42 protein-coding genes are annotated in these 42,623 nt (G+C 27.6%); 12 read left to right on the top strand and 30 right to left on the bottom strand.

The features are described 5' to 3' along the window. Nucleotides 1-180 precede the first annotated feature (180 nt). Nucleotides 181-1,320: a DNA polymerase III subunit delta' gene (locus L3J60_RS07445; protein WP_291974865.1), complete on the top strand. Its 1,140-nt coding sequence runs from the start codon at nt 181-183 to the stop codon at nt 1,318-1,320. A gap of 160 nt (nt 1,321-1,480) precedes the next feature. Here the strand turns inward: L3J60_RS07445 and L3J60_RS07440 are convergent, their stop codons facing one another. The 6 genes from L3J60_RS07440 to L3J60_RS07415 all read right to left on the bottom strand — a co-directional run bounded on the left by L3J60_RS07440 (nt 1,481) and on the right by L3J60_RS07415 (nt 9,298). Then, a complete protein-coding gene (locus L3J60_RS07440; protein ID WP_291974864.1) occupies nt 1,481-2,002 on the bottom strand; it encodes an OmpH family outer membrane protein in 522 nt (173 codons plus the stop codon). A gap of 229 nt (nt 2,003-2,231) precedes the next feature. Further along, nucleotides 2,232-3,080, bottom strand: a complete 849-nt coding sequence (locus L3J60_RS07435) for a class I SAM-dependent methyltransferase (RefSeq protein ID WP_291974863.1) — start codon at nt 3,078-3,080, stop codon at nt 2,232-2,234. Next, nucleotides 3,077-3,640 (bottom strand): hypothetical protein, encoded by a 564-nt coding sequence (locus L3J60_RS07430; RefSeq protein WP_291974862.1) that lies wholly within the window; start codon nt 3,638-3,640, stop codon nt 3,077-3,079. Before L3J60_RS07430 ends, L3J60_RS07435 begins: the two co-directional genes overlap by 4 nt. A 72-nt stretch (nt 3,641-3,712) precedes the next feature. Next, nucleotides 3,713-5,584: a tRNA uridine-5-carboxymethylaminomethyl(34) synthesis enzyme MnmG gene (gene mnmG / locus L3J60_RS07425; RefSeq protein ID WP_291974861.1), complete on the bottom strand. Its 1,872-nt coding sequence runs from the start codon at nt 5,582-5,584 to the stop codon at nt 3,713-3,715. Nucleotides 5,585-5,615: 31 nt separating this feature from the next. After that, nucleotides 5,616-6,026 carry an rRNA maturation RNase YbeY gene (gene ybeY / locus L3J60_RS07420; protein WP_291974860.1) on the bottom strand — a complete coding sequence of 137 codons (411 nt, stop codon included), beginning with the start codon at nt 6,024-6,026 and terminating at the stop codon, nt 5,616-5,618. Between the two features lie 5 nt (nt 6,027-6,031). Next, entirely contained in the window at nt 6,032-9,298 is a 3,267-nt protein-coding gene (locus L3J60_RS07415) for a DUF4175 family protein (protein ID WP_291974859.1), read from the bottom strand. Nucleotides 9,299-9,465: 167 nt separating this feature from the next. Between L3J60_RS07415 and gltX the strand changes: the two genes are divergently transcribed. Beyond that, nucleotides 9,466-11,064: a glutamate--tRNA ligase gene (gene gltX, locus L3J60_RS07410; protein ID WP_291974858.1), complete on the top strand. Its 1,599-nt coding sequence runs from the start codon at nt 9,466-9,468 to the stop codon at nt 11,062-11,064. A 212-nt stretch (nt 11,065-11,276) separates the two neighbouring features. Here the strand turns inward: gltX and L3J60_RS07405 are convergent, their stop codons facing one another. Further along, a complete protein-coding gene (locus L3J60_RS07405) occupies nt 11,277-11,624 on the bottom strand; it encodes a 6-phosphogluconate dehydrogenase (protein WP_291974857.1) in 348 nt (115 codons plus the stop codon). 154 nt (nt 11,625-11,778) lie between these two features. Here L3J60_RS07405 and L3J60_RS07400 point away from each other — a divergent pair, with 154 nt between their 5' ends. Next, nucleotides 11,779-12,696: an SPFH domain-containing protein gene (locus tag L3J60_RS07400; protein ID WP_291974866.1), complete on the top strand. Its 918-nt coding sequence runs from the start codon at nt 11,779-11,781 to the stop codon at nt 12,694-12,696. 69 nt (nt 12,697-12,765) lie between these two features. Here L3J60_RS07400 and tatA read toward each other — a convergent pair whose 3' ends face one another. The 3 genes from tatA to rnr form a co-directional block, all read right to left on the bottom strand. Beyond that, entirely contained in the window at nt 12,766-12,966 is a 201-nt protein-coding gene (gene tatA / locus L3J60_RS07395) for a twin-arginine translocase TatA/TatE family subunit (protein WP_291974856.1), read from the bottom strand. Nucleotides 12,967-13,017: 51 nt separating this feature from the next. Further along, nucleotides 13,018-13,692, bottom strand: a complete 675-nt coding sequence (locus L3J60_RS07390) for a head GIN domain-containing protein (RefSeq protein WP_291974855.1) — start codon at nt 13,690-13,692, stop codon at nt 13,018-13,020. A 70-nt stretch (nt 13,693-13,762) separates the two neighbouring features. Next, nucleotides 13,763-15,976: a ribonuclease R gene (gene rnr, locus L3J60_RS07385; RefSeq protein ID WP_291974854.1), complete on the bottom strand. Its 2,214-nt coding sequence runs from the start codon at nt 15,974-15,976 to the stop codon at nt 13,763-13,765. 109 nt (nt 15,977-16,085) lie between these two features. Between rnr and L3J60_RS07380 the strand changes: the two genes are divergently transcribed. The 4 genes from L3J60_RS07380 to L3J60_RS07365 all read left to right on the top strand — a co-directional run bounded on the left by L3J60_RS07380 (nt 16,086) and on the right by L3J60_RS07365 (nt 19,210). Beyond that, nucleotides 16,086-17,003, top strand: a complete 918-nt coding sequence (locus L3J60_RS07380; protein WP_291974853.1) for a diacylglycerol kinase family protein — start codon at nt 16,086-16,088, stop codon at nt 17,001-17,003. Nucleotides 17,004-17,696: 693 nt separating this feature from the next. Continuing rightward, complete coding sequence (gene rpiB / locus L3J60_RS07375) at nt 17,697-18,134, top strand: ribose 5-phosphate isomerase B (RefSeq protein ID WP_291974852.1); 438 nt, start codon at nt 17,697-17,699, stop codon at nt 18,132-18,134. A gap of 32 nt (nt 18,135-18,166) precedes the next feature. Beyond that, nucleotides 18,167-18,610 (top strand): GNAT family N-acetyltransferase, encoded by a 444-nt coding sequence (locus L3J60_RS07370; protein ID WP_291974851.1) that lies wholly within the window; start codon nt 18,167-18,169, stop codon nt 18,608-18,610. A 15-nt stretch (nt 18,611-18,625) separates the two neighbouring features. Further along, on the top strand, nt 18,626-19,210 hold the full coding sequence (locus L3J60_RS07365; RefSeq protein WP_291974850.1) for an NUDIX domain-containing protein: 585 nt from the start codon (nt 18,626-18,628) through the stop codon (nt 19,208-19,210). Between the two features lie 219 nt (nt 19,211-19,429). Here the strand turns inward: L3J60_RS07365 and L3J60_RS07360 are convergent, their stop codons facing one another. Then, nucleotides 19,430-20,407, bottom strand: a complete 978-nt coding sequence (locus L3J60_RS07360; protein WP_291974849.1) for an acyl transferase — start codon at nt 20,405-20,407, stop codon at nt 19,430-19,432. 86 nt (nt 20,408-20,493) lie between these two features. Here L3J60_RS07360 and L3J60_RS07355 point away from each other — a divergent pair, with 86 nt between their 5' ends. The 3 genes from L3J60_RS07355 to L3J60_RS07345 all read left to right on the top strand — a co-directional run bounded on the left by L3J60_RS07355 (nt 20,494) and on the right by L3J60_RS07345 (nt 23,910). Beyond that, nucleotides 20,494-21,030, top strand: coding sequence for a sigma-70 family RNA polymerase sigma factor (locus L3J60_RS07355; protein ID WP_291974848.1), 537 nt, complete (start codon nt 20,494-20,496; stop codon nt 21,028-21,030). Between the two features lie 9 nt (nt 21,031-21,039). Then, on the top strand, nt 21,040-22,224 hold the full coding sequence (locus L3J60_RS07350; RefSeq protein WP_291974847.1) for a hypothetical protein: 1,185 nt from the start codon (nt 21,040-21,042) through the stop codon (nt 22,222-22,224). 135 nt (nt 22,225-22,359) lie between these two features. Further along, nucleotides 22,360-23,910, top strand: a complete 1,551-nt coding sequence (locus L3J60_RS07345; RefSeq protein ID WP_291974846.1) for an aldehyde dehydrogenase family protein — start codon at nt 22,360-22,362, stop codon at nt 23,908-23,910. Nucleotides 23,911-24,084: 174 nt separating this feature from the next. Here L3J60_RS07345 and L3J60_RS07340 read toward each other — a convergent pair whose 3' ends face one another. From L3J60_RS07340 to L3J60_RS07250, 19 genes are all read right to left on the bottom strand, one after another. Continuing rightward, nucleotides 24,085-24,714, bottom strand: coding sequence for a class I SAM-dependent methyltransferase (locus L3J60_RS07340; protein WP_291974845.1), 630 nt, complete (start codon nt 24,712-24,714; stop codon nt 24,085-24,087). Next, complete coding sequence (locus L3J60_RS07335) at nt 24,692-25,861, bottom strand: ATP-binding protein (RefSeq protein ID WP_291974844.1); 1,170 nt, start codon at nt 25,859-25,861, stop codon at nt 24,692-24,694. The genes L3J60_RS07340 and L3J60_RS07335 overlap by 23 nt, the downstream gene beginning before the upstream one ends. Nucleotides 25,862-25,863: 2 nt before the next feature. Continuing rightward, complete coding sequence (locus L3J60_RS07330) at nt 25,864-26,619, bottom strand: SDR family NAD(P)-dependent oxidoreductase (protein WP_291974843.1); 756 nt, start codon at nt 26,617-26,619, stop codon at nt 25,864-25,866. Between the two features lie 114 nt (nt 26,620-26,733). Beyond that, nucleotides 26,734-27,663 carry a hypothetical protein gene (locus tag L3J60_RS07325; RefSeq protein ID WP_291974842.1) on the bottom strand — a complete coding sequence of 310 codons (930 nt, stop codon included), beginning with the start codon at nt 27,661-27,663 and terminating at the stop codon, nt 26,734-26,736. A 105-nt stretch (nt 27,664-27,768) separates the two neighbouring features. Further along, entirely contained in the window at nt 27,769-28,239 is a 471-nt protein-coding gene (locus tag L3J60_RS07320) for a hypothetical protein (protein ID WP_291974841.1), read from the bottom strand. Between the two features lie 401 nt (nt 28,240-28,640). Then, complete coding sequence (gene atpG, locus L3J60_RS07315; protein WP_291974840.1) at nt 28,641-29,504, bottom strand: ATP synthase F1 subunit gamma; 864 nt, start codon at nt 29,502-29,504, stop codon at nt 28,641-28,643. Nucleotides 29,505-29,578: 74 nt separating this feature from the next. Beyond that, on the bottom strand, nt 29,579-31,156 hold the full coding sequence (gene atpA / locus L3J60_RS07310; RefSeq protein WP_291974839.1) for a F0F1 ATP synthase subunit alpha: 1,578 nt from the start codon (nt 31,154-31,156) through the stop codon (nt 29,579-29,581). Nucleotides 31,157-31,203: 47 nt separating this feature from the next. Next, nucleotides 31,204-31,740 carry an ATP synthase F1 subunit delta gene (gene atpH, locus L3J60_RS07305; RefSeq protein ID WP_291974838.1) on the bottom strand — a complete coding sequence of 179 codons (537 nt, stop codon included), beginning with the start codon at nt 31,738-31,740 and terminating at the stop codon, nt 31,204-31,206. Between the two features lie 10 nt (nt 31,741-31,750). Beyond that, nucleotides 31,751-32,251, bottom strand: a complete 501-nt coding sequence (locus L3J60_RS07300; protein ID WP_291974837.1) for a F0F1 ATP synthase subunit B — start codon at nt 32,249-32,251, stop codon at nt 31,751-31,753. A 71-nt stretch (nt 32,252-32,322) separates the two neighbouring features. Continuing rightward, nucleotides 32,323-32,517, bottom strand: a complete 195-nt coding sequence (atpE, locus tag L3J60_RS07295) for an ATP synthase F0 subunit C (protein WP_291974836.1) — start codon at nt 32,515-32,517, stop codon at nt 32,323-32,325. A gap of 38 nt (nt 32,518-32,555) precedes the next feature. Continuing rightward, the gene (gene atpB / locus L3J60_RS07290; protein WP_291974835.1) at nt 32,556-33,656 is read right to left on the bottom strand and encodes a F0F1 ATP synthase subunit A; all 1,101 of its coding nucleotides are present in this window, start codon (nt 33,654-33,656) and stop codon (nt 32,556-32,558) included. Nucleotides 33,657-33,774: 118 nt separating this feature from the next. Further along, entirely contained in the window at nt 33,775-34,170 is a 396-nt protein-coding gene (locus L3J60_RS07285) for a DUF6168 family protein (protein WP_291974834.1), read from the bottom strand. Then, complete coding sequence (locus tag L3J60_RS07280) at nt 34,154-34,384, bottom strand: AtpZ/AtpI family protein (RefSeq protein ID WP_291974833.1); 231 nt, start codon at nt 34,382-34,384, stop codon at nt 34,154-34,156. The genes L3J60_RS07285 and L3J60_RS07280 overlap by 17 nt, the downstream gene beginning before the upstream one ends. Then, nucleotides 34,353-34,751 (bottom strand): polymer-forming cytoskeletal protein, encoded by a 399-nt coding sequence (locus tag L3J60_RS07275; protein ID WP_291974832.1) that lies wholly within the window; start codon nt 34,749-34,751, stop codon nt 34,353-34,355. Before L3J60_RS07275 ends, L3J60_RS07280 begins: the two co-directional genes overlap by 32 nt. 23 nt (nt 34,752-34,774) lie before the next feature. Continuing rightward, entirely contained in the window at nt 34,775-36,958 is a 2,184-nt protein-coding gene (locus tag L3J60_RS07270) for a hypothetical protein (RefSeq protein WP_291974831.1), read from the bottom strand. A 242-nt stretch (nt 36,959-37,200) separates the two neighbouring features. Beyond that, complete coding sequence (locus L3J60_RS07265) at nt 37,201-37,896, bottom strand: ABC transporter ATP-binding protein (protein WP_291974830.1); 696 nt, start codon at nt 37,894-37,896, stop codon at nt 37,201-37,203. Nucleotides 37,897-37,921: 25 nt separating this feature from the next. Further along, nucleotides 37,922-39,394 carry a DUF5687 family protein gene (locus tag L3J60_RS07260; protein ID WP_291974829.1) on the bottom strand — a complete coding sequence of 491 codons (1,473 nt, stop codon included), beginning with the start codon at nt 39,392-39,394 and terminating at the stop codon, nt 37,922-37,924. 58 nt (nt 39,395-39,452) lie between these two features. Beyond that, nucleotides 39,453-40,151, bottom strand: coding sequence for a hypothetical protein (locus tag L3J60_RS07255; RefSeq protein ID WP_291974828.1), 699 nt, complete (start codon nt 40,149-40,151; stop codon nt 39,453-39,455). A 22-nt stretch (nt 40,152-40,173) separates the two neighbouring features. Then, nucleotides 40,174-40,506 carry a PadR family transcriptional regulator gene (locus tag L3J60_RS07250; RefSeq protein WP_291974827.1) on the bottom strand — a complete coding sequence of 111 codons (333 nt, stop codon included), beginning with the start codon at nt 40,504-40,506 and terminating at the stop codon, nt 40,174-40,176. 122 nt (nt 40,507-40,628) lie between these two features. Here L3J60_RS07250 and L3J60_RS07245 point away from each other — a divergent pair, with 122 nt between their 5' ends. Further along, complete coding sequence (locus L3J60_RS07245) at nt 40,629-41,684, top strand: ferredoxin--NADP reductase (protein ID WP_291974826.1); 1,056 nt, start codon at nt 40,629-40,631, stop codon at nt 41,682-41,684. A gap of 35 nt (nt 41,685-41,719) precedes the next feature. Then, entirely contained in the window at nt 41,720-42,394 is a 675-nt protein-coding gene (locus tag L3J60_RS07240) for a LysE family transporter (protein ID WP_291974825.1), read from the top strand. Nucleotides 42,395-42,623: the final 229 nt, after the last annotated feature.

Genomic DNA, 42,623 nt, shown 5'->3' with positions numbered 1-42,623 from the left:
TAGCCTTGAACCTCCTGAAAAATGAACAAACTAAAAAACTGTCGGTTAAAAGCAAAAGACTCAAAGCGGCTTGGGATGAAGACTATTTATTAAGGATATTGAAAATAAAAGTGTGAGTTTGCCCTGAGAAAAAACTGTAAATAAAATGTTATGTGTCAATTTTTTTTTACATTCGCTATCATGGAATTTTCTGAAGTATTAGGACAAGAATATTTAAAAAATCATTTGATAAAATCTATTACAAATGATAGAATTTCACACGCACAATTATTTATTGGTAATGAAGGCAGTGGCGTTTTACCAATGGCAATTGCTTATGCTCAATATATTTTGTGCAATACAGGTAATGATAAAAAATCTTGTGCATTAAAATGTTCGAAACTAACGCATCCTGATTTGCATTTTGCGTTTCCTGTAACTACAACGAGTACGGTTAAAAAGCATCCCGTTAGTAATTTCTTTTTAAAAGAATGGAGAGATTTTATTACTACTAATCCTTATGGAAATTTATTTGAATGGTTACAATTATTAGGTGTAGAAAATAAACAAGGTCAAATTGGTGTTGATGAAGCTGATGAAATTGTAAAAGCTTTAAAACTAAAATCGTATGAGGGTGGTTTTAAAGTAATGATTATTTGGATGGCTGAAAAAATGAATATCTCTGCTGCAAATAAATTATTAAAATTACTAGAAGAACCTCCTGAAAAAACTGTCTTTTTGTTAGTTGCTGAAAAAGAAGAGCAACTAATTGCCACTATAAAATCGAGATGTCAGATTTTATATTTTCCTGCCTTATCAGAAATTGATATTGAAAATGGATTAGTAAAAAATGAAGGAACCGATATTTCTATAGCAAAACAAATTGCCATTCAAGTAAATGGCAATTACAATAAAGCACTTCACCTATTACATAATGATACCGCTGACGAACAATTTGAAACTTGGTTTATAACTTGGATTAGAGCTGCTTTTAAAGCAAAAGGAGATAGCTCAGTTATTAAATTATTAATTGATTGGAGTGATTTAATTGCAAAAACAGGTCGTGAAACTCAAAAACGATTTTTACAGTATTGCATTCAGTTTTTTAGACAGGCAATGTTATTGAATTATAGTGCTACAGATTTAGTTTTTTTGAATCCAAAAACTCCTGGATTTCAATTGGAAAAATTTGCTCCATTTGTACACAGTGCAAATATTTTAGAAATTTCTAAGGAACTTAATGATGCAATTTACCATATTGAGCGTAATGGAAATGCTAAAATTATTTTGTTAGATTTATCGATTAAACTAACACGGCTTTTACACAAAAAAGAAAGTTAAATTTAGGCTAAAAAATGAGGCTGTCTAAAAAGTAAAGTTTTCGTCATTCTGAACTTGTTTCAGAATCTCATCTTTCTGATTACCAATCATTATGAGAACCTAAAACAAGTTCAGGATGACGGTTTTCAATACTTTTTATACAGCTTTATCTTATTGATTATCAGTGTTTTATACTATTTTTATCAAAATCTGCATTTAAAATATCTAATACTTGATGGGTTACATCTAATTTAGTATCACCATACATAACCGTTCCGTTTCCTGAAGTTCCTAAAATCAGTTGATATCCTTTAGCTTTAGCAAAATTGGCAACCAAACTATCCACACGTTTTGTTATTTTTTCACTTTCTGTTTTATTTTCATCTTGCAATTGCCTAGCTGCCTGTTGTTGATTTAATTGCAACATTTGTTGTTGTTGTTGTAATTCTTTTTCAACTTTAGCTCTTGCACTAGCCGACATTTTTTGTGCTCGTTGATAATAATTTTGAACTTTAACTTTAAAAGGTGCTTGTAAACTATCTAATTGTTTAGAAATTTTTTCTTGTTTAGTTTTTAATTGTGTTTCTAAAACTTTAGTAGCTTTATAATCTTTCATTAAATTTTCAACATTTACATAACCAATTTTTGTTTGGTTACAAGATGCTAACATAATTGCAAAAGCAAGTAATACTAATTTTTTCATTTTTATATTTCTTTTTGGTAAAATTAAATCGGTGCGAATATAAAAACAAAAACTTAGTAATAACCCAGAAATTTATAGTATTGTTTTTATTTATTCAAATTAAATTTATTATAAAGATATTTTATTAAAAGCGACTTGATTAAAACTGTTTTCGCGGATTTAAAAAAATTATAAATATATTCTATTGATTTAATCCATAAAACTCTTTTAAAAGGCTTTAAAATGGTTTTTATTCGTTTTTTAACACATATATTAATGAAGAATACTCTTTAGAACGAATAGCTTTAAAATTTGACCAGCAACCCACAAAAAAAGCTTTTATAAAATTTGATTTTTTAGATTTATTTTTTTCGCTTAATAAAGCAACATAATAAGCATCAAATTTCATAGGAAGAATTTTAACTAGGTTTATTTGATGTTTTAAGAAAATAGATTGTACTGATTTTTTAGAAAAATGCCAAAGATGTCTGGGAACATCAAAAGCTGCCCAATATTGTTTATAGTAATTTGCATCAAAACTTTTAAAATTGGGAACTGCAATAATTAGAATTGCATTCGGCTTTAATAAACTTTTAATTTTAAGGATATAATCATCTAGATTTGGAACGTGTTCTAAAACATGCCATAAGGTAATTACATCAAATTTAGATTCATTAATATCATCTAAGTTTTTATAAACAGACTCTCCTATTTTTTTAGTTGCAATTTTATTTGCTTTTTCATTTGGCTCTACTCCAAAAATCTTATAGTTATTTTTTTTACAAGCTACTAAAAAATCACCTGTACCACACCCAATATCTAGAAGTTTTTTTTCTTCTTTTGGAAGCAAATTAATTACATTTAACTTGTGCTTTATGTTTATTTTTTTTACAAGTTGATAAACCTTATCAAATATGGTTTTGGAAGCATCGGTATGAGAAATATATTCTTCGCTTTTGTAATAAGAAGATAATTTATCTAAACTAGGAACAGGAGTTGTTTCTAACATATCTAGTTCTTTATTATAAACTAAATCGAATTTTTCATTAGATACTAAATAATCTTTACACGATAAATAGCTATTATTTTTTGTTTTCAATTAAATGGATTTTGACTTAAATATATATTATACTGAATTCTTAAATTATCTAAAAAAGAATATAGTTCATTTTTAAACTTTGAACCTTCTTTTAAATAATCCTCATTTCCATCATCGGTAACTGTTATTTCAATAAAATTATAAACATGACCTGTTTGAACCAGTTCATCTAAATCTTTATTATAACCTGGATCAAAAGAATCTTTTCTGTCTTTTGAAAACAGATTAACTAAAGAAATATATTTACTTTCATTAACTGTAAAATAAACAGTTAAATTAAAGTTTTTATTAGTTGATCTTAATACATTATCTGTAAAATATATTCTTCCTTTATATCTAAAAACTTTATAATTCTTCTCTAAAAACTGAACAAAGTTTGAAGCATGTTTTTTATTTAAGAAAACAAATTTAGTATATTTTTTATCTTTCTTTTTTGAGTGTGATTTGGCTTTAACAATTTTATATGTAGGGATGCTTTTAACTGTTTTAACAGGAATACAACTTTGTAAATTACAAACCAAAAACCATGTTAATATTGAAAATAGAATTCTTTTAATCATATCAATTTTTATAAATAATGTTATCAAAATTAAGCTACTATACTAATATGTTTCACGTGGAACACATTAATTTTATCTTCCCATATATACTAATAAAACAGAAACATCACTTGGTGAAACACCACTAATTCTACTTGCTTGTGAAATAGTTGCCGGTTTTATTTTAGTTAATTTTTGCCTTGCTTCTATGGATAAAGATTTTACTTTTTCGTAATTAAAATTAGTAGGAATTGGAACATTTTCTAATCGGTTTAACTTATCAGCTTGGTTTTTTTCTTTTTCAATATAACCGGCATATTTTACATGAATTTCCGTTTGTTCAATTACTTCATTATCTAAATTATATTCAGTAACAAATAAGGTTACACTTTTAATTTTTTGAATGTCTTCAAAGTTTAATTGAGGACGAGCAGCAATTTTAAATAGCTTCATAGATTGACTAATACTAGCCGAATTGTTAGCTTCTAAAATTGGATTTATTTCATCTGGTTTAACACTTGTTTCTTTCAAAAACTTAACAAATAAATCTGTTTTTTCTTGTTTTTCAATAACCCGATCCATTCGTTCTTTAGACGCTAAACCTAATTTAAAAGCTAACGGAGTTAATCTTAAATCGGCATTATCTTGTCGTAATAAAGTTCGATATTCAGCACGAGACGTAAACATTCTATAAGGCTCTTCAGTACCTTTAATAATTAAGTCATCGATTAAAACTCCTATATAAGCTTCATTTCGTTTTAAGATAAAAGGAGCTTTATTTTGAACTTTTAATGCTGCATTTATTCCTGCCATTAAACCTTGAGCCGCCGCTTCTTCATAACCCGTAGTTCCATTAATTTGACCTGCAAAATATAAATTCTCAATCAGCTTTGTTTCTAAAGTATTAGTGAGTTGTGTTGGTGGAAAATAATCATATTCAATAGCATAACCATATCTTAAAAACTTTACCTTTTCAAAACCTGCTACTTTACGTAATGCTTTATCTTGAACATCTTCAGGTAAAGAAGTTGAAAAACCATTTACATAAATTTCTATAGTATTCCATCCTTCAGGTTCCACAAAAATTTGATGTCTATCTTTAGTAGCAAAACGATCAATTTTATCTTCAATAGAAGGACAATATCTTGGGCCTACACTTTTAATTCTACCATTAAACATTGGCGATCTATCAAAACCTTCACGCAATAAATTATGAACTTCTAACGAAGTATAACTCATATAACAAGAACGTTGTTCTTTTAAAGCAGTTGTTGTTTTTAAATAAGAAAATTTTTCAGGATGTTCATCTCCAGGTTGCTCAATCATTTTAGAAAAATCCAAAGAACGTGCATCAACTCGTGGTGGTGTTCCTGTTTTCATTCTACCAGATTCAAATCCTTTTTTGACCAAATCTTCTGTAATTCCTATTGCAGCACTTTCACCTGCTCTACCGCCTCCAAAAGATTTATTTCCTATATGAATTAAACCATTTAAAAAAGTACCAGCAGTTATAATAACTGTTTTCGATTTTATTTCAATTCCTAAAGCAGTTTTAACTCCGATAATTTTATCATTCTCAAATAATAATCCTGTAACCATTTCCTGATAAAAATCTAAGTTATCAGTTTGCTCTAACATATTTCTCCAAGTTTCTGAAAATCGCATTCGATCACTTTGAGCTCTTGGACTCCACATAGCCGGACCTTTAGATTTATTCAACATTTTAAATTGAATAGCTGTTTTATCGGTAACAATTGCACTATAGCCACCTAATGCATCTATCTCTCTAACAATTTGACCTTTTGCAATTCCACCCATAGCAGGATTACAACTCATTTGAGCAATATTTTGAAGGTTCATAGTTATTAATAGTGTTTTGACTCCTAAATTAGCACTTGCCGCAGCTGCTTCTGCACCCGCATGACCACCACCAACAACTATTACATCATAAACTGTACTAAACATATTCCTAAAAATAAAGTTCCACGTGGAACAATTAATTTAATTTTTTTAAACACCTCTCTTCTTGAGCTCTCATATTTTCAGCATCTTCAGTATTTTTATCTTTAAAACCAATATAATGCAAAACTCCATGAATTATTACTCTATTTAACTCGTTATCAATACTTTGTGAGTATTTACTTGCGTTTTCCTTAACACGTTCAACAGAAATAAATATATCGCCAGAAATTTCTTTACCTAAGGTATAATCAAAACTTATAATATCGGTTAAAGTATTGTGTTTTAAAAACTCTGTATTCAATTTAAGCAGATACGTATCATCACAAAAAATATAATTGATTTCACCTTCTTTAAAACCATAATCTATAATACATGATGAAATCCAAATCCTAATTTTTTCTTCATTTTTTAGTTTAAAATCTGTTTCGTAATTGAAAATAATCATACTGTTTAATTATTAGTTTTAAAGTATGCGTTTACCTTTTTCTTATAAATTGTGCGCAAAGGTAAGGATTGTCTGTTTAAAATTTCATTATTATTAAAATACTCCTTTTTAAAATTTAGGTTTTGAATAGGTTTTGACTTTAAATATTGATTTCCTGATTTTGAAGCTCTTTTAGAATCTTTTCCCTGTTCTTTTAACGCATCTTCTAATTTTAACAATTCTTGTTTAATCTCCTTCATTTTTTGAATTGCATTTTTTGTAATTCCATTGCGAAGCATTTCTTGTTCTAATTCTTCCATTTTTTTAGAAGGATTGCTTCCTTTTCCTAATTTAGAATTATTGTTTTTTAATAGTTGCGAAAGCATTTCTTTAAGAAAAGCTTGTTGTTTATAAATTTCATATAGTTCAGCATTTCTTTGTTCATTTTGATTTCCATTTTCTCCTTGCTCCACCTTATTTCCTTGCTGCCCTTTTTTCTTTCCACCTTTATTATCCCCTAATTTTTTAATTAAATCGCCTTGTTTTTTTATAATATCCGGCAAACTAAATTCTTGACTTCCAGATTTTCCTTTTCCAAAACTAGGTGAAGCATTCATTAAACTTTCTAATAATTGACTTAACATATTTGCTAAATTATTAACGGAAGTAATTACAAAACGTTGGTCGGAAATTCCGTTGTCAAAATTATTATCTGAAAAATCACTTAACGCTTGATCTAAATAAAAATGAGTATTTGAAACTTCAGTTTGAATGGTGCTTTTCATTTTTACCATCCGTAAAGAAAGCACGTACAAACTATCATCAATATGGTTAAAATATTCTTTTAAGGTTTGTTGTTTTCTTATGTTTTTAGGATAATTAGGATGCTTATTATCGATAACCGAAGAGGCTTTATATAGGTTTTCTTGCATAAAAGAAAATTCTAATAAATTATCTACTATTTTTCTTAAATCATCAATATTCTCATCAATTTGTTCACCTTGCATGGCTTCCATGCTGCTTTGCATTTTATCGGATAATTCTTTCATTTTACGTGCGGCAGACTTTTGACTTTTAGCAGCATTACTATCTTTATTTTGCAATTGTTGTGCTGCTTTTTTAGTGTTTTTATTTATTTCAGAAGCTACTTCTTTGTATTCAGCTAATTTCATAGGGCGATTTAATTGCTGATTTTGTTGATGTAGTTCTTTTAATTCTCTTTCAATTTTATCAAATTTATTATTAATGTTTTTTTGTTTGGTTACGCTACTATCCTTTAATTTCTCTTTTGCTAGTTTAGTTTGATTCTCAGAAAGCTGTTTAAGTTTTTCACTAATTTGATTAGATTTTTGCTCTACATAAAATCGTTTTGTTAATTCTAATAATCGTTCTAAACTTTGCTTGTTTCGTTTGCTTTTTTGGGTTAATTCTTTTAGCTTTTTTAATAAATCTTCTTTTTTAAATTTATCTGTTAATTTATTCAACTCATTGAGTATTTTTTGCTGCTCAAGTAATTTTTTAGTTTCCTCAATTCGTTTCTTTAAAGCTTCTTTTTTATCCTTATTAACAGGTTTGACATCTTCATTTTTAAGATTGTTATCAATTTGATTGGTTTGTTTTAAAAATTGATTTAAGTAGTTATTTTGTCTTTTTAAAAATTGCTTTAATAAATTAGAATCTTCCCAATTAATGTTGGGTTTATTTTCAATTTCTTTTTTAAATTTTTCCAGTTCTTGATTGTTATTTTTATTTTTTAATAACGTATTTGAAAAACTATTTAAATTATTTTGCTGCTCTTCAATAATTTCTTGTTGAACTTCTTCTTTGGTTTTTATATAGTAAGTAAAAAGTTTACTCTTTGTTTTTTTACTACCGTTTACGGCATCATTATCAAACACTTCAAAATAGATATTGTAATTTTTACCTTTTATTAAATTTTCAAGAGTTGGAAAAATATAATAAAAGTCAGAAATGCTATTTTTTGAAATTTGAATTGGAGTTTTATAATGTAAATTAGGCTTGTCTGTAGCATAATAAACTAGCTGTAATTTACTTACTTTATAATCATCACTAACTTGCCCAGCAAATTGAATAGGACCTCTACTCACTGAATCTAAATCCGAAGCAACCGTGATTTTTGGGAATTCATCTTTAATTACCTTAATAGTATAATTTAAAAATTCATAATTGTATAATTGCTCATTTGAAACTGATATTTTATAACCAAAATCGCTATTAATTTTTTTACTAAAACTAAAATAATCTCTAGTGTTCTGTGTAAAATTATATTTTTTATCCTTTTCGAAAAAACTAACTGTGTCTGTTTTTTGAGTATTTATTTGCCAAAATATTTGTGTTCCTTCTGGTACAATTACATTTCCTGTATTAGCAATAACTTCATTTTTTTTGCTAGTATAACTTGGATACTTTATAACCATTTTCATATCTATTATACTTGGCTTTGCAAGGCTTTTCACATTAAATAGTTGAGAATTAAAATTATTTGCTTTAAAATGAAAATTAAAAGAGGTATTGATTTTAGAAAAAGTATATTCAAATTTTCCAAACCCTTTATTAACTAAATAATAATTTTCATTTGCAAAGGAAATAACGGCTTCATTAGGAATAGCATTTCCAACAATTTTCATTTCAATTTTTAAAGGATTTCCCTCTACAACTGTTAATGATTTGTTTAAAATTTTAAATTGAAAAGGTGCAGGTTTTTTATAGATTGTGTTGTAATGTACTACTCGTTTAAAACTTTGATTAAAAGAAGAGCTATTTCCTGTTAAATAAATTACTCCAGAAATTAAAAGTGGAAAAATAGCGTACTTTAAGTATTTTTTATTGGTTGAAAAATGAATTGCTTTTTTAAAAGGAATTATTTGCAATTGTTTTGAACGCTGTTCTATACTTGCTTCAATAAGTTCATTATGTTGATTTAACTTTTGTAACTGCAACATATTAAGTAGTTTATCACTAACTTCAGGAAAATAATTTCCAATAATTTTAGATGCATTTTCTTCTGAAATACCATCTTTTAAACCAATTAATTTAGCAATAGGAATTGCAATAAAAACAATTACTAATAATAACGCCACAGCTATAAAAATCCAAAATAAAATAGTTCTTAGTAGAGGAGATAACCATAAAACAGATTCAACAAATAAGGTAAAAATAAAATATAGTAAACCTATGGTAAAAAATAATAATAGTCCTTTAATCAGTTTATTAAAGTAATATTTTTTAATAAACTGATGTAATTTAACTTGTATGTTAATCAAATTTTTCAATTGTAAACTATTCTATTTTAATTGCTAAAAATACTCAAAATTAGTAGATACCTCTACAATTTAACATTTTAAAAACTTAATTAAAAAATTCATCTAAACAATATCTTTACTTAAAATGTTTGAGTTAGTAAGTTAAAATTTATCTTTGCACTTTAAAATAAGAAAACATGAAAAACGTTCGAGTACGATTTGCACCAAGCCCAACGGGACCTTTGCATATTGGAGGTGTTAGAACTGCACTTTATAATTATTTATTTGCAAAAAAAAATAACGGAACTTTTATTTTACGAATTGAAGATACCGACCAAACTCGTTACGTTGAAAATGCTGAAAAATATATTATTGATGCTTTAAACTGGTGTACCATTCCTTTTGATGAAGGCCCTGATAAAAATGAAAAATTTGGATCTTATCGGCAATCAGAACGCAAAGAAATTTACAAAAAATATGCGGTTGAATTAATAAATAAAGGAAAAGCATATTATGCATTTGATACCGCTGATGAATTAAATTTTCACAGAAAAGACCACGAAACAAAAGGTAAAACCTTTATTTATAATTGGCATAACAGAGCAAAACTAACCAACTCAATTTCTCTATCTAAAGAAGAAACCAATAAACGTATTACAAACGGTGATAAGTATGTGATTCGTTTTAAAATGCACGATTCGTCAAAAGGTGAACACGGAATAATTGCTACAACAGATATAATTCGCGGTCACGTTTCGTTTAAAACAGAACTTTTAGATGATAAAATTTTATTTAAAAGCGATGGAATGCCAACGTATCATTTAGCAAACATTGTGGATGATCATTTAATGGAAATAAGTCACGTAATTCGTGGTGAAGAATGGTTACCATCACTTCCACTTCATATTGCTTTATACAATGCTTTTGACTGGAAATCTCCTGAATTTGCTCATTTGCCTTTAATTTTAAAACCTGTTGGAAAAGGAAAATTAAGCAAACGTGATGGTGATAAATTAGGATTTCCCGTTTTTCCTTTAGCGTACACAAATACTGAAACCAACGAAGTTTCTAGAGGTTATAAAGAAGATGGTTATTTTGCCGATGCTTTTATAAATATGTTAGCTTTATTAGGATGGAATCCTGGAACAGAACAAGAACTATTTTCACTTAAAGAACTATCAGAAGTATTTAGTTTAGAACGTGTTAGCAAAAGCGGTGCTAAATTTAATCCAGAAAAAGCAACATGGTTTAATCAACAATATCTTCATCAAAAAAGCAATGAAGAATTAGCTAAATTATTTATTCCAATTTTAGAAAAAAACGTCATTTCGGATGAAATGAAGCAATCTCAAAACTTAAATAGATTACCACATTCCTACGCTCCTCGTAATGAAAAAGAGTTGTTTAATATTGATTATGTTGAAAAAGTAGTTTCTTTAATTAAAGAACGAGCAAGTTTTGTTCATGATTTTTGGAATTTAAGTAGTTTCTTTTTTGTCGCTCCAACAGAATATGATGCTAAAGCTGTAAAAAAACAATGGAAAGAAAGTACACCAAGTTTAATGAAAGAACTAATACCTGTTTTAGAAGAAATTTCTGATTTTACTTCACCAAATATTGAAATAATTATTAAAGAATTTATTACTTCTAAAGAAATTGGTTTTGGTAAAGTTATGCAACCTTTTAGATTAAGTTTAGTAGGTGCGTTAAAAGGTCCTCATTTATTTGATATTGCTGAAATGATTGGAAAAGACGAAACGATAAACCGGATTAATAAAACTATAGAAATTTTATAAGTATTACCCGTTGTGCATTATGATAAAATTTCGTCAATTCGAGTGAATTTTAGCCTTTTTAGGCTTAAAATTAGTATTGAGAATAGTTTTTTTAGTTAGAGACAATCGTTCTCAATACCATTTTTTATCAAAATTATCTGCCTTGCCGCCAAGCAGGCTCGAACTGACGTAACAGTAGGTTTAAAAAGTTAAAATGCACAACGGGTTAAATATCACTCTATTTTTACAACTTTTGTTACAAAATATCTTGTATCGCCCAACCAAGGAAATGTTCTATATCTTTCTTTATAAGTTAACTTTACATAGTCTCCTTGATATTTTTGAAGTAATTTAATTACTTCTTTTTCTTTATCTTCAACAGAAAAAGTAAAAACTTGTGCGTTAGAAACACCTTGACTTATTTCGCCTTCCCAAGTTTTAAAAATAACTCCTTTATAGCTAATTTTTACAAGTTTACCTGCTCTATATCCTTCACTATAAGTCATATAATAAATTACTAAAAAATAGGATGCAATCCCTAATATTATAACAAGAAAAACGCTAACTAATATTTTTTTCATAATCAAAATAAAAAAGTAAATATACTATTTTTAGTAATATTAATGTAACAAAGTAATGTTCTTTACTACTTATAAATTGTTTGCATTTGATTACTTATTAAATCATTGTATCTTTAACTAATTCATTAATCTTTAAAAAATTATTATGATAGAAATGTATTTTATAATATTTATTGTCGCTATACTAGTTCTTTCTGGACTTTTTACAGTAAAGCAACAAACAACCGCAATTATTGAACGCTTTGGAAAGTTTAATAAAATTTCACAGTCGGGTTTAAATTTAAAAATTCCTTTAATAGATAGAATTGCAGGACGCGTAAGTTTAAAAATTCAACAATTAGATGTAATTGTTGAAACTAAAACAAAAGATGATGTGTTTGTGCACTTAAAAATATCGGTTCAATTTCAAATACTTCGAGAAAAAGTGTACGACGCATTTTACAAACTACAAAATCCTGAAGAACAGATAACTGCTTTTATATTTGATACGGTTAGAGCCGAAGTTCCAAAAATGATAATAGATGATGTTTTTGTAAAAAAAGATGACATTGCCCATGCAATTCAACGCGAATTAAAAGATGCAATGCTAAACTATGGTTACGATATTGTAAAAGCACTGGTCACAGATATTGATCCTGATTCACAAGTAAAAGAAGCTATGAACCGAATTAATGCTGCAGAACGAGAAAAAGTAGCTGCACAATTTGAAGGTGATGCACAACGTATTTTAATTGTTGAAAGAGCTAAAGCGGAAGCCGAAAGTAAACGATTACAAGGTAGAGGTATTGCAGATCAACGTAGAGAAATTGCACGTGGTTTAGAAGAGAGTATGGTTGTACTAAATAGAGCCGGAATTAATAGCCAAGAAGCATCTGCATTAATTGTAATTACCCAACATTACGATACTTTACAAAGTATTGGAGCAGATACAAATTCAAATTTAATTTTATTACCTAATAATCCAAATACAGCTAGTAATATGCTAAATGATATGGTTACTAGTTTAGTTGCTGCAAATAAAATTAAAGAAGCTTCTCCTAAAACACCTAAAACAGATGATGATAATAAATAAGGAAATATAAAACACAAAAAAAGCCTGTATTGTTTAAATACAGGCTTTTTTTATAAAGAAAAACTAAATCTATTTTTTATCGCTTTTTTCATCTTTTTTTACTTCATCTTCTTCTTCTTGAGTAGCTTTTTTAAACTCTTTAATTCCGCTTCCTAAACCTTTCATTAGCTCTGGTAATTTTTTACCTCCAAACAATAATAATATTGCTAAACCAATAATGATCCATTGCCAAGGTCCTACAAATCCTAAAAAAATATAAAGTGCATTCATTATCTTAAATTTTATTGACTACAAAGATAGTAATTAATTCAAAAACTAAAATTAATTTTTATTTTTAATAGTGCCGCCTATAATTTTTTTAGTTTTTAAAACTTCAGGAGTTCCTTTATAAAAAATAGTTCCACCAAAACGAACCTTAGCATCTAAAACTTCTGACGTATTAACTTTAACAACAGCACCTGAAGCTGCTAAAGCAGTTGTCTGTTTACTTTTTACATCATAACCTTTGTAAATACCACCTGTTGTAGCTTCAATATTTTGGTTTTGTGTAGTACCTGTTAATTTAATAATTCCACCTGAAACAGATTTAATAGTTAGATATTTCACTTCAATTGGAATATTAATTTTTGCACCTTCTTGAGCTTTTACTTCTAATTGTTGCTGAATAATTGGTTCATCCGATTTAATAATTGCACCTTCATTTGCATCTAAAGTTCCTATTTTTTCTGAATAATTAATGGTAATAGTAACATCATCTGCAGTAAAACTATCAGGAAATTTTAATTGAATTTTTAAAATGCCGTTTGAATTTTTAACAGAAACATCATCAGCTTTAGAACCTGTAATAACAATAGTAGGTTTATCTGCTTTATGTAGTTTAACGGTTAATCCATTAAATACTTTTAAGGTGTTAAAATCACCTAATTTTTTAGTAATTGGCTCTTGTGCAAACGCAATTGAACCTACCAGAACAACTAATAGTGCTAGTTTTTTCATAATTATATTTTAATTAAAATTGTTTTTTATTTTATAACTACTAAAATAAGCAATAATTGTACCTTTTTTGTTAATTATTATTTAATTTTTCTATTAAAGTGAAATCTAAATGTTTACGTTCTAAATCGGTATTTTTTACTTTTATTAGTACATGATCTCCAAGTTGATACAAGTTTTTAGTAGCTTGACCTACTAAAGCATATTGTTTTTCATCATAAATATAATAATCATCTTTTATTTGACGAATTCTACACATTCCTTCACATTTATTTTCAATAATCTCCACATAAATTCCCCATTCTGTAACACCAGAAATAACACCTTCAAATTCTTGATTTTTGTGTTTTTCCATGTATTTAACTTGCATATACTTAATAGAATCGCGTTCAGCTTTAGTGGCTAAATATTCCATTTCGGAAGAATGTCTGCATTTTTCTTCATAAATTTCAGCTTTTGGTGATTTGCCTCCTGTTAAATAATGTTGTAACAATCTGTGTGTCATTACATCAGGATAACGGCGAATTGGAGAAGTAAAGTGAGAATAATAATCAAAAGCCAATCCATAATGACCAATATTATGAGTAGTATATTCTGCTTTACTCATAGATCGTATTACTAAAGTTTCAATCATATTAGCTTCACCTTTTCCGTGTACATCTTTTAAAAGTTTATTTAATGATGATGAGGTTGTTTTTTTATCTTTAGTATCAATTTTATTTTTATAACCAAATTTGCTAACTATGGTTTGTAGTGCAGCTAATTTATCTAAATTTGGTTCGTCATGAACCCGATATATAAACGTATTTTTAGTAGGAACACCTTTACTTTTACCTACACGTTCTGCTACTTTTTTATTTGCCAATAACATAAATTCTTCAATTAATTTATTAGCATCTTTAGATTCTTTAAAAAATACACCGGTTGGTTCTGCATCTTCATCTAATTTGAATTTTACTTCAATTTTATCAAAGGCAATAGCACCTTGTTGCATTCTTTTTTTACGAATTTTTTTAGCTAAAGTATCAAGGGTTAAAATTGCAGTAACTATTTCTGGTTCAACTTTATAAGATTTATTAGTTAATGAATTTTCAGCAGATATTGTATCTTGTTTTGATTCAATAATTTCTTGAGCTTCGTTATACGCAAAACGTTTATCAGAATAAATAACAGTTTTTCCAAACCATTGATTTATAATTTGAGCTTTAGCATTTATTTCAAAAATTGCTGAAAAAGTTAGTTTTTCTTCATTAGGACGTAAAGAACAAACTCCGTTTGATAAAACTTCTGGAAGCATTGGTACTACTCTATCAACCAAATAAACTGAAGTTGCTCTTTTATAAGCTTCTTCATCTAAAATGGATTTTTCTTGTACATAATGCGATACATCAGCAATATGAATTCCAACTTCATAATTATCATTTTCTAAAACTTTAAATGATAAAGCATCGTCAAAATCTTTTGCATCAGCTGGATCAATAGTAAACGTGGTTACGCCACGCATATCTCTTCGGTTTTTAATTTCGTTTTCTGTAATTTCTAATGGAATTTTAGCCGCTTCTTGTTCTACTTGTTCTTCAAATTTATAAGGTAAACCATATTCTAATAAAATGGAATGAATTTCGGTATTATGATCTCCTGGCATTCCTAAAACTTCTTCTATTTCACCAAAAGGATTTTTAGAATTTACTGGCCAATCTGTAATTTTTGCTAATACCTTAACTCCGTGTTCAGCATTTTTTAATTTATTTTTAGGAATAAAAATATCAGCATACATTTTTGAATCATCTGGAATAACAAATCCAAAGTTTTTATTGAGTTGTAAAACTCCAACAAATTCCATTTTAAAACGCTTAATAATTTCAACTACATCACCTTCTTCTCTACTATTATGTTTACGTTTATATAAATAAATTTTAACGGTATCTTTATTTAAAGCTCGGTTTAAATTACGAGCTGGAATATAAATATCATGTTCTAATTCATCCGAAATAAAATAAGCATTTCCATTAGTGGTTGCATCAATAGTACCAATATAATATTTAGATTGTGCTAAAAATTTAAATTTTCCACGTTCAACTTCTTCTACTTTCTTTTCTAATTTTAACGCTTCTAATTTTTGGATAATCTGATTTCGTCCAGGTGCATCTGTAATTTTTAATTTAGCTGCAATTTGACGATAATTAAAGGTTTTTGAAGTATCTTGATTTAACAGTTTTAGTATTTTACTTGTTAAATTTTTAATAACATTCCCTTTCTTTTTGTAAATATTTTTTCTTTTCGACATTTATTTCATTTTATTAAAAATCAAAAGTACAAATATTTACCTTTGAATTTGTTATTAAAAAGTTATATAAAATTTAATAGATTTATAAATTCCTTTAAAAAATATTTTAATGAAGCAAGAATGGTTTGTAATTGTTAATCCAGTTTCTGGAAATGGAAAAGCAAAAAAGAAATGGCAACCAATTTATAACGAGCTAAAAAAACAAGGTTTTAAATTTACGTATGCGTTTACAGAATATGAAAAACACTCTATAAAATTAATTAAAAATGCTATTAAACACGGAATAACTAAATTTATTTGTGTGGGTGGCGATGGAAGTTTACATCATATGATAAATGGTATTTTTCATCATAGTAAAACTATAAATAGTAAAGCAATAAAAGTTGGAATAATTCCTATTGGTACAGGTAATGATTGGATTAAAACTTACGGAATATCTAAAAATTATAAAAAAGCAATTGCTATTATAAAACAAAAAAAACTTTTTTTACAAGATATTGGTAAAATAACTTTAATACCTTCAAATAAAGTAGTTTACTTTAATAATTTAGCGGGTATTGGTTTTGATGCTCATGTAGTTAATTACGTTCATAAATTTAAACATTTAGGATTTATTGCTTATTTAGTAAGTACTTTAGTAAGTATTGTTAATTATAAAAGAAGTTTGCTTAAAATTAAATTTAATAAACAAATAATTAAACAACCTAGTTTGTTATTTTTAATAGGAATTTGTAAATATTCAGGCGGAGGAATGCAACTTACTAATTATATTTCTTCAAATGATGGAAAATTTGATATTACCTATTTAGATAAAATAAATTTAATAACTATTTTAAAACATATAGCTAAATTATTTAATGGAAAAGTTACCGATTTACCTTTTGTAAATTCTTATATAACTTCAGAAGCTTCAGTAAAAGTATTAGATGATAAAAAAACATACATTCAAGCTGATGGAGAAATTATTGGAACTGGAGATTTTAAAGTAGAAATACTTCCAAAAGCAATAGCTTTTATTATTAAATAACTTATATATCCGTAATTAGTAATAATAAATAACACCGTCATGCTGAACTCGTTTCAGCATCTCATTTTCGTCTGATAACCAGTATTTTATAAATAATACCCTGAAAAAAGTTCAGGGTGAAGGATAATCAGTTTAAATAACTTATTACACTAACAAAATTTGTAATTTTAACATAGTTATAAACAACTATATTATTATAATCAAAAAATTTAAAAATTTAAAAAATATTTTTTTGTTATGATAGTTTGTTAATAGGTAGCATAAATAATTAGGTATTTATTTTTTTACTTCACTTATAAATAGATGTCAACAAAAATTAAAAAATTAACCTTTTATAAATCAATATAGTTATCCTACTTGTTAACATATTGTTTATAATAGTAAACTACTTAAATATTTAATAAATAATAGTATTAAAAATGTTAAGAACTACTTAAAAAACGGTTGAAAACTTATCATTTAAAAATCATAAAAAAATAACGATTGTATTACTTAATTTTATATATGATTTTTTAAGTTGAATTAACCTAAAATACTTTTCACTTTTTAAGCATAATTTATTAACTATTAAACATTTTTTAAAAACACTAGATATCAATCCTTTATCAATTTACTATTAACAACTTATTTTTTAGTGGTTAATAACTGTAATTTGTACTTTTGTACACTATATTAATATAAATTATTATTATTATGAAAATAGCAATTGGTAATGATCATGCTGGTACTGAATATAAATTTGAAATTATAAAACTTTTACAAGATAAAGGATTTGAAGTTATCAATTTTGGAACCAATACAAATGAAAGTATGGATTATCCTGATACCATTCATTTAGTGGCAAATGCTGTTGAAAAAAAAGAAGTAGATTTTGGAATAATTTTATGTGGAAGTGGTAATGGAGCACAAATTACAGCTAATAAACATCAAAAAGTTAGAGCTGCACTTTGTTGGAATAATGAGTTGGTTGAACTTGCTCGTAAACATAACAATGCTAATGTTTTAAGTATTCCTGCTCGTTTTGTTTCCTTACAACAAGCTTTAGGTTTTGTAGAACTATTTTTAAAAACCGAATTTGAAGGTGGTCGTCATCAAAGAAGAGTTGATAAAATACCAATAGATTGTAATTAAAATACAGTTAATGTAATTTATAAATAATATTAATGTTAAAAATTTTAATTAAATCTTTTTCAGAACTAACCAAAAATGAACTTTATGAAATTTTACAATTACGTTCAGAAGTTTTTGTAGTAGAACAAAATTGTGTGTATCAGGATATTGATTTTAAAGATCAAAAAGCGTGGCATGTTATTGGAATTAAAAATGATAAAGTTGTTGCTTATACCCGAATTTTTAAACCAGGAGATTATTTTTTAGAAGCTAGTATTGGAAGAGTTGTAGTTAAAAAAAATGAAAGACAATTTGGTTTTGGACATAAAATAACGGTTGCATCCATAAAAGCTATTGAAACTATTTTTAAAGAAACTACTATTAAAATTTCTGCACAAACCTATTTAATTAAATTTTATAATTCCCACGGATTTCAGCAAACAGGAAAAGAATATTTAGAAGACGATATTCCTCATATTGCTATGATAAAAAAATAATTACAAACTAAAAAAATGGCTAATTCTAAAGTTAAAATTAAGAGTATCAAAAATTTATCTAACAACCATTATATTTTAGATAAGGTAAATTTTGATTATAAAACTAAAGATGGAATTTGGAAAAATCAAAATAGAGAAAGTTATAATAGAGGTGATGGTGCCGCCATTTTATTATATAATCCGATTAAAAATACAGTAATTCTAACCAAACAATTTAGAATGCCTAGTTTTTTAAATGGAAATGTTGATGGAATGATGATTGAAGTTTGTGCCGGATTATTAGATGAAAACGATCCTATAACTTGTATTAAAAATGAAGCCGAAGAAGAAACAGGATATCAAATAAAAAATCCTAAAAAAGTATTTGAAATTTATTCTACACCGGGTGCAGTAACTGAGAAAATACATTATTTTATCGCTGAAATTAATGAAACTATGAAAATTTCAGAAGGTGGTGGTTTAGAAGAAGAATCCGAAGAAATAGAAGTTTTAGAAATTCCTTTTGAAAAAGCATTAAACATGATTTATTCTGGTGAAATTAAAGATGCTAAAACTATTATTCTATTGCAACATGCAAAAATTAAAAACTTAACAACCTGAGTTCGATGTAAGAAACAAATTGTGTACAGAAAATCAACAAGCTACGTCATTGCGATGAATGAAGCAAAGCGAAATAAGGAAGCAATCTCATTTTTATGAAAAGATTACTTCAAATTATAGTACTACGTTTATAATTTTCGCAATGACATTTTTATTTTTAGTTATTTAAAGTAAATCCTTAGGTCGAACTAAGGTTATTAGAATAAAATTAAAACAATTCTAAAACACCATTAAATTACAACCTCTAATATCTGAATTATCAAACCTTCCTAAAACTTCAAAAGTGTTGTTTGGATGAATTTTCCCTAAATCTTGCGTAGCAATAAATGAGCACGAATTTATATTTGCTAAATCTATCACATTAATTCCACCCGATTTTCCTTTAGGCAATAAGGTTAAAGCATCTTCAGTATCTCGAATTAAAATTTTCATCCACGGCGGACATTCAAAAATGCCATTTCCTTTTGAATACGCTTGACTTAATAATTCGGTCATTCCATATTCTGAATGAATAGTTTTAACTCCAAATCCTTCACGTAATATTTGATGCAATTCTTCTCTAATCATTTCTTTTCGTCTTCCTTTCATGCCACCAGTTTCCATGATAACTGTGTTTTTTAATTTGAATTTTTGAAATTCAATCAAATCTAACAATGCATAAGAAACGCCAATTAACAATACTTTTTCGTTTACTTTATCTAAGTTTTTAAGTTTAGTGGCTAATTCCTTTAAATTATGAAGATAAAATCCACTTTCTTTTTTTTTAGAATCTTTTATTAAAGCATTCACCATATAAATTAATGAAGATCCTTCACGCTCTAAATAAGAAGGTAACAACGCTAAAACCGTATAATTTGCTATGTTTCCATAAAAATATTCAAAACCTTTTTTAAAACTTTGCTCATATAATTCAATATCAGTAACATAATGTTTACTTTGCTGCATACCAGTAGTTCCACTACTTAAAAAAACTTCTGTTACATTATTTTTTGAGGATAAAATTTTGTGAGATTTAAAAAACTGAATAGGTAAAAAAGGAATTTGAGAAAGTTTTTTTACGTTTTTTATGTCAATTTTTAAGTAATTTAAAAAGGATTTATATACCAAATTATGAGTAGCTTGAAATTGAAATATTTCAACACTAACTTTCTCAAAATCAACATGATTACTTATGTTAAAAATGTTCTTTTTTGTCATAAAATTTGGAAATCACTACAAAAGTAATGTAAATTTACGCAACCTATTATATTTTTAGGAATCTTAATACTAAATAACACAAAAGTTTGGGGTTAAATAAACTCATAAAACAGTGTGCTAAAAACGACAGAAAGGCGCAAAAAGAAATTTATCAGCTTTTTGGTGATAAATTATTTTCAATATGCCTTAAATATTCAAGAAATAAGCACGAAGCTGAAGACAATTTTCAAGATGGTTTTATAACTATTTTCAATAAAATTGATCAGTTTAGTTTTAAAGGTTCGTTTGAAGGCTGGCTTAAGCGTGTTATGATTAACACCATTTTGATTAAATATCGAAAAAAAAATGTGTTAAATATTATTACGGATGAGATTCCTGATGAAGTAGTTGTTGATGTTGAAGAAGATGAACTTTCTTTAGATTTTTTGTTGAATCTCATTCACGAATTACCAGAACGATACCGATTGGTTTTTAACCTTTATGTATTAGATGGTTATTCACATAGAGAAATTTCTGAAATGCTGCGTATTGCTGAAGGCACGTCAAAATCAAATTTAGCAAGAGCAAGAGGCATTTTAAAACAGAAAATTGAAGCATACCAACAAGGACAACAATCTATTTAAATAATAGTAGTGAGCGATTTTAAAAATATTGATAGGTTATTTCAAGAGAAACTGAAAGATTATGAAGTATCTCCACCAAATAAAGTTTGGAGCGGTATTGAAAATAATTTAACAGATTTTCCGCAAAAAAGAAGAATTCCTCTTTGGGTAAAGTTTGCTAGTATTGCGGCACTTATTATGCTGTTTATAAGTATAGGAGCTATTTATATATTGCCTACAAATAATTTCACTGGAAATTTATTTAAATTACCTTCTGCAAAATCGACAGTTGCAAATGAGTCAGATACTTTAAAACCATTTGAAACTAATACTAAAAAAACAATTATTGCAAAAACAGTTAACCATAAGGTAAAACCAAAAACTATCACAGAAAAACCTGTAGAGCATAATTTAAAGATTGAAGAAAACACCAATATTGCCGAGAAACAAACCACCACAAAAACACTTCCTGAATATTTAGCAGATACTAAAAATTTACCTTTGCAAAAAAAGGTTGAAAAGAAAGTTTCTAAAAATGATTTAAACAATGCAAAATTTACAGTAGCCACGGTATATGCACCAATTTATATGAATTCTTTTGGAAGCGGTTCAGGTATTGATGGTCAATTTAAAAATAATTCATCTTCAGGAAATTCCTCCTATTCGTATGGAGTTAAAATTGCATATCAATTAAATAAAAAATTCACATTGCAATCGGGTGTTAATTTAATAAATTTAGGATTTACAACTAACAATGTTTATGTAACACCTGGAGTTACAGTTGTTGGATTGTCTAATATTTTAAGTAGCACAAACTTAGGAAAAGACACTAAATCATCTAAAGAATTAAACACAACAGGTAGCTTGAATCAGGTTTTTGGTTATGTCGAAATTCCTGTAGAAATAAAATACAATGTTACTAACGGTAAATTTGGTGTTAATTTAGTTGGTGGTTTTAGTACGTTATTACTAAACAGAGACGAAGTATTTATAGAAACTCCAGATTATACGCAAAGTTTAGGATCGTCTAATAACTTAAGATCTATTAACTTTAGTGGTAACATTGGGGTTGATATTGATTACTTAATTCATAAAAATTTATACTTAAACGTTTCACCAATGTTTAAGGTTCAAACAAATACCTTTTCAAAAAACTCTGGCAGTTTATTGCCTTATTATTTAGGAGTTTACACAGGGATAAATTATAAGTTTTAGTTGGTTTATTATTTGGTTGGTTACCAAATATTGAATGAAGAAAGCCGTTTCTATTTTGAAACGGCTTTTCTTTTTAAACCATATTATTATTTGTAATTTTGCAACATCACAAACAATCGTATAAAAAATCCTATTATGGAAACAACAATAGATAAAACAATACAAAAATCACTTGATTTATTAGGTGTTAAACATCTAAATCAAGGAACTTCAACTGGAACTAATTTTTTTGGAGATGGAGAAATAATTGATTCCGTTTCACCAGTAGATGGAAATTTAATTGGAAAGGTTACTACAACTACCAAAGAAGATTTTGATAAAGTAATAACCACTGCACAAACTGCTTTTAAAACTTGGCGTTTGGTGCCAGCTCCTCAACGTGGAGAAATTGTTCGTCAATTCGGGTTAAAATTAAGAGCATTAAAGCATCCTTTAGGAGAATTAGTTTCCTATGAAATGGGAAAATCTTTGCAAGAAGGTTTAGGCGAAGTTCAAGAAATGATAGATATCTGTGATTTTGCAGTTGGCTTATCTCGCCAATTACAAGGTTCAACACTTCATTCTGAACGTCCCGGACATAGAATGTACGATCAATATCATCCTTTAGGAATTGTTGGAATTATTTCAGCTTTTAACTTTCCAGTAGCGGTTTGGGCTTGGAATACTGCTTTAGCTTGGATTGCTGGTGATGTTTGTATATGGAAAGCTTCAGAAAAAGCACCGCTTTGTAGTATTGCTTGTCAAAATATAATTTCAGGAGTATTAAAAGAAAATAATTTACCTGAAGGAATTTCAAATATTGTAAATGGAAATTATAAAGTAGGGGAATATATGACTACTAATAAACAAGTTGCACTAATTTCAGCAACAGGTTCTATTAGAATGGGAAAAATTGTTGCAAAAACAGTTGCTGAGCGTTTAGGTAGAAGTTTGTTAGAATTAGGAGGAAACAATGCAATAATCGTTACTCCAGATGCCGATGTTAAAATGACCGTTATTGGTGCTGTATTTGGTGCTGTTGGTACTGCCGGACAACGTTGTACTTCAACTCGTAGATTAATAATTCACGAATCTATTTACGATAAAGTAAAAGAGGCTTTAGTAGCTGCGTATAAACAAATAAAAATTGGTAATCCATTAGATGAAGAAATTCATATGGGACCACTTATTGATAAAGATGCTGTAAAATTGTATCAAAATGCATTACAACAAGTAGTTGATGAAGGGGGAAATTTAGTTGTTGAAGGTGGTGTTTTAGAAGGTGAAGGATTTGAAAGTGGTTGTTATGTTAAACCAGCAATTGCAGAAGCAAAAAATAGTTTTGAAATTGTTCAAAATGAAACTTTTGCTCCAGTATTATATTTAATTAAATATAGTGGTGATGTTGAAAATGCCATTGAAATTCAAAACGGAGTAGTTCAAGGACTTTCATCAGCAATTATGACCAATAATTTACGTGAAGCCGAAAAATTCCTTTCACAAGCTGGATCAGATTGTGGTATTGCAAATGTAAATATTGGAACTTCTGGTGCTGAAATTGGTGGTGCTTTTGGTGGTGAAAAAGAAACTGGTGGCGGAAGAGAATCAGGTTCTGATGCTTGGAAAGTATATATGAGAAGGCAAACAAATACCATAAATTATACTACGGAATTACCTTTAGCACAAGGTATAAAATTTGATTTGTAATAGTTTATAATAAATATTTAGAAGAGGCTGTCTAAAAAGTAAAATTTTCGTCAACCTGAACTTGTTTCAGGTTCTCATAATCACTGGTAATCAGCAAGATGAGATTCTGAAACAAGTTCAGAATGACGGTTTTCAATACTTTTTAGATAGCCTTTTTTTATAGTTAAATTTTAATCAATCAATTTTTTTAAAAATAAAAGAGATTAATCTTGGTATTTCATTTCTGTTTGAATCGTCAAATTGTTCATAAATTTCTTTCAATTTAAAACCATTTTCCTTTGCAGAATTTATATAATCAGAAATATGATGGGTGTAAACTTCTAATACTTTAGTTCCTTTTTCAGAATCAAACCTTGCTTTACTGCCACTGTATTGTTTAAATGGATGTAATTCATTAATAAAAAAAATTCCATTGGTTTTTAATTTTAGGTGAGCCTGACTAAAAATAAAGTTTAAATCTTTAATGTGTTCAAGAGTTAAACTTGAAGTTATTAAATCAGCAAATTCATTTTCAACTTCCCAATTATTTAACAAATTTGCTTTTTTAAATATTACATCATCATTTTGAATCTTTTTCTTAGCTTTATTCAACATTTTTTGAGAAAAATCTAATGCAATAATTTTTTTAGCTTTTGTTGACAACCATACCGTATTTTTTCCTGTTCCACATCCTAATTCTAAAACAGTTTCAAAAGGATAATTTTTTAAAATTTTAATGGTTGATTTTTTGTCTAAATCTCTTGTTTCGTTTTTATTGGTATCGTAGATTTTTGCCCAAGAATTATATGCTTTTTCTATGCTCATTTTCTTCGTGTTGGTTTTTAACTTTTCTTAATACCCTAACCGCTTCTTTATATTTTATATAAGCAGATTTATCTTTTCTATTTTTTAATAAAGGAGCTAATTCATGGAGTTTAGGGTATGCATTTGGAATATTATTTAACACACAAATTAAATAATTGGTTGGCAATTCATTTAATTCCAATACTTCATTTTTAGTTAATACTGTTTTCTTTTTAAGCTTTAATAGCAATGTGTTACAACTGTTAAAAAGATGAAGTAATGCTACTTTATCAAATTGTGGAGGATTAAATAATAATTCGCTTGCAATATCTAATTTTCCATTTTCTTTAAAATTAAGAATTGTTTTTTCAAGCGGATAGTAATCAAAAACTTCTTTTAATTGCAAATAAAGATATTCTGTAATTATAAATGATCGACTATTAACCTCTATTTTTACTTCATCTAAAGCAGAATAAAACAGTCTAACTTGCTCGTTAATAAGCTCTATGTCAACCCTTGAATAAAAGATTTTATCTCCTACTTTTTTTTGTTTTCCTGCCCAGCATAAAACAAATTGTTCATTAAACACTTTATATTTAGGATGATATTCTTTACGGTGTCTTTTAAAAAAATTAAAAACACCATCTAAGGTTAATTGGATATTATTACTTGCATTTTTTTCAATAGATGCTACAATTTTTTGATTGGAACTTTTTAGTACATATTTACCCAAAGTGGACATAGAGTTGCTACCTCTTCTATAAAAAACCAAACCTTTTACATATTTCCAAATAGATTTTTTTAAAAATGTAACTTCATTATTTGGAAAAATAGTAACTAAACCAACTACTTTATGACGTGGTAATTTTGGAAAGGATATGTTTTCATAATTAATTTTTGGTGGATTTTCAAAATAAGCATTAATTAAATTTTGAATTTTACTATCATCAAAAAAATCAACACCTATTATTTTATTAGTTTCATCTTCAACGCCTATAACCAAATACGAATTATTTTCTGGATTTGAATTTGACAATGCACAAACATGCTTTAAAAACTTAGCTTTTCCTTCCTTAGAACTTAATGAAATTTTTTGTTTTTTATCGTAAAAACTATTTTCATCAGATTGAGCTAATAAATTTTTTATTAAAAGCCGTTTGTTAATCATGCTTATTCTTTATTTATAATAGTAGCACTGGCTTGTGCTGTTGGGTACACAATTAAATCTTCAATATTTACATGATACGGTCTGCTAATTACAAAATAAATAATATCTGCTATGTCTTCAGGTTGTAGTGCTTTGTACCCAGAATACACAGATTTTGCACGTTCTTTATCTCCTTTAAAACGAACTTCAGAAAATTCAGTTTCTACGGCACCAGGATGAATAGCACAAACTCTAATATTGTGTTTATTTAAATCTATACGCATAGCTTTATTTAAAGCGTTTACAGCAAACTTAGATGCACAATATACATTTCCATTAGGATAAACTTCTTTACCTGCAATGGAGCCTATATTTATAATAAATCCATCATTTTTGGCAATCATTTTTGGAAGAATTGCTTTGGTAACATATAACAAGCCTTTTACGTTACCATCAATCATAGCATCCCAATCGTCTAAATTTCCATCTTGAATAGTGCTTAAACCATGTGCGTTACCGGCATTATTTATTAAAATATCAATATTTTGGAATTCTTTAGGAAGAGAATTTACCGCATTAAATACTTCTGTTTTATTACGAACATCAAATTGCAAGGTGGTAACTTTTGTAAGTTTACTTAATGCTTCTTTTAAAGCAGTTAATCTTTCTTTTCGTCTTCCACATAAAATTAAATTGATATTATTTTTTGCAAGAATTTTGGCAGTTGCTCTTCCAATTCCTGAGGTTGCTCCTGTTATAAAAGCAGTTTTATTAGGCATTTTTATATTTTTAAAATTTACAGGAATAAAGGTACAAAAAAACCGCTCTTTTAAGGAGCGGTTTTCATCAATTGGTTATTTTAAATAACCAATCAAAAATCAACTAACCAAACTTTATTTTAAATGTCTTCTAATTTTTGTTTCTCTTTTTACTTTAGTTCGTTTTCTACCTGTATTACTTACAGTATTTTTGTTTTTACTAGATTTTAAATACTGGATATACCCTCTGCCTGTAAACTCATACGTTGTACCTGAACTTATTTGGTATAAACTTATGGTTTCATCATTTATAACGGTTAATTCAAACTCTTCAGTATCTCCGAAATCATAATCTAATGTTAAAATTTTTAGATTATCATAACCTTGTACATCTGCTACAGAATAGTTCCCTACATAATCCCATAATAAATTATCAATAGTTGTGCCAACTTCATCTTGTGAAGAGTAAAATGTGGTAATATCTTCTGGGGTAAATTGTAGAAAGTTTTCGTTATCAAAAGCATTCACTTCTCCATTATCACTTATATTTGTTTTTTCCCAAGCGTCATATTCTTGTAAAAAATATTCAATATTATCATAGAATATTTGATCATAATCAAAAGTATTTTTTTGATATCCTTCTAAATAATACGTTACATTATCAAAATTATCTATTAGTTTTATTTGATTGCCAGAAAGTTGTATAACGTCAAAATCAAAATATCCATCTAAATCATGATTTATTTCTAAACTTCCATTATAAGTATTATAATTTCCAACTTGTATTCCGTAGCCATTTCCTGTAGCACCAATTCCAACTAAATTATTGTTAGCATATAATTTTCCATTTAAAAAAGAAATAGTAAATGCTTTAGATAAAAAAGGTACATCGCCTTGACCTGTAGTTCTATTATAATCTATATACCATAAATCGTATGAAGAAACTATTTCTTCAAGAGAAACATAGTTTGAGTTTGGGTTGTTAAAATCATCTACAACAACACTACACGAAGTAGCTATTATGCTAGTTACTACTATTGCGAAAAGTAATTTTAAAGTTTTCATACTTATTTATTTTTGGTTACGTTATTGAAATTTCAATTTTCGTGCCAAAAAGAATAAGATTTTTTTATATAATTATAATATGTAGTATTTCAAATAGTTAACTAACTATTTTAAATTTTTTATTTTGTAAAAAAAGAATTTTGATTGTTTTTGATAACTTACTATAGCTTCGTTATTTTGTAATTTAAAAGGAATTTTTTCTTGTACTGATTTTGATTTATTACCAAACTCTTTTGTAGCATCTTTATCTATAATAAAATCATTAATACCTCTAGAAGAAGTAATAAAAACACTAATATATTCAGGTGGATTTGAATTGGCTACTAATTCTAGAGCTGCTTTTTGATTTCTGAAATAAATACTATCTAGTTTAATATCTTTATTATCAACTTTAATAGAAACTTTTATTCCTCTAACTCCAGGTTGACCGCCAACCCAATCTGTAACCTCAGAACTTATTATTTTGAAAGGAGGATTTTTTTGCATTTTTTGCATTGTTTTAGTATTGGTAGCACTACAACAAAAAAATAATGTTGAAATAACTGTAAAAACGGAAATTATTTTAAGAATTTTCATAGTAATGAATATTTAACGATTCAGTAGCAAAGGATATACCAAAATACAAAAAGTCTATCATTTTTATGACAGACTTTTAATTATTTAATTTTACTTGTTAACCTGAGTCCAACCTAAGGATTTACTTTAAATAACTGAAAATCAAAATGTCATTGTGAAAATTGTAAACGTAGTGCTATAATTTGAAGCAATTTTTTCATAAAAATAAGATTGCTTCCTCATTTCGCTTTGCTTCATTCATCGCAATGACGTAGCTTGTTGATTTTCCGTACACAACTTGTTTTCTTACATCGAACTCAGGTTGTTAAGTTACATTATTGTAAAAAACGCACCTTAACTAAAGTTTCTCTAATTATTAAGTGCCTTAGCTTATTGAAAATTTGGCTACACTAACGTTCTGCCTAATTATTAAGTGCATCAGCACCACTAACAATTTCTAAAATTTCATTAGTAATTGCAGCTTGACGAGCTTTATTATACATTAATAATAAATCGTCGCGTAATTCTGTAGCATTATCTGTAGCTTTATGCATTGCCGTCATACGAGCTCCGTGTTCAGCAGCAAAGGAATCTCTAATTGCTTTATAAAGCTGTGTTTTTAAAGATTTTGGTATTAATTCTAATACTATTTCAGCTTTTGAAGGTTCAAAAATAAAATCTAAATTGGGTTTAGCATCACTTCCTGCTTCAGGTTTAATTGGTAAATAATCTTCAATTGTAGGAATTTGAGTAGCAGCATTCTTAAATTGATTATACACCAATTGTATTTTATCATAGTTACCTTCTGCAAATAATTGCATAATATTTTCTGCAATAACTGCAACATTTCCAAAAGTTAATTCATCAAAAACATCACTTTTATTATCAATTATAGTATGTGTTTTTTTAAGAAGATCATATCCTTTTTTACCAATTGTTAATAGATCAACTTGTTTATTTTGATAACTATTTTCAATTAAATGTTCTACTTCTTTAACAATATTTGCGTTGAAACCACCACACAATCCTCTGTTTGAATTTATAACGACTAATAAAACTTTAGAAATTTTTCGTTGTTCGGAATAAACACCTCCTGTTTCATTATCTAATGATGCACTTAAACCTTGTAAAAGTTCTGTTAGCTTATTAGCATAAGGCTTCATTTTAGTAATTGCACTTTGTGCTTTTTTCAACTTTGCTGCCGATACCATTTTCATGGCACTGGTAATTTGCATAGTTGAACCAATAGAGGTAATTCTGTTTCGTATTTCTTTTAAGTTTGCCATTTATATTTAGTATTAAGTATTGAGTATTAAGTATTGAGAATTACACTTCTCAATACTCAGTACTAAAATCTTAATTATGCATATTTTGCAGAAATTTCGTTTGCAGCATTGGTTAAAATATCAATTACTTCATCCGTTAATTTTCCAGCTTTTAATATATCTAATGTATCTCTGTGTTTAGCATTAAGATATTCAAGATAATCTTTTTCGAATTCCTTAACTTTATCAACAGGAACATTTTTTAATAAATTTTTTGAACCCGCATAAATAATTGCTACTTGGTCTTCTACTTTAAATGGAGTAGCTTGTTTTTGTTTTAAAATCTCCACATTTCGTTTTCCTTTTTCAATTACATTCAAAGTAGCAGCATCTAAATCTGATCCGAATTTTGAAAAAGCTTCTAATTCTCTATATTGAGCTTGGTCTAATTTTAAAGTTCCAGCTACTTTTTTCATAGATTTAATTTGAGCATTTCCCCCAACACGAGATACGGAAATACCTACATTAATTGCTGGGCGAACACCAGAATTAAATAAATCAGATTCTAAGAATATTTGTCCATCAGTAATTGAAATTACATTGGTTGGAATATAGGCCGAAACATCACCGGCTTGAGTTTCAATAATTGGTAATGCAGTTAAAGAACCTCCACCTTTTACTTTTCCTTTTAAAACACTTGGAACATCATTCATTTGAGCAGCAATAGTATCATCATTAATAATTTTTGCTGCACGTTCCAATAAGCGAGAATGTAAATAGAATACATCTCCAGGGTATGCTTCACGTCCTGGTGGGCGACGTAACAATAATGAAATTTCACGATAAGCTACGGCTTGTTTAGATAAATCATCATAAATTATTAAAGCAGAATGCCCTTGGTCTCTAAAATATTCACCAATTGCAGCTCCTGCAAAAGGAGCATAAACTTGCATAGGTGCTGAATCAGAAGCATTTGCAGCAACAATTGTAGTGTATGCTAAAGCTCCTTTTTCTTCTAATAAGCTTACAATACCGGCAACTGTTGATGCTTTTTGACCAATAGCTACATAAATACAATATACTGGTTCGCCAGCATCATAAAATTCTTTTTGATTAATTATGGTATCAATTGCAACGGTAGATTTACCCGTTTGACGGTCGCCAATAATAAGTTCTCTTTGTCCTCTTCCAATAGGAATCATAGCGTCAATTGCTTTAATACCTGTTTGTAAAGGCTCAGTTACAGGTTCTCTGTAAATTACACCTGGAGCTTTTCGTTCTAATGGCATTTCAATAGTTTCTCCAGAAATAGGACCTTTTCCATCAATAGGATTTCCTAAGGTATCTACTACACGGCCAACAATACCTTCTCCAATATTAAGGGAGGCTATTCTTTTGGTTCGTTTTACTGTGGATCCTTCTTTAATACTTTCTGAATGTCCTAAAAGCACAATACCAACATTGTCTTCTTCTAAGTTCAAAACAATACCTTCTAATCCGCCTTCAAATTCTACCAATTCGCCATATTCTACGTTAGCTAAACCATAAGCACGAACAATACCGTCACCTATTTGTAAAACTGTTCCAACTTCATCTAATGATGCAGTAGAATCAAACCCTGCTAATTGTTGTTTTAAAATCGCTGATACTTCAGCTGGTTTTATTGATGCCATTTTTTACTTTTTTTAAAACTTTATTCTTTTTTAAATTTGAAATAATTTTAGTTTTCAAATTGTCTTTTTAAACTTTGTAATTTATTTGCAATACTTGCATCGTATTGAATATCTCCTATACGAAGGATAAATCCGCCAATAATATCTGGATTAATACTATTTTCAATAGTTGCTTGTTTTCCTGTAATTTCTTTTACTTTATCTAAAACTTGTTTATTTAAAACTGAATTTAATGGGATTGCAGTAGTTATTTTTGCAATTTCTTTTCCTTTAAGTTCATCATAAATAATGCTGTATTTTTTAGCAACTTCATTTAAAATAGATAATCTGTTATTATCTATTAAAAGATTAATTGAGCTTATAGTTAAAGAGGATACGTGAGATGAAAATATAGCTTTTAAAGTATCCTTTTTTAAATTTGATTTTAAAATAGGATTGTTAATCATTAATTGTAAATCTTTATTTTCATCTAAAGTGTTTACAATTAATAACATATCATTATTAATTTGATCTTCCTTATGTTGTTCAACTGCAAAATTTAAAATTGCTTTTGCGTATCTTAAAGCTGCTCTAGTTCCACTCATCTGTTATAAATTAACGTATCGTTATTTCTTTTAACATTTCTTCAACAAGTTTTACTTGTTTGTCTTTATCAGCTAATTCGTTTTTAATTACTTTTTCAGCAATGCCAATAGATAGTTCTGCAACTTGATTTTTTATATCAGCAATAGCAGCTTGTTTTTCAGCTTCTATACTTGTTTTAGCTTGGTCAATAACTTTTTGAGCTTGTTGTTGTGCTTCACTTTTAGCTTCAGAAATCATACTTTCTTTCATTTCACGAGCTTCTTTTAAAAGCGAATCACGTTGCATACGTGCTTCTTTTAAAATACGTTCGTTATCTGCGGTAAGGTTTTGCATTTCTTTACGTGCATTTTCAGCTTCATCTAAGGCGTTTTTAATACCTTCTTCACGCTCATCAATAGCATTTAAAATTGGTTTCCAAGCAAACTTTTTAAGCAATAGTAATAAAGCTAAAAACAATAATATTTGCCAAAAAAACAATCCGTAAGAAAATAGATTTACTAATTTTTCCATAATTTAATTAAAGAGTTTTTTAAAATTGAAACAAAAGCTATAACCAACCGTTATAGCTTTTGTTTTTAAAATTAAACTGCAAATAATGCTGCAAAAGCAATACCTTCTACAAGGGCTGCTGCAATTAACATTGCGGTTTGAATTTTTCCATATGCTTCAGGTTGACGAGCAATTGCATCCATAGCAGAACCACCGATTCTACCGATACCAATACCTGCTCCAATTACTATTAAACCTGCACCTACCATTACTGGAATTTGTCCCATAATATATATATTAATTAATTAAACATTCTATTTTAAAATTATTCAGTATGCTCCATTTCATGTTCTTCAGATGCCATTCCAAAGTATAATGCTGATAACATAGTAAATATATATGCTTGTAAAATAGCTACTAATAATTCTAAAACTGAAATTACTAATGCTAAACCAAAACTTAAACTTCCTCCTATAAAACTGTGAAAAATAAAAATTAAACCTAATAAACTATAAATTACCATATGACCTGCAAAGATGTTTGCAAACAAACGTAACGTTAAGGCAAATGGTTTTATAAAAACTCCAAGCAATTCAATTGGTGCTAATACAATTTTCATAATCCAAGGCACACCTGGCATCCAAAATATATGTTTCCAATAATTTGGTTTAGAGGTAAATTGAGTAATTATAAAGGTTAAAAATGCTAAAGCGGCTGTTACCGCTAAATTACCTGTAACATTTAAACCAAAGGGTGTAATACCTATTAAATTTGAAAACCATACAAAAAAGAAAACTGTTAGCAAAAAAGGCATATACTTTTTATAATGCTTATGCCCAATACTTGGTATGGCTATTTCATCTCTAATATAAATAACTAAGGGTTCAAAAAAGCGACCAATTCCTTTTGGTATTGCTCCGTTTTTAGCATAGGATTTAGCCAAACTTACAAATAACCAAAACACCAATATTGAAACTATAATAATTCCTACAACAGTTTTTGTAATTGAAAAATCTAATGGTTTTATATTAGTAGGATGATGATGTTCATCAAATTGTAAAACACCTTCGGCATCCGTTTTATAAATTTTATTATGATATAATTTATAGTAATTTCCGCCTACTTCTGCAACTTTTTTTCCGTGAGCAAATTTTGATGACATAAAAACTTGAAGACCGTTATCATATAAAATTACGGGTAATGAAAAACCATTATACTCACCTGTTTCAGAATTTGAATTAAAATCAAAATAATAAGAATCTTTTACGTGATGTTTTATTTCTGCTTTTATTTCTGCTTTATAATCTTTTTTAGAAGATGCTTGTTTTTCATGAGTGCTTGTAGCAGGTTCATGCTGAGCATTTACTGAAAATGCAACTACTAAAAGTAGTAAAGTAAGGGTTTTTACCAAGTTTCTTTTATACATATCACTTTTTACTAGTGTTTCCTATAAATATTTTGCAAATATATGTTTTTAAATTAGAAACTAAAAAATAATTTTAGACCGTATTTATGGGGTATTATTTTAAGTCAGTTTACGAATGTTATTTATTGTTATTCATTAATTTAGCTAAGGAATAAGTTTCCATAATTAAACATAAAAAATAAGGGATTAAAAATGAAAATAATTCGGGTTTTGTAATTATACCATCTTCTCTATAAGAAGGATAAAATAATAAGAAAAACAGTATAAATTTTAAAAAACTACCTCCTAAGTAAATAAAACCGATATAACTTCCTTGCTTTTTATTAAGGAAATAGAGAAATGTAAATATTCCAGAAGCCATTAAAAAATTTACCACATATGCAAGTATAATTTTATTATTAAATAAAGGAAGGTTTAAGGTGTTTAATATAGTTAGGTGTATAGCAAATACCACTAAAAGAGTTAAAAATAGTTTTATACTAAAATCTAAAGCTAAATTAATCGTTAGTTTCATTAATTTTTTTTACTTGATTTAAAACGTTATAAAGTGATATTAACAAAGCCAACAGCGTACCAATTAATGTAAATGTTTTTTTAGAAGGATTAAAATGTGCATCTAATTTTTTACCGAGATATGCTCCAGCATAAATGGTTACACCCATTTGAAAAACAATGCTAGTTAATTGTAAATATTTATTAAGCTGTTTTTTCTTTGGTTGTTTTTCCATTTTTTAATTCCTTAACAGCTCCTTTCATAGTACAAGTTGCATTAAATTCTGCACCAGGTTCAACAGATAATTTACTGATAACTACATCACCTGAAATTTGTGCAGTTGCTTTTAGGGTTAGCAAATTATTTACCAATAATTCGCCAGAAAATTTTCCATCAATATCAGCATTATTACAAGTAACTTTACCTTTAATACTTCCTGAAACGCCAATTACTACGCGTCCGGCAGTTTTAATAGTTCCTTCAATACTACCTTCTACTCTAAAATCTCCTTCGGAAATAATATCTCCTTTTATAGAAGTATTTTTACTAATTACGTTTCGTTCTGTTGCTTGGTTAGTTTTTTCTTTTTTTTCTGAAAACATCTTTAAAATTTTATTAGGGTTTGCTATAATTTTGCTTTTAATTTATTTACCATTTTAAAGGCTTTTTTGCCTTCGTTGGTGTTTGGATAATTCATAGCAACAAAATTTAATGCTTCTTTAAAAGCTTTTAAACCATCTTTTTTACCAATAGCATAAGCTTTTAGCAATTCAAATTTAGGAACAATTGCTTGTCCTTCATATAAGCTTATAGAAGAATCTGCTTTTTTAATAACCTCATCATAAGCTTCATCTTTATATTGATAGTATAATTTTTCGTAAATTTTTTCGGGAGAATTTTCATCATTTTTAGCCAACAACAATTTCGGATTAATAATTAGTTTGGCGTATTTTGAATTTGGGAAATTAGTTACAATGTCATTTTTATACAAAGTGGCTTTTCTACTTTTTAGTTTTTCATAAATTTTATACAAATGAAATTTTGCTGGTAACTCTAAATCTTTAGAAGGTTTAAAAGTGAGTAATTTTTCTAATTTATTTGTAGCTAATTTATATTCATTAAATTGCTCTTTATAAATTAATCCTAATTTATAATAAGCATTATTTCGAACTACTTTTATACTGTCAATTTGTTTTTTATCTGTAGGAATTTTATCTAAATAAAATTTTAAATCATATTTTTTAGATGCATCTACTACTTTTTCGCTTTTAGTGTTTAAGTTTTTTATGGCAGCAATATTAATTTGTGTTTTATTACTTAATCTCCAATTATCTTCTAACGGACGGTTTCCCCATATTTTTTTAAATTCTTGCATACCAAAACCTACGGTTTGCACATTATAAAAATACCATTTTCCAGAATTGCCTATTCCTTGTTTGGATAAATTATCTCCATTTGCAAATAAGGCATTTCCAGTATTTATTTTTTGTTGCTTTTGCTCATCAGCTTTTTTTAACTTTTCAATATAATTGGTATAAAAATCGGTTTGTTGTTGTGTAGTCATGCCCACAACATTTAAAATGCTGTCCGTTACTTTTACAATTTTTTCGTAAGAAATAACTTCATTTAAATTTTCTCTTTTACGTTTTATATGTCTTATTCTTTTGGTATTTGTGTTTTTGGTAATTGCCAAAATGCTATCGTAATAAGCACCCGCAGTTACGTAATTTGCATTGTTAAAATAAATGGTTCCTAAAGCTTGATAAGCCAATTCTTTTTGAAAATTTGGGGCTTTACTATTTAGTAACGCTTTTTTAAAGCTTAGAGTAGCAATGGAATCGTTATTAGTAAGTTGCAAGTTTCCTAATTGATAATATAATGCATCTAAATACGGACGATTATCTCTATCTTTAATTCGTTTTTTAAAATCAGAAATAGTAATTGTTTTTTCTTCTTTAGTAGTTGCATTTTTTGCTTTTTCTATAGCTGCATGAATTTTGTATTTATAAGGTGCTTTTTTAAAATCGATTAATTTTTGAAAGGCAATATTAGAAGAATCTATTTCCTTTTTTTGTTGATATAATTGTCCTAATACAAATAAATTACGTGCGGTTTGTTCTTTATTATCTTCAAATTTAACAGCTTTGTTTAAATGAATAATTTCTTGTGGCAAACTATCTGTAGCAACATAAGCCATTGCTATTGCGGTATGTGCTTCTTCTTTAATAATATTTTTTAAATCTTTGTGTTTAAGAAGCATTTTTAAATTGTCAATTGCTTGTTCAGGATTTTGTAAACGAACCAATGTTTTTGCTTGCCAAATTTTAGTTTCATTAATTAAACTTGCATTTGGATAATGTAAAAGCACAAAATTAAAAGCTTCTAAAGCGGGTACAAACCGTTTTGAATAATAACGTGCTTTACCTAATAATAAATAGGCATCGTCTATTTGATTATTTCGTTCTTGCCTAGCAATTAACATAGAATGTTTTTGAACTGCTTTTACCGCTTTTTCTTCAGCTTTATCAAATTCTTTAGGTGAAGCATCAGCATCTAATTTCATTCCAGGTAAAGCAAGTTTATCTACTTTTAAAGGTTCAATTGGTAATATTTTCCAATAATTATCTTTATAATTTTGGTTTAATTCTATTAATCCTTTTTGTAAAGCAACATTACCATTATACAATACATTGTATTTTGTGGAAACTGAATGAAAGGTTCTGTTTAAAAAAGCATCTTTTTTAGTTGAACAACTTATTACAACTAAAATTACGAGTAAAAAAGTAGGTATTTTAAAGTTGGTTTTCAAATATAAACTGTTTAGCCCTTTAACTTATTATTTATAGCTTTTATTGTTAAAGGATGGTAAAAATACAAAATTACGTCAATTTGAGTGATTTTTGTAAATGGAATGAACAAAAATTGTATCGAAAATAGTAATTTGATAGATGATATAGGTTTTTGACAAAAGAAAATTCAGCATTTTAATCTAACGAACATCAGAGTAAAACTTAAAATAATAATTCACAATAGGTCTATTTTTTATAGTATTTATACTGAAAAATAGGCTTCTAATTCTTTTAAAGTTTCGGTTGAGGTTTCAATATCTTTAACTACATCACCTTTATCTAACACCACAATTCTATCACAAACTTCGGTTATATGACCTAAATCGTGACTCGAAATAAGCACGGTTGAGTTACTATTTTGAACTAAATTTTTTAACAATTTTTTTAATCGAATTTGTGTAGTTGGATCTAAATTTGCAAAAGGTTCATCTAAAACAATTACTTCAGGATTTCCAATTAATGCGGAAACAATTCCTGCTTTTTTTTGATTTCCTTTAGATAAGTCTCTTAAATATTTTTTCTTCCCTAAAATTTCATCGTTAAAAATTTCTTTAAACTGTTGTAAAAATGAATTGACATCCGCTTTGTTTAATCCACGTAATTCACCAATAAAATAAAAGTATTCTTCCGGAGTTAAATAACCTATTAAAAAGCTTTCATCAATAAATGCCGATGTGAAAGGCTTCCAGTCTTCACTTTTATTTACCTGAATATTTTTGTTAGTAATAAAACCTGTGGTTGGACTTATTAAATCGAGCATTAAATTAAAAAAAGTAGTTTTTCCTGCTCCGTTGTTTCCAACCAATCCAAAAGTTTGTCCTTCAGGAATGGTTAAATTTTCAATATTTAAAACTCGAATGTTATTATATTTTTTTGTGAGATTAGTTACGATTATCATTTTTTGCTATTTTTTTTGAAGTTGATTAATTTTTTTCGTTGTATGCCGCTATGGTTTTATATTTCCCTTTTTGATAAATGCTTTCAATTTTATTTAAAAAGAAATTTCTAAAGATAATTCCTAAAACTCCGCTTAAACCAAGGGCTAAAATTCCGATATTAAAACTGAATATTTTATAAGGAATATAAAAAAGCAACATTGGCAATGCCACTTTCGGTAGGGCGATTAACATTTGTGTTGGATTAAATCCGTTAGTATTGCTAAATGCTTTTGCTTTTACATTCAACTCAATGGGAACTCTGTTTAAAGCACCACCAAATAATGTTATAAATGAGTTTAAACCGATATTAAAAAGTGCTCCGGCGGTAATCATCCCAAATATTTTCCATCCAAAATAGATATAAGGTGTGCTTAAAATGAATGAAATAGATACTGCAACAACCATTAAATACCATTTAGATTCTAAATATTTTTTATACGGAATATTTTGACTCATTAATAATTTATAATATTCGCTATCCCAAGAAGGAACTAATTGACCAAATGACAATAGAAAACCACCTGTTATAAACATAGATGCAAAAGCTAGTAAAGTAGGATTTTTTTGATAGGTTGGTTGTGTATAAAATAGTAGTCCGTAAAATAAAAACAGAAAAGACATCATAACAACTTGCCGTGGGCGTGCATTTCGCCAAATTAATTTTACATCATTTTTTAAAAAAGGGGCAACACTCCCAAATCTATCCATCCAAGATAAATCGGTTGTTTTTACTTCTTTTATTGTTTTTGAAACTTTTCCATCTACATATAAATCACTTTTTATAAACTTAAAATTCCAATAATACAATCCAACTAATAACAAAGCTGGGATAATTATTAATATTGGATGATTATACAATGCGTTAAAAGCAACTCCAATAGGTTTTGAAATTTGAAAAACATTAAAATATTCTAAAGCTATAAATACAACCAAAACAGAAAGTAATCCATAAAAAACAGCATTAATTTTATTTACCAAAAAGTTGATAAAATTAATGCAATAGGTTAAAAATAGCATAGCAAAAAACCAGGGAATTACGTGTAATGGTGGATAGTTTTTAATAAGTAGCACTATGCTAAAAGGAAGAAACATAAACAGCGGTAAAAAGTTAAAAAATGAAATAGCTGTTTTACCTAATAAATAATGGATAATACTCTTCTTTTTAATAGGAATGGTCATTAAAGGCTTAATGTTCATCACAGGTAATTGTTGCATAAAAAACCGTAAAACCAAATCAAACAAGAACCAAAAAATTATAAAGTTGTTTACAATTACTATTGGATCAGTTTCTGGAAATGTTTTTTTTAAAATAAAATAAAGAGAACTTCCTAGTACCAAAGCAATTCCTCCAAAATAAAGAACACCAAATATTAATAGAATTTTTATAGCAATTCCTTTTTGAAAATAGGAAGCTCTAAAAAACTGTTTCCATTCTAAACTTAAAAACTTTTGTATCATTTTTGGGTTTTATTAAGTAATAATTTTCTATTTATACGTGTAAATTTAATTGATTTTGTTACACTAATTTATATTCGGGATAATTTTCTAATAATAATTCTTCAGCTTTTTTTGGTAAAACTTCTAAAACTATGTAAAACAGCATAATTAAAAAGGTAAATAAGGTAGCATATACTAGAGCTTCTACATTTGAAAGCCCCAGATTATCCTTGTGAAAAATATTTATAAAATTTAAAAAGTTGACAGGTATTAGCATAAAAGATCCCATTCCTGTTTTAAAAATCATTTCTTCTAACATCCATTTTTTACCATTTTGGTTAAAATTTCTTTTTAAAGTTTTATTCAATAAAATACCTTTATAAAAAGCGTACAGAACTAAAATGATTAAAACAATTAAAAGAATGTTAGTTGCAAATGTAGTTTTACAAACGGTATAAAAAGAGATAAATAACAAAGCGGTTAGTATAATTTTTGGAAGTTGAAACCATTGTTTAATAAACCGTCCTATTATTTTCCAATATTTTTTACTCATTGCTTTTTGACGAGCTGCTATTACATCCATAAACCCAAATACTCCAAATTTTTTAAAGGAAATAGTTTTAGCTTGCTCAAAAGATAAAGTAGGTTGTTCTTCCCAAATTTTTTCAATATCATTTGCTAAATGATCCACTAATTCTGTTTGTAAATCATAATGTTCTACATAATGTTGACGTGTAAATTTATAAAGGTTTTGTATTTGTTCTTTGGTAAGTTTCATAATTAGCAATTTGGTTTATGAATTAAGTAAACTTTGGATTTACAATAGTTTTCATAGTTTTAATAAATGCTTCAAGTTCAGCTAAACGATTTACGGTTTCTTTGGTTCCTTGCACTGTTAGTTTGTAATATTTCCGCAAACGGTTATCTACTTTTGCAATTTCAACATCTAATAAACCATCGGCTTCTAATTTATGTAAGGCTGGGTATAAAGCACCTTCGGTAATATTTAATTCACCTTTGGTAAGTTCTTTTACTTTTTGGGTAATTTCATAACCATACATTTTATCATTTTGTTCTAATAATTTTAAAATGATGGTTTGTAAAGAGCCTTTATATAATTTTTGATTTCCCATATATATTTAAATCAACATTCAAATATATACATAATATTCTTAGGTATTATATTCTTAAGTGTGTTTTTTAACAAAAAATTGTATTTAGATTAATTACTTTTGTGTTTTAAAGAAAAATTACGATGTCAAAATTTCACAAGCTCAGTATAAAAGAAGTGATAAAAGAAACTGAAAATGCAGTTTCAATTTCATTTAATATTCCAACCGATTTAAAAGATGATTTTCAATTTGTTGCAGGTCAATATGTTACTATTAAAACTGAGATTAACGGACAAGAAATTAGAAGAGCTTATTCCATTTGTAGTGAACCTAATAACAATGAATTAAGGATTGCAATAAAAGCGGTAAAAAATGGCACTTTTTCTGTTTTTGCAACTTCTAATTTAAAAGAAGACGATGTTTTAGAAGTCTCAAAACCAGAAGGAAAATTTTTATTAGAAACTTCAAAAAGCAATCATAAAAATTATTTAGGAATTGCTGCAGGAAGCGGAATTACACCAATTATGGCCATGATAAAAACTGTTTTAACTGAAGAATTAAATAGCACTTTTACACTAGTTTATGGAAACAGAACTTTGGCGGATACTATTTTTAAAAAGGAATTAGAACAACTTCAAAATAAATATGCAAATCAATTTTTTGTACAATATATTTATAGTAGAGAGCAACAACCAAATGCTTTATTTGGTAGAATTGATGAAGGAAATTTAAATTATGTTTTAAAAAATAATTTTAAAAATCGCACTTTTAATACAGCTTTTTTATGTGGACCAGAAACCATGATTGAAAATGCAAAAACTACTTTACTTGCTAACGGTTTAAAAGAAGAAACTATTCATTTTGAACTATTTTCTACTCCAATTTCATCTAAAAATAACATTTCAAATACCTTTAAAGGAAGTTGTGAAATAACAGTTTTAGTAGATGATGAAAAAACTACCTTTACTATGGATTCAAAAACTACTATTTTAAAAGCAGCTTTAAAAGAAGGAGTTGATGCTCCGTATTCTTGTCAAGGTGGAATTTGCAGTAGTTGTATGGCAAAAATTACCGATGGAAGTGCTGTTATGGAAAAGAACACCATTTTAACCGATGCTGAAGTTAAAGATGGCATTGTTTTAACTTGCCAAGCTCATCCAACTAGCCAAAAAATAACAGTAGATTATGATAACGTTTAACAAATAAATAGTATATTTTCACTTTTATTATAACTATGGCATTCTACGAAATCAAAGACGCAGTACTTATTGGCTTTTTTTTAGCATTTATGATTGGTCCTGTATTTTTTATGTTAATACAAACCAGTATTTTAAAAGGATTTAGAGCCGCCTTTGTGTTCGATTTAGGAGTGGTTTTGGGCGATATCACCTTTATATTAATTGCTTATTACGGAAGTAGAAGTTTATTAGAACAAATAAAAGATGATCCTCGACTGTTTTATATTGGGGGATTAATTTTGGTAGTTTATGGTTTAATTGTGTATTTAGATAAAAGCCATAAAAAACTTGCAGCCGATACAACTATTAATTTACCAGTTAAATCCAATTACTTAAAACTATTTTTTAAAGGATTTTTCTTAAATTTTATTAATGTTGGTGTTTTGGCATTTTGGTTAGGAATGATTGTAGTTATTGGTGCCAATTTACAAATGAATCCAACCAAAATATTTAACTACTTTAGTTTAATTGTAGGTAGTTATTTAGTTACCGATGTTGGTAAAATTTTATTAGCTAAACAACTTAAAAAGAAATTAACACCACGAGTTGCTTATAAAATTAAACGTACTATGGGAATCTTATTAATGATTTTTGGTATTGCGCTAATTTTAAAAGGATTTCTTCCTAAGGAAAATAAGCTTTTTAATCATGTTATTGAAAAGGTAGAATAATCTCAAATTCTCAATTTAATCAAAACTATTTTTATTAACTTAACTAAAACTCTTAATAACCTGAGTTCGATGTAAGAAAATAAATACTGGGTTGAAAATCAACAAGCTACGTCATTGCGTATTCTATGACTCCACCAAATATATTTCAAATATTTTCAGGCAGCATATTTTAGTATATCTACATAAGGTGTTTGTCGTTTTATAGTTGCAAAAATTCTAGCTAATAATT

This window comes from Lutibacter sp. (genome assembly GCF_021647475.1).
GTDB lineage: Bacteria > Bacteroidota > Bacteroidia > Flavobacteriales > Flavobacteriaceae > Lutibacter.
The sequence above is the reverse complement of the archived record's forward strand: the minus strand, read 5'-3'. Positions and strand labels throughout refer to the sequence as shown.

What these genes read in the sequence shown, in the direction of transcription:
- gltX (WP_291974858.1), top strand. Translation starts at nt 9,466, where the DNA reads ATGAAAAACGTTCGAGTACGATTTGCACCAAGCCCAACGGGACCTTTG.
- L3J60_RS07380 (WP_291974853.1), top strand. Translation starts at nt 16,086, where the DNA reads ATGAAGCAAGAATGGTTTGTAATTGTTAATCCAGTTTCTGGAAATGGA.
- L3J60_RS07360 (WP_291974849.1), bottom strand. Translation starts at nt 20,407, where the DNA reads ATGACAAAAAAGAACATTTTTAACATAAGTAATCATGTTGATTTTGAG.
- L3J60_RS07340 (WP_291974845.1), bottom strand. Translation starts at nt 24,714, where the DNA reads ATGAGCATAGAAAAAGCATATAATTCTTGGGCAAAAATCTACGATACC.
- atpB (WP_291974835.1), bottom strand. Translation starts at nt 33,656, where the DNA reads ATGTATAAAAGAAACTTGGTAAAAACCCTTACTTTACTACTTTTAGTA.
- L3J60_RS07260 (WP_291974829.1), bottom strand. Translation starts at nt 39,394, where the DNA reads ATGATACAAAAGTTTTTAAGTTTAGAATGGAAACAGTTTTTTAGAGCT.
- atpH (WP_291974838.1), bottom strand. Translation starts at nt 31,740, where the DNA reads ATGAGTGGAACTAGAGCAGCTTTAAGATACGCAAAAGCAATTTTAAAT.
- atpA (WP_291974839.1), bottom strand. Translation starts at nt 31,156, where the DNA reads ATGGCATCAATAAAACCAGCTGAAGTATCAGCGATTTTAAAACAACAA.
- L3J60_RS07255 (WP_291974828.1), bottom strand. Translation starts at nt 40,151, where the DNA reads ATGAAACTTACCAAAGAACAAATACAAAACCTTTATAAATTTACACGT.
- L3J60_RS07345 (WP_291974846.1), top strand. Translation starts at nt 22,360, where the DNA reads ATGGAAACAACAATAGATAAAACAATACAAAAATCACTTGATTTATTA.
- atpE (WP_291974836.1), bottom strand. Translation starts at nt 32,517, where the DNA reads ATGGGACAAATTCCAGTAATGGTAGGTGCAGGTTTAATAGTAATTGGA.
- L3J60_RS07335 (WP_291974844.1), bottom strand. Translation starts at nt 25,861, where the DNA reads ATGATTAACAAACGGCTTTTAATAAAAAATTTATTAGCTCAATCTGAT.
- L3J60_RS07430 (WP_291974862.1), bottom strand. Translation starts at nt 3,640, where the DNA reads ATGATTAAAAGAATTCTATTTTCAATATTAACATGGTTTTTGGTTTGT.
- atpG (WP_291974840.1), bottom strand. Translation starts at nt 29,504, where the DNA reads ATGGCAAACTTAAAAGAAATACGAAACAGAATTACCTCTATTGGTTCA.
- mnmG (WP_291974861.1), bottom strand. Translation starts at nt 5,584, where the DNA reads ATGTTTAGTACAGTTTATGATGTAATAGTTGTTGGTGGTGGTCATGCG.
- L3J60_RS07365 (WP_291974850.1), top strand. Translation starts at nt 18,626, where the DNA reads ATGGCTAATTCTAAAGTTAAAATTAAGAGTATCAAAAATTTATCTAAC.
- L3J60_RS07330 (WP_291974843.1), bottom strand. Translation starts at nt 26,619, where the DNA reads ATGCCTAATAAAACTGCTTTTATAACAGGAGCAACCTCAGGAATTGGA.
- L3J60_RS07275 (WP_291974832.1), bottom strand. Translation starts at nt 34,751, where the DNA reads ATGTTTTCAGAAAAAAAAGAAAAAACTAACCAAGCAACAGAACGAAAC.
- tatA (WP_291974856.1), bottom strand. Translation starts at nt 12,966, where the DNA reads ATGAATGCACTTTATATTTTTTTAGGATTTGTAGGACCTTGGCAATGG.
- L3J60_RS07280 (WP_291974833.1), bottom strand. Translation starts at nt 34,384, where the DNA reads ATGGAAAAACAACCAAAGAAAAAACAGCTTAATAAATATTTACAATTA.
- L3J60_RS07320 (WP_291974841.1), bottom strand. Translation starts at nt 28,239, where the DNA reads ATGAAAATTCTTAAAATAATTTCCGTTTTTACAGTTATTTCAACATTA.
- L3J60_RS07370 (WP_291974851.1), top strand. Translation starts at nt 18,167, where the DNA reads ATGTTAAAAATTTTAATTAAATCTTTTTCAGAACTAACCAAAAATGAA.
- L3J60_RS07285 (WP_291974834.1), bottom strand. Translation starts at nt 34,170, where the DNA reads ATGAAACTAACGATTAATTTAGCTTTAGATTTTAGTATAAAACTATTT.
- L3J60_RS07405 (WP_291974857.1), bottom strand. Translation starts at nt 11,624, where the DNA reads ATGAAAAAAATATTAGTTAGCGTTTTTCTTGTTATAATATTAGGGATT.
- L3J60_RS07440 (WP_291974864.1), bottom strand. Translation starts at nt 2,002, where the DNA reads ATGAAAAAATTAGTATTACTTGCTTTTGCAATTATGTTAGCATCTTGT.
- L3J60_RS07390 (WP_291974855.1), bottom strand. Translation starts at nt 13,692, where the DNA reads ATGAAAAAACTAGCACTATTAGTTGTTCTGGTAGGTTCAATTGCGTTT.
- rnr (WP_291974854.1), bottom strand. Translation starts at nt 15,976, where the DNA reads ATGTCGAAAAGAAAAAATATTTACAAAAAGAAAGGGAATGTTATTAAA.
- L3J60_RS07240 (WP_291974825.1), top strand. Translation starts at nt 41,720, where the DNA reads ATGGCATTCTACGAAATCAAAGACGCAGTACTTATTGGCTTTTTTTTA.
- L3J60_RS07400 (WP_291974866.1), top strand. Translation starts at nt 11,779, where the DNA reads ATGTATTTTATAATATTTATTGTCGCTATACTAGTTCTTTCTGGACTT.
- rpiB (WP_291974852.1), top strand. Translation starts at nt 17,697, where the DNA reads ATGAAAATAGCAATTGGTAATGATCATGCTGGTACTGAATATAAATTT.
- ybeY (WP_291974860.1), bottom strand. Translation starts at nt 6,026, where the DNA reads ATGATTATTTTCAATTACGAAACAGATTTTAAACTAAAAAATGAAGAA.
- L3J60_RS07250 (WP_291974827.1), bottom strand. Translation starts at nt 40,506, where the DNA reads ATGGGAAATCAAAAATTATATAAAGGCTCTTTACAAACCATCATTTTA.
- L3J60_RS07245 (WP_291974826.1), top strand. Translation starts at nt 40,629, where the DNA reads ATGTCAAAATTTCACAAGCTCAGTATAAAAGAAGTGATAAAAGAAACT.
- L3J60_RS07325 (WP_291974842.1), bottom strand. Translation starts at nt 27,663, where the DNA reads ATGAAAACTTTAAAATTACTTTTCGCAATAGTAGTAACTAGCATAATA.
- L3J60_RS07265 (WP_291974830.1), bottom strand. Translation starts at nt 37,896, where the DNA reads ATGATAATCGTAACTAATCTCACAAAAAAATATAATAACATTCGAGTT.
- L3J60_RS07300 (WP_291974837.1), bottom strand. Translation starts at nt 32,251, where the DNA reads ATGGAAAAATTAGTAAATCTATTTTCTTACGGATTGTTTTTTTGGCAA.
- L3J60_RS07445 (WP_291974865.1), top strand. Translation starts at nt 181, where the DNA reads ATGGAATTTTCTGAAGTATTAGGACAAGAATATTTAAAAAATCATTTG.